We start from the raw sequence: 57,671 nt of genomic DNA on the forward strand, positions 1-57,671 counted from the left end.
TCTTGGTAAACTTACTTTAGCAACTTTGGACTTCTTTTTTTATCTTTTTTTTGAGCCCTTATCCCGAATTGGGGTTACCATAGATAAGCTTATCAATAATTAATAAAGCTTGCTGATAGCGGGCATCATAATCGGGCTGATCAATCATATGCAGCTCAATATCGTGACGAGCAAAAATATCTAATAAGCGCTGCTCAAAGCGACCGCGAGCCTCAGGCGTACCCAATGAGCGCATGCCATCGTCAACCCATGGAGTATTGTTATCAAGCATGATGGTATGGTCTAAGCGAAACTCATCGATACATGCGCTCACAAAGGGATGGGTACGACCTTCGTACTCTTCACAAAAAGCCTGCGTGGTGACAAAATCTGTATCGATAATGGTTACGGGCGCTGTTGCCCTAGCAGCGGCAGCACGGATCGCTTGGGCATGATTGAGGGCAATGGGACCATAATCGCTATACTGCAATCCAATCTCGCTACCGCCCAAATCTGTACCGACATACAGCCGTCCCATCTCAAGCGCAAAGCTGGATCCATAATAGTTGGCAAGCTTATGTACCAAAGTCGTCTTGCCCGAGCTTTCACCGCCAACAATCGCCACCGTTTTGGTATAGTCGCCGCGCACTTGTGGGTGCAGCGCCGACCAGTGGGCGACCGGATTACGTGCAATAGCGTAAGAATCAAATTCAGATTGCAATGGCGTCGTGACTACTGGCATGACTAACTGTCCAGAAATGTCCGACTGCGCCAAAGGATGGTTCTCTGCAACGAATAATACCGTTTCTGTTGGCAGGCCTAATGCATCTTTTAAACGTTGCAGCTTGGCATTGCTCGCCACAATATCGATGCTTACATCGGCAAAGCTTTCATGTAGCGGCAGCTCAATCTCATCAGTGGTATGAATATGGATAAATGGCAAATCTGCACACGCCATCTGTAGCCAACGTGCCTTATCTTGCAAGGTAATATTGAAGTCTGGATGTGGAGCAGGGTGCATCATAATCACAATATGTAGCGTCTTTGCTTGTCCTGCGGCATCCAATATACTGCGCATTTGTCCCAAATGTAGCGGTTCAAAATGTCCAATCATTAGTCCTGATTCGTACATAGCTTTCCTTATGTGCTGTTTTTATTTTAGTTATGATTCATCGTGGCAATTCATATTTCCTAAGCCTTGATGATTTAATAGCATGGTATAAAGGTTTGGATAGATTTACAGGTAGGTTATTGTAAATAGGCGTTATTTTATAAAGGACTTTTAATATTAAATTATCAATAGATAATAAAGTTTTTCCACCTAAACAGATTTAAAGTGATTGCTTGAACTTTTTAAAGTTGTAACAGAATATGTAATATAAGCGAAACAAAGTGTATGATGAAACATTTTGAAATAGTTATTTAAAATCAGGAGTTTAGGCGTAATTATGAGAGCTTAGAGTAAGCTTAAGTAGCATAAACTCACAAAGCACGTCTATATCATCAACAGATAAAAAGTCAATAGTTGCTATACTTATTCGTAAGTTCAAAAGGGTTATGAATTTTTATAACGTTTCAAAATAAATTATAGAAAATAACGTTAAATAATACATTCAAAATAAGCATAAATAATAAGAGAGGTATTTGATTTGGCTAAGTTAGCAAAATTACATCGCTCAAGAAATAATCGTATGATCGCAGGTGTGATGGGCGGTATTGCAGAATATGTTGGCTGGTCGCCAACATGGGTTAGATTGTTATTTGTGATTGTCTCCACCATGAGCGCCGCTGTTCCAGGCATCTTAATTTATATTATCTTATGGATAATCATGCCTAAAGCAAATAATCAGTCTTATCACTAAAAGCAAAGTTATAAAGTTAAGATGAATATTGTTTGTCGATATTAGCGTTATCTAAATCTAAAGTCATCTAAATAAAGACAACGTTAAGAACATAAAATACAAGGCTAAAATAAAAATAATAGCCCATGAAAAAACAAAAAGCCTGACTCATCAGGATGCCTGCGACACACTTTTCCTCCTGCCCGAATGCTCACGCATTTGGGTATTTTTTTATCTTGTTTTTATATCTATTGGATTAACGACGCTGATAGGTAGATTTTGATGATGAACCAAGCAAATAACTGACTATTTAAGCGGTTTAGACAAATTTAATTGTGCTAAATATAGATAAAATGGTCAATTTTTAGTAAGGTGAGCAGGCAAATAGCGTCGTTGCCAAATAGGCCATACGCGCGCTATTAATATCTTATTTTATAATACCCATTCCACCGCGGCGTTATGACATGCCCCAAACTATGACAATCCAAACTATGACATCTCAAGCGACAACTTCGATGACACAAGAAAAACATGCTCAGCCGATGACTTTTCAAGATTTAATTCTCACCTTACAGAACTACTGGGCTGATAAGGGCTGTGTGGTCTTGCAGCCTTATGATATGGAAGTCGGCGCTGGTACCTTTCATACCGCGACATTTTTGCGCTCGCTAGGTCCTGAGCGCTGGAATGCGGCTTACGTGCAACCATCGCGCCGTCCAACCGATGGCCGCTACGGTGATAACCCGAACCGTTTGCAGCATTATTATCAATTTCAGGTGGTTCTAAAGCCCAATCCACCCAATATCCAAGAGCTGTATTTGGATTCACTACGCGCTATCGGTATTGATCCATTAGTACATGACGTGCGTTTTGTCGAAGACAACTGGGAGTCGCCAACGCTTGGTGCGTGGGGGCTTGGTTGGGAGATTTGGCTTAACGGCATGGAAGTGACGCAGTTTACTTATTTTCAACAAGTTGGCGGTATCGAGTGTTTCCCTGTGACAGGCGAGATTACTTATGGTCTTGAGCGCTTGGCGATGTATGTACAAGGCGTTGATAGCGTCTATGATTTGGTCTGGGCAGATGGCGAATTTGGTCGCGTAACCTATGGCGATGTTTTCCATCAAAACGAAGTTGAACAATCAACCTATAACTTTGAGCATGCTGATGTGCCAATGATGGGTCAGATGTTTGACTTTTATGAGCAGCAGGCTGATAAGTTGGTTGCTGAAGGGTTGCCATTACCAGCTTATGAGATGGTACTAAAAGCCTCGCATGCCTTTAACTTACTTGATGCGCGCGGTGCGATTTCGGTGACAGAACGTCAGCGTTTCATTCTGCGTGTACGTACGCTGGCGCGTAAAGTTGCCTTTGGTTACGTCGAAGCACGCGCCAAATTGGGCTTCCCATTGGCAGATGAAGCGCATCGTCAAGCGGCGCTCGATAAGTATTTGCCAAAAGAAGATGTGCTAACTGAAAATACAGATGATAATCAAACTACTAACAATAATAAATAGGAGCATCCCATGAGTACTATTTTATTTGAACTGGGGTGTGAAGAGCTACCTCCAAAAAGCCTAAAACCTTTACGTGATGCGCTACAGGCAAGTGTCACCGAGCAGTTAAATGAAGCTGAAATTAGCTTCGATAGTATTAAAGCCTTTGCCGCGCCGCGTCGTTTGGCGATTCAAATTGAGGGTATCAGTGATAAGCAGCCTGATCGTAGCGAGCAAAAACGTGGTCCGGCTATTAAAGCGGCGTTTGATAGCGATGGTAATCCAACGCGCGCAGCGATGGGTTTTGCCAAGGGTTTAGGTATCGACGCCAGTGAGCTGATCACTATTAACACCGATAAAGGTGATTATGTCGGCTATGAGCAGATTATTCAGGGTCAAGCGACGACTGAGTTACTACCTACTATTTTCCAAACCGCGCTTGATAATTTGCCGATTGCTAAGCGTATGCGTTCTGGCGCGAGCCGCAATGAGTTTGTACGTCCGGTACAATGGGCGGTATTGATGCAAGATGATGCGGTCATTGATGCGACTATCCAAGGACATCAAACTGGCAAGCAAACGCGCGGTCATCGCTTCCACAGTCCTGACTATCACGAGATTACGCACGCCAATGATTATGAGCAGCTGCTCGATGGTTTAAAAGTCGTGGCGGATTTTGATAAGCGTCAAACGTTGATCAAAAATCAAGTCAAAACGCTAGCCGATGAAGTTAATGCCGATCCTATCGTGCCGCAAGATTTGTTAGATGAAGTGACGGCGTTGGTTGATTTCCCGATTGCGCTGCGAGCAAACTTTGAGCCGCGCTTTTTACAAGTGCCGCAAGAAGCGCTTATCTCGACCATGCAAGCGGATCAAAAGTATTTTTGCTTGACCGATAAAGCAGGCAAATTGCAGCCGTACTTTATTTTTATCACCAATATTGAGTCAAAAGATCCGAATCAAATCATCGAAGGTAATGAGAAAGTCGTGCGTCCGCGTTTGGCGGACGCGGAGTTTTTCTTCTTGCAAGACCAAAAGCAGCCTTTATTTGCTTTGACTGAAAGCCTAAAAACGCGTGTCTTCCAAGATAAGCTCGGTACGATTTGGGAAAAGTCTGAACGTATTGCTAAGCTTGCTGCTTTTATTGCGACATTGATGCAGCAGCAAGGTCGCGATATTAATGTTGATGAAACGGTACGAGCCGCAATATTATCCAAAGCGGATTTGGCCAGCTCATTGGTCGGTGAATATCCTGAACTGCAAGGTATCGCCGGTACGTATTATGCGCGCTTAAATAATGAACCTGAAGCCGTCGCGGCCAGCCTGCAAGAGCAATATTTGCCTAAGTTCAGCGGTGATGTATTACCGCAGACACCGATTGGTATTTGCTTAGCGTTGGCTGATCGTTTAGATACGTTGGTTGGTATTTTTGCTATTGACCAAGCACCGACTGGCTCAAAAGACCCATTTAGCTTACGTCGTTCAGCCATTGGAATTTTGCGTATTTTGATTGAAAAGCAATTACCAATTAATTTGGTGGCGCTCGTTGAGCAAGCGATTAAAGGTTATAGCACCAGTGAAGGCAGTAAAATTGCTAAAATGGGCGATACCTTTACCCAAGTGATGGCGTTCTTAAACTCGCGCTATCGGGCGATGTATACCGAGCAGGGCGTCAGCGTCGATACCATTCAGGCAGTACAGGCAATCAATCCGCATATGCCGCTTGATTTCGATCAGCGTATTCGCGCTGTGCAAACCTTTAGTGAATTGCCACAAGCCGAAGAGCTTGCCGATTCAAACAAACGTGTTGCCAACATTTTAGCGAAATCAGAAGTAAGTGTCGCTGACACTGTGGATGAAGCGCTATTATCTGAACCTGCTGAGCAAACGTTATATCAAGCGGTTCAGCAAGCGCAGATGGCGGTCAAACCTTTGCTAGAAACCGCTGACTATACGCAAGTATTGCAAACGCTGGTCAGTTTAGATGCGCCATTGTCAGACTTTTTCGCTGACGTCATGGTCAATAGTGAAGATGCGGCGTTAAAGAACAATCGCTTGGCCTTGCTCAAGCAAGTGCGTGCCTTATTCTTAACCGTGGCTGATATCAGTGAGCTGCAGCTGTAGTTTGTTCATTATAGTTCGACAGTGATAGACCGACGTTAGTTTAAGCGTCTATGCGGTTAATTTATTAACGATACAAAAAACTGGCTGTATATGGCCAGTTTTTTATGCGTTTATTCTACTGCGTTAGGTTTATAATGTTTTAGACCCTATTCGAAGGAGCACTGCCGTGTTGGCTGTTATCATTGTAATTCTTATTATTTGGGCTGTGATGTGGGGCTTTTATAAGTTTATGTACCCGCGTGCGCCAAAAAGCATGATGCCAAAAAAGGGCGATGTGACCACGCCGCGCCAGTGTGATTTTTGTGGCAATAGTTTGGCTGAGTATCGCGGTGTGCTTGAACCTACACCTACTTTAAATAGTAATAATGATATGGCCGCTAATAAAGCATTATTCTTTTGCAATTATGAGCATCAAGCGGATTTTCATGCTGGTAAGACTTATCAAGCAGATGCCTAACTTGTAAGCCATAAGTTGTTAATCACAAGTCGATAAGCTTTTATCACCATTTAAAGAAGCGCTTAGCTTTGATGAGTTAAGCGCTTATCGTTTTAATGTCCCAATGGCGATTTAATATCATTGCAAATTTATAAAATGGAATGCGCATCTTTCATGATTTTTTTGAGCAGTGCTTCAGACTGTTTGCTTTGTTGCAGACGATCTTCTTCGTTTCTTTCATGAATTTGGATTTTTTCATATAAATTTAAGCAGGTTAATACCAGCAGGTTTTCTTGGCTAAGACTTGGTGCATCTCTTCTTAACTTTAGAGCAAAGTCGTTGATATAGGAAACTGCTGCACGCAATTCTTCTTGCTCGTGTACAGGACAAAAAATAGGGTAGGTTACGCCCGCAATCGCCACATCGACCTTTTTAATTTGCGGCTCAGGGGCACTTTCAGGTTTAGCAGCGCTATTTACCGTACTATTAGTTGTCTTGTTGTTATTTGCATTATTGTTTACATTGCTATTTGCATTGTTATTTTGCGGGTTCGAATTATTTGGCATGGCTTTTTGTGGTTGCGTGGTTTGTGTTTGACTGTCTTTTGCTGGAGTGGCTGTTGATTGAGTGGTTGTGGGTTGAATGTTGTGGGTCTGACTGCTTTGCAGTTGACTCTCTACGGGGTTTGCGCGGTCATCGGTCATGATAAATCCTACAATATGTGTCATTAAAGTGAATGATTAACTGTCATTGCTACAAATAGGGTGCTGATAAACCTAATAAACTTAAATGCTGAATAGATAAAGTTAATCAGCAAAATTGCTCAAATTAAGCATAATGAATATCAACGTCTGCTTAACTTTCGGCTTGGTCAATACGTGTCAAACGCTGTAAAACCACTTGGGTACGCTCAGCGGCCAATTCATTTTTCTTCTTCAAGTCACTATTTTGCTGCTTAATATCGCTATACTGCTGTTTTAATTCATTATTACGCTGCTGCAAGGCATGGTTTTGATGCTGTAATTGCTCGATTTGCTTGTGCAATTTGTCTTGTTCTTCACCAATCATATGATGGGCTTCGGCAAGGCTTTGATAGCGTTTATCAAGATCGTTTAATTGTTTTTTGGCACCGTCACGCTCGCTATAGCTGCTATCAAGCTTGGTTTTAAGAGCGGTAAGCTCTTTTGGGTCAGTCACTGGTTGTTGTTTGAGGCTGCTAAGTTCAGCACTGACAAGCTGATACTGTTTTTTGATGTCGAGTACCATTTTTTCTAATATTCTAAGTTGGTCATACATAGTCAGTTTTTATCCTTAACAAGTAAGCGTAAATGAATTTTGTTCTCTGCGTTTAATAATGCCATAGGTGACCGCATAATATCTATATCAACAAAGTAATTGTATGGCGCTTTGCTTTGTGACTTTTATAACTTGCCGCTTTATGAGTAATATTGGGCGGCGTCTGTTGGTATTTACCATTATTAATCAATCACTAGGACATCTATTATGAATGACAATATCTCTGGCTGGAATACTTGGCTGGCTGCGTTTGATGACTGGACGGACGTTTCTATCAGCGAGGTACACGGCTTGATGACGGGGCTGATGACCGCCTGTAATGCCCCTGACGAGCCAGTTTGGGCAAAGGTGTTTGAGGAGTTGAGCTTTGCGCCGTTACCTGATGCCGCATTAACCTTGCTCACCGAAGAGGCAGAAGACATCGTTTTTCAGTTAAAAGATAAAGACGATGCTTATGCGTATATGCCACTGGTGCCAGATGATGAACATGACCTGTACGAGCGCGTGATGGCGCTGAAACAGTGGGCAAATGGCTTTATGACCGGTTTTGGTATTACCGATTGTGGTCTAAGCGCTGAAGAAAATGAGATGCTGTCGGATTTGGCAAAAATTGGTGCGATTCGATTAGAAGATGATGAAGACTTTGAAGGTGGCGAAGAATCTTATCTGCATATTTTTGAATTTGCACGCATGGTACCGGTCAGTTTTGCTACGCGTCAACGCAAGCCGGTGAAAGATATCGCTCTGATTGCTGGTTTGGCTATCGATGCCAAAACCACCAAAGAGCTACAAGCAGAAGGTAGGTTGCCTAAACCGATGCCGCCGGTCGTTGATGTGATGAATCAAAACCGCCCATCATAATTAGCATGATAGGATAAAGGGCATGAGAAATAGCTGAGATTGATGCCAGAGAAATGGTACTTGGCTATTGGATAGCTATCCAAAATAATAAAAGGGATATGATGATGACTACTGATAATGAGATGGTTTATTTACGCCGCTGCATTGAGCTTGCTGTTGAAGCGTTAGAGGCGGGCGATGCGCCGTTTGGTAGCGTGTTGGTCGATGGCAATGGCAAAGTATTACAAGAAGATCGTAATCGTGCCAATACGGTTGATGCGACTTACCATCCTGAAATTGCCGTCGCTAAATGGGCCGCGCAAAATATGACCCCTGAGGCGCGGGCAAAAGCCGTGGTATATACCTCGGGTGAGCATTGCGCCATGTGCTCCGCGGCACATGCGTGGGCGGGGCTTGGTCGTATTGTCTATATCAGCTCATCAAAACAGCTCGGTAAATGGATGGACGAGATGGGTGTGAGCTCAACATCGCCCATCCATTCATTAAGTATCCAAGAAGTCGCGCCGAATGTGCCCATCGAAGGTCCGATTGCCGGTTTAGATGAAGAAATCAGAGCCCTACAGCAGCGTTCATTTCAAAAAAATAAGTAAAAAACTTAAATAAAAAATCTGCTTAAAAAGGCTAGGGCGTGTCTTCATTATTACGCTTATTAAAAAAGCTGTGCCTTTTTATCTTAGTACGATAAGGAAGTCTTATGACGCTAAAAAATTACGATAACGTTGCAGAACGAGAAACGTCCAATACTCATTATTCTACTGGCAATTATCCAAATGACAGTATTGACTGGCTGACAAGATTAATTGCGTTTGATACGGTCAGTCGCCATTCAAACTTAGCGTTGATTGACGATGTGAAAGCGTATTGCGAGCAATTAGGCCTGACGGTAGATTTAACCTTTAATGATGCTAAAAATAAAGCCAATTTATTCGTTACGGTGCCAGCGGGAAAAGATGCCGATGAAATCAATCATGGTCTGGTGTTATCAGGTCATACCGATGTCGTGCCTGTCGATGGGCAAGATTGGACGTCGGAGCCGTTTACCGCGACCATTCGTGGTGACAAGCTATACGGTCGCGGTGCTTGCGATATGAAGGGTTTTATTGCTTGTGCGCTAACACTATTGCCGCAAGCGGTAAAACTCTCTAACGCAGGCCAGCTGCGTCGCCCATTGCATTTGGCATTGTCGTTTGATGAAGAGGTCGGCTGTTTGGGCGCACCGCTGCTATTAGCGGATTTGAAAGCGCGCGGTATTACGCCTGACCACTGTATCGTTGGCGAGCCGACCAATATGGCGATGGTGGTGGCGCATAAAGGCATCGCGGTTTACCGTTGCCGCGTCCATGGCAAGTCAGCGCATTCATCATTGACTGCCCAAGGTGTCAACGCTATTAGCTATGCCAGTCGTTTGATTGGTTATGTCGATGAATTGGCCCAAGAGATTAGTCATCGAAGCGATAACGATGGGCTGTTCGATGTGCCTTATTCGACATTATCTGTTGGCACCATACAAGGCGGTACCGCGACCAATATCGTCCCCAATCTGTGTGAATTTACCTTTGATTATCGTAATCTGCCGCATATGACACAAGACGATATCCTCGCACCGATTGCGGCCAAAGTTGCAGAGCTCAGCACCCAAATGCAAGCACGCGCTGCCGATACTGGCATTGAGCTGCTACAAGAAGAAAGTGTACCAGCGATGACCGATAACGACAGCGCTGAGCTACAAGCGTTAATTATCGCTCTGACCGGCGACGATACACGTCATAAAGTCGCTTATGCAACTGAAGGTGGTCAGTTTACTAATAGCGGCATCCCAACGATTATTTGCGGTCCTGGTAGCATTGAGCAGGCGCATAAAGCTGATGAATATGTCGCGCTAAGTGAAATGGTACGTTGTGATGAGTTTTTACAAAAGCTGCTAAACAGTTGCGCTATCAGCTGATAAAATAGTCAATAAGCAATTTTATGGCAATATAGATGCGCATGACATACACCGTCTTTATGGCGGTGTTTATTTTTTCAACATGACGCATGCTTTTCAACATGGCGCATGTATTATTTAAATTTTTATAAAGAAGTAGGGGTTCGTTGATGTCTTGGCATCTGTTTGCGGTATTTTTTGCAAGTACGTTTTTTATCTCAGCGACTCCCGGTCCAAACATGCTATTGGCCTTTCAGTACGGCCTTAATTATGGCGTCAAGCGTACATTATGGACGCTAGCAGGTTTAAGCCTTGGGCTGTTTATTTTGCTGCTATCCACGCTCCTTGGACTTGATGTTATCAGCCGTCAATCGCCATGGTTATTAACAGTGATTAAGACCGTTGGTGCGATTTACCTTATTTATTTGGGTGTTGCATCGTGGCGGGATAGTGGCAGTAGCAGCTTGATGAGTGATGCCAGCGAGCTGAGTACAGAAGTTAATAAAGAGCTAAATACGACTACAGAAATGGCAGATAAGCCTATGCCACGCTCGCTTTCGAGCGCTGCTGTCAAAGCACCGCCTAGCGATTGGTTATTGTTTCGAACGGGCATGTGGGTATCACTGTCTAATCCAAAGGCGATTTTATTCTTTGCCGCCTTTTTTCCCAAATTTATCAATTTTAGCGCGCCGCTGTGGCCGCAGTATATTATGCTGACTTGTGGGCTGTTTTTGAGCGAGACGATTTGGCAGCTGATTTATACCATTGGCGGTAAAAAGCTGGCTGGTTGGCTTGATGTTGGTGAGCGTTTGGCATGGCTCAATCGCGGTTGCGGGGTTATATTTATTTTAATTGCCGCGGCGTTATTGGCTGAGGTATTAAATGGTTTCTTGGCTTAGGAATTAATCAGGTTTATGTTTAACGTGATTTTTTTAACAAGCGACACGTTTTCTAGAAAATTTTTATATAATTAAATTAATTATTGACTTTGTTTTTTAAATCGTTATTATTATCTCATTGATTTATAGTGCTTATATTTTATAGGTGCTATATCATCCCAGTTAATCTGCTATTGTCGCTCTGACATTGGCCACAACCTACGGAGGAATCATCGTGTCCTATTTAAACATCAAGACGTTCTCAAAGATTGAACGTATAAATTGCATGACAGCAATGACGACTTCGAAAAGGTTTGGCTGAATGTATATATCAGCTATGAGTGATATCTTGTTTATTGGTATTAACGCATAGCCTTCTATATCTACTCACTCTATCCCTCTTCTAGGTACGCTATGTTAAAATAGCTCGTAATCGTGCTCGGCATTTCCGCGCTTGCTGTTAGCTGTTTATCCAAAATTTTACCTTACTGTTATCACCAATATTCTCGCTCAGCTCACGCTATTATTTAGTAAGTAACTATTTATGTGTGTGCTATTTAAGTTGGCTATTTTTAATCTTAATATTTAGGTAACGTAAAACTTCTTTTTAAAACGTCCATCATAAATTAATCATACATTTTTATTGATTTTTTAATTAATAAAGAAGCGGTATTTTATTGTCTATTTTTTATAAAAAATAACTTATTGAGTGTTTTACTTAATGGTAATCAATAAGTAAATTATAAAGTTAACAGAATAGGTAAATTAAAATAATAAAATGGAAATAATACATTATGAGCATTCAATTAGTATTAAATGAAAATAGTAAATCTGGCGTACCAGTCAAGATTTATACCTCAGATATTGAACAAGAGGCGATGCAGCAGTTACGTAACTTGGCTCAGCTGGAGTTTGTACATTCGCATATTGCAGTGATGCCTGATGTACACGTTGGCAAAGGCGCTACCGTTGGAAGTGTGATTCCGACCAAATCCGCCATCATTCCGGCTGCAGTTGGGGTCGATATTGGCTGCGGTATGAACGCGGTGCGTCTATCTCTGACGGCAAGCGATTTACCTGATAGCTTAAGGGCATTGCGCTCAGTAGTCGAGCAGCAAGTGCCAGTTGGCTTTAATATGCACAAACAAATCCAAGCCAAAAACTCAACGCTTGATCCGTTAGGTAAACGCCTAAGACCAATTACTGATAAGCATCCAGGTTTGCTCAAGATGCTCAAAGGCTTTGAGCGTACGTGGGCAAAGCAACTTGGCACATTGGGTGGTGGCAATCATTTCATTGAGCTGTGCTTGGATGAAAACAATGATGTCTGGGTCATGCTGCATTCTGGTAGTCGCGGCATTGGTAATTGTATTGGTCAGTACTTTATTAATCTTGCCAAAAAAGAGCGTCAATCGCGCTTTGGTCATGTGCCAGATCGGGATTTGTCTTACTTTGCTGAAGGCTCTGATAGTTTTGCTGATTATGTTGAGGCGGTAGGCTGGGCGCAGGATTATGCGCTAGAAAACCGCCGTGAGATGATGCGTTTGGTCGTTAAAGCCATGCAGTCACCACAAGCGGGGTTGCCACGTTTTCAGCTTACCAAAGAAGCCATCAATTGCCATCACAACTACGTCAATGAAGAGGTGCATTTTGGTGAGCAAGTCTATGTCACGCGTAAAGGCGCTATCAGTGCCTACCAAGGTGAGCTGGGGATTATTCCCGGCTCTATGGGCGCAAAATCCTTTATCGTCCGAGGTCTTGGCAATGATGAATCGTTTTGCTCGTGCTCGCATGGCGCAGGGCGACAAATGAGCCGAGGCAAAGCCATACGAGCATTTACCATTGATGAGCTTAAAGCGCAAACCGAAGGCGTTGAATGCCGTAAGGACAAAGGCGTCATCGACGAGATACCCAGTGCTTATAAAGACATTGAAGAAGTGATGGCCAACCAAGCCGACTTAGTTGAAGTGGTGCATACGCTAAAGCAAGTAATGTGCATTAAGGGTTAGTTGGTTTTGCAAAACAGATTTAGAGATATTAAAAATATAGGTAACAATATGAGCTTAAAACAAACCTTAAAAAAGGCCAAACAGATTGAACAGCAGCTGGAACAGCAAGATGCTACAGCCAATCAAAACTTATTTGGTGCTATAAAACCGCGAAATTATCTGGCGCTAAATCCACTGCTCAAAAAAGGCGGTATTCATGAAAAAGAAGATATTGATATCGTGCGCAAAAAACGTCGCCGTGAAACCAAGCAGCAATTGCGGAAGACCGATTGGTTATCGCAGTAAAGACAATCAATTTTAACATCCACACACAAAAAAGCCGCTCTCTACTTAAATAGAGAGCGGCTTTTTCATTTATACAGCTTTTTATAAAGGGTTAAGCCAATACTTCAACCAGCTCGCCTTTTACCATATGCGGACTGACAAAATCCGTCACACGTACACTGACGATTTTACCCAGTAGTTCATCTACTTTATCAACGTCAAAAGGGAACATCACGGTACGGGTATTATCCGCTGTACCGATTAAGCAATCAGGATGACGATTGGCCACTTGCTCGACCAAGACGCGAGTGGTAGTGCCGACCATTTCATGGGTTTTGGCAAGGGTTGAATCGATAATAACCTGTTGAAATTCTGCCAAGCGTGCTTTTTTGGTTGCGAAACTCACATCGTCAGGCAATTCTGCGGCTGGTGTGCCCGGACGCTTAGAATAGATAAAGCTATAAGAGTGATCGAAGTTTAATTCTTTTGCCAGGTTTAAGGTATCTTGAAAGTCCTCATCAGTCTCGCCAGGGAAGCCAATGATAAAGTCACTCGATAGGTGAATGTCAGGGCGTATGGCTTTGAGCTTATTAATCTGATTGATATAAACATCGATGGTATGGTTGCGTTTCATCGCCGCCAAAATAGCATTTGAGCCACTTTGAACCGGTAGATGCAGGTGTGATACCAGCTCTGGCAACTTGGCATAAGCATCGATAATATCATCGGTGAACTCTAGCGGATGGCTGGTGGTATAGCGAATGCGCTCGACACCATCGACGTGCGATACGTAATGCAAGAGCTCGGCGAAACGGCAAATACTGCCGTCGTCTTTTTCGCCGCGATAGCCATTGACGTTTTGACCCAGTAAATTAATTTCACGAACACCTTGGGCAGCAAGGCTATCAATCTCTGCCAAGACATCATCGAGCGGACGCGACAATTCTTCGCCGCGCGTATAAGGCACCACGCAAAATGAGCAATACTTCGAGCAGCCTTCCATGATGGATACAAAGGCCTTAAACCCTTCTACTCTTGGTTCTGGTAAAAAATCAAACTTTTCGATACTTGGGAATGACACATCCACCGTACCGATACGGTTTTTAGGCGAGATAGAACGCTGCTCATGCGACTGGTCATACAGCTCTGGCAGACGGTGTAAGGTTTGTGGCCCAAAAACCATATCCACGTAAGGCGCACGTTTTTGGATATTATCGCCTTCTTGCGAGGCCACGCAGCCGCCAACACCGATAACCAGATCAGGGCGTTTTTCTTTTAATTTGCGCCAGCGACCCAATTCTGAAAACACTTTTTCTTGCGCTTTTTCGCGAATTGAGCAAGTATTCATTAGTAGCACATCGGCTTCGTCGATATTGTGGGTGACTTCCATACCGTGTGAATCGCCCAATACATCAAGCATTTTGCCAGAATCATAGACGTTCATCTGACAGCCTTGAGTGGTAACAAAGACTTTTTTCGGCGCGCCACTTTCATTGACACTGACTGGGGTTTGGGCAGTAGACCCTTGAACAGAGTTTGACGCTTCGAGTGCCGTAACGGCAGGCGCAGTAACCCTGCTCTCAACAGCAGCGTCATCGATGCGGGGATTAAATACAGTAACACTCATAAGCGAAGTCCATGATTGACTAAAAATATAGCGGGGTAGGCGATTAACCGGTGGCGTATTTTATCATAATCTGCCATCAATGTGAAAAGTTAGCATGGCCTTAAACTGTTGACGGCATTTGATTATTTATAATAGTATCAATTGCTTATCTATTACCATAGCTCAGATAATGGCTTTTAGCACAATTAAGCCTAGTAAAAGTGCCGTAACACCTTTGTGTTACGCATGGCTATCCAATTTATTAACGAAAAGTAAAGCTGATGGTTGAATGTGCAACGAGTATAGTATGATGCAGACAACCATATCCGCACTATTGTTTAAATGAGCGTTCTAAGCAGGGTGAAAAATACCATTTCAAGCCTAGATTTAAGCTGTTTATTTAGCCAAATTATTTAGACTTATTATAAAGAGAGTCCGTATGTCAAAGCCGCAAGTTGCCCCGAGTATCAAGGATAAAGATGCCAGTTATCAAAATCATATGCCTAAAAATCATAAAACAACGATGCTAAAAACCAGTGTGCTGAGTGTGGCAACGGCGATGGGCGCGCTGGCATTGTCACAAGGAGCTTATGCTGAGCTTACTTGGGGCAATAATACCAGTAGTAATGTCAATAGTTATCAGCCACAAGGTAGCTACCAACCGGACAACTATCAACCGCAAAGCTATCAACCTGATAACTATAAAGCGCCAAGCTCGCAGCCAAACAGCAATTATCAAGCAAACAGCGGTTACCAAGCGGATAGTGGCGCAAGCTCATTTACAGCAGCAGCTATCGCCGCAGATCGCGGTGATGTCAACGCCCTTTATAATTATGAGCAGGAGATGAATGGCGGTTTGTTTGCCATGTATCCGCCTTATTGGCGTATGAATTTGGACCTAAACTCACAAAGCCCAGCGGCGGTTACACAGTTTGTCCGCCAGTATCCAGAGACGGTAATGGCAGAAAAGCTGGTTGCCGATTTTGCAGAAACCAAAGCGGGTTCCAATGATTATGCCGCCGTACGCCAAGTGGCAAATCTCATTACCAATGCCGATGACAGTGAAAAGTGCGCCGTTGCCCTTGGGTTTAATAACGGCGGCGATAGCATGCGCGCGATGGCGGCCAAGTCCGATGTCTGGCTGACCACCAAAAAACAGCCAGCGCTGTGTGATCAATTGGCGTTAGAGATGAATAATAATGCGCTGATTAGCAATCAAGATAGGGTATCGCGTCTCAAACGTATGCTGCGTAAAGGTAAGACTGGCGATATTATGGCTTTGTCATCAAAGTTGGGTACACCGATTCCTTACTCGTCGTTAAGTGAAATTCAGCTCAATCCCTCAGCATTTTTTAGCCGTTTTGCTCGCGAGCCAAACAGCCAGATGAATCAATATCTGTATTTGTATGCCATGGGGCGCTTGGCAGAAAAGTCCTACCGTGAGGCAGCGCTACAATTAGATTTTGATGTGAAACAAGACAATCAGCGCGCAGCGAAGTTATTAAACGATGACACCCGTCGCTATGCTTATCGCATTCTTGGCGTTCAGCGTATGAACCACAATACTGACGATGGTTTTAATGTGGAAGCGGTCGATTGGTTCCGTAATAGCTTAGATAATGATTTTAGCTTTGAAGAAGCCGAATATTATGCCATGGCGGCGATTCGTTTTAGTCGTTGGGATGATGTGGTCGAAGCCATCTCAAAAATGGACGCTGAAATGCAAAAAACCAATCAATGGCAATATTGGTTGGCGCGTGCTTATGAGCAATCAAGTGATGCCAACAAACGCAACACTGCCAAAAAAATGTATCAAAATCTTGCGAAAAGCAATGAATACTATGGTTTGATGGCCAAGGATAAAGTCGGTCAACGTTTTGATGCCAGCCGCTTAGGTGGCAGTAATTTACCTAACGTTAGTAGCGCCGACCGTGCCCGCGTCATGCAAAACCCGCACTTTGCGCGCGCATTTGCTCTATATAATGCCGATGCCAGCCGCGCTTATGCCAATCGCGAGTGGAACTGGGCGGTGAAAAAAGCGCGTGACAATCGCGATAATAATTTGATTATTGCGGCCGCGCGTCAAGCCTATGATATCGGTTGGCTCGATCGAGCAATTTATGCCATTGATAATACTGATACGGTAAATAACTTGGCTCTATCGCATCCGATGCCGCACCAATCGGCGGTCGTGCGCCATAGTCAATCGGCTGGTATCGATCCGGCATGGGCGTATGGCATCATGCGTCAAGAGAGTCGTTTTGTCTCGTCGGCGCGCTCAAACGTTGGCGCGAGCGGGCTAATGCAAGTCATGCCTAATACCGCTAAATATATCGCACGTAATTTGGGCGAAACTTATAGCGCCAGCCGTGCCAATAGTGGTGATACCAATATTCGTTATGGCACCTGGTATATGGGCGATATCTTTGGTAAATTGAATAGCCAGCCAGTTTTGGCCACAGCGGGTTACAATGCCGGACCCAACAATGCCAAACGTTGGCAGCCAGTTTATGGCTCACTTGCGGCCGACCAATATGTCGAGTCGATTGCCTTTCCTGAAACGCGCAATTACGTCAAACATGTAATGGAAAACGCCACCATCTATAGCAGTTTGCTGGGTCGCGGTCAGCCTATTAGTCAGCGCATGGGAACCATTCCAGCCGCCTTCTAATTCTCTTTATTTTCTTAAAGAGCCATTAATCGCTCGCTGTTAATGGCTTTTTTTTATAGGGTTCATTTAAAAGCAGTATACGATCTATAGTCAAAATATCCTAAAAAGGCGACGGTATTGCTGATATCAATTTTTTGTAGCCTCTGTCTGCGCAGGCACAGCAAGCAAGAAAAATTGATATCAGCAGTGCATGATGTATCGATATGACTTTTCACTCACTATATTATACGATGCATCAGCCATGTTTACGTTTCTGCTATAGATTAAAAAAAGCAATTTGCTACCATTGTTTGAGTTTCCGTCTGAATTTTCTGTTGGCTCACTCCCAGCCTGCGGACTCACTCCCAGAAGGCTAAATACTTTCAAGCAACCTAATGTGATCAGTGTCTTAGTTTGGATTGTGGAAATCAATGAATCCTAAAAGCTCCTATTCGTCATTGCTAGATGCTCTAACTTCTTATGATTAAAAAATATTTCAAGTTGCCCATATCGTCGCAAGCTAAGCGTCAATTAACTCTTCAGACAAAGGTGGGCTCGATGTCAAAGACAGCGCTATCAGAGCATTTTCATAAATATTGGTTACGTACAAAGTATGACAATAAAGGTAATGCTGCACTTGGTATAAGCGCTTTGCTATTGTTGCAGGGTGCAATAACGCTGCCAGCCCAAGCGGCGAATGCCAGTAAACCGGGTCAGCGAGTGTTGATGATTGAGATGACGCCAGCGCTATGTAGCTTACAGCCAACGCGCGCACGTATGCGCCAGTGCTTAGAAGGCTATTCACTTACCGTTTCAGGTCTCGATATGGGCTATGGCGAGCGCTGCGGCCGTGGCAGTGAGCCACGCTTGACGCCCTTACAATTAAAAGTTGTCAACCGTATCATGCCTGATACCACGGTGCGTACCCAAGCCTGGCAACGCTATGGCGCTTGTAGCCCTCTCAGCGCCAGTAGTTATTTTCGCCAAATTACCAATTATGCCGGCGACTTAAAGCTACCGAATGAGTTAAATACAGGCAACAGCTATACGGTATTAAAATCGCGTTTTGTCGGTCAGATGACCCGCTTGAATAATGGTATGTCAGCGAATAGCGTTGATTTGATTTGTCAGGTAGGCACGCGTCGGCAAATGGTATTGACTGATGTGCACGTATGTTATGAAGGCAGCTCATTCGGCACTTGTAGCAATGTCGTCGACAACTGCGGTAGTAAGTTTATTATTTCAGGCGGCAAATAATTCTATTTTGACATTGAGTTATTGCGCATTAATCACCTTCTTTCTGCCTTTAATGAATAAAACAGTGAAGTACAAATGGCAAAAATATAGGCAATTTTTCTTATAACTCTCCTAAAATATTAGCCATTATTCTATCTAAAACACTTTTTCGCCGTCTTTTAATACTTCTTTTGCACCTTTCTTGAAGTTCCTCTAACGCCTTACTCCTCTAATGTTGTGCCAAAAATTTCATTATCTATCTGTATAAAATGTAACAATATAATTTGTATTGTCCGCAAACGCGTTCGCGCTTTCTCTAGACGGTTAATAGTCTGAGGTGCTACACTAGTGAACGGTTTATGACTGCTATATTCAGCGAGCAGGTCGCTATCTCAAACGATATTCATCAATCAAAACCATCTATTACAACCATCCATTAGAATCGTAAATTATCTAATCTATAATTAGGGAGTATTCAATGTCAATGAAACAGCCTTTACGTGTTGCCGTCACTGGTGCCGCTGGTAATATCAGCTATGCTATGTTATTTCGTATTGCATCTGGTGAGATGCTAGGTAAAGATCAGCCAGTTATTCTGCAATTACTTGAAATCGCCCCAGCACTTGACGCCCTAAAGGGTGTGGTCATGGAGTTAGAAGACTGTGCATTCCCATTATTGGCCGGTATCGTTCAAACTGATGATGCGACCGTTGCATTCAAAGATGTAGACTATGCTTTGCTAGTCGGTTCACGTCCTCGTGGCCCAGGTATGGAACGTAAAGATTTGCTAGAAGCCAACGCTGCGATTTTCTCAGCCCAAGGTAAAGCATTGAACGACGTTGCAAGCCGTGATGTAAAAGTATTGGTCGTCGGTAACCCTGCCAACACCAACGCGCTTATCGCTCAGCGTAATGCACCAGATTTAGATCCACGTAACTTTACTGCTATGACTCGCCTAGATCATAACCGTGCCATGGCACAGTTGGCTGAGAAAACAGACAGCACTGTTAACGACATCAAAAACATGACTATCTGGGGCAACCATTCATCTACTCAGTATCCAGATCTAACGTCTGCAACTGTAAACGGTAAGCCAGCGTTAGATTTGGTTGACCGTGATTGGTACGAAAACACCTATATCCCAGAAGTACAACAACGTGGCGCTGCTATCATCAAAGCGCGCGGTGCATCATCTGCCGCTTCTGCTGCCAACGCTGCCATTGCACACGTACGTACATGGGCACTAGGTACTGATGAGAATGATTGGGTATCTATGGGCGTTTACTCAAACGGCGAATACGGTATTGCTGAAGGCTTAATCTACTCATTCCCAGTAACCTGCGCTAACGGCGACTGGTCTATCGTAGAAGGCGTTGACGTGTCGTCAGGTTTCTCAAAAGAGAAAATGGCCGCAACTGAGCAAGAGCTTAGCGAAGAGCGTGATGCAGTAGCACACTTGCTTCCATAAGTAGGCAATCTACTCAAGCTGTTATATAGAATTTAATCTGAAAAGCCCTCTACGATAGAGGGCTTTTTTGTGCCTTGCGTAACCATCAATACAATTGCTAACGTTAGCTAAACGTTGATTAACAGCTATTAGCAGCAAGCTTGCTACAATAAAGTGGTAAATCCAAACAATAAACACAATTAAATCTGTATCATTTAAGGAGAAAAGGTATGTTGGGTGAACCGGAATATAGTATGAATGAACTTTTTGCGCAATTGGGGCTAGATAGCTCGGATGAAGCGATTGACAGTTTTGTCGAAAATAATAAACTGGCAAAAGAAGAGAAGTTAATCGAAGCGGCGGTATGGAATGACAACCAGCGTGCCTTTTTGCAAGAAGAGTGGAATAAAGATGCCGCATGGGTAGAAGTTATCGATGACTTAAACGTGCGTATGCATCCTGATGCTTAAAAGATAATAAAATATTAGACTAAATAAAAACCCACAAACGTTATTCACGCTGTGGGTTTTTTTATACATTACGCTTTTATAGGCTCATAACTACTATTTTAATTCGACTGCTTAGCACGCCATTCGAGTAAATCTATAACATCATTATGAATACCTGCTTTTAAGGCTTCTAAACTCTCGTAATGGCGCTCGCCATGTAAATAATGCAAGAAGCGTACTTGTAAGGTTAAACCGTATAAATCTGCTTGTAGCTTAGGGAAATGTACCTCTAAGCGCCAATCATGCTCTTTATCTACTGACGGCCTAATACCAATATTGGCAGTACCAAATAAACTATGCGGGCGTAAACCTGCAACCCCTGGGTTTTCGCTATCTGTCAGTGCGGTCAAGCCGTTCGGTATGACATTACCATTATCATCAAGGCTGACGACATCGACAGCAAAGATGCCATGTAGAGCAGGTTTTATGCGTTTTAAATCAACGTTTGCAGTAGGGAAGTCCATGGTACGACCGATTTTATCACCACCAACGACGACGCCTGTCATCGCATAATCGCGACCCAATAAGGCATTAGCCGCATCGATGTCACCGGCCAACAATAGGTTACGTATACGTGTAGAGCTAATGCGCGCGCCTTTGCCTTTATCATCGACCACGGTATGCAGATTGGTCACATCTAAGCCGTAATCACGCAAAAACTGACTGTCACCGGTACGATCATGACCAAATTTAAAATCATCACCCAATACCAATGCTTGTACATTCAAACGCTGCGCTAAGATATCGGCAAATGCATTTGCTGATAGCGAGCGAAACTCCGCATCAAAGCTTGCGACAATCAAAGTCTCAATGCCATACTCTGCCAGCAAAGCCTGCTTTTCGGTAAGATTGGTGAGGCGGGCAGGCGCGGTAGCTGGCGCAAAAAACTCACGCGGCTGCGGTTCAAATATCATGACTGCCGAGCCAATATTTTGCGCCTTGGCAATATCACGCACGTGCGCAAGCATCGCTTGATGACCCAAATGTACGCCATCAAAATTACCGATAGTCAGCACGCAGGGCGCTAAATCTACTGGGCTAGTATTGGCAGACAAAGCGCTTGGCGATGCCATCAGTTGCTCAAGAAAATAGGTGTTCATAAATTTTCAGCTATGATAGATAAGACCGGATAAAAAAGAAAAAACACACCTCTACCAAAGATTGATGTGTCTAAAATCAGTCATTATAAAGTAAAATAGCCATACTAACATCCTATAGTCTGTTGTTAATCAAACAACCATGCTAACAGCCCAAAAGGTATGGTTTTTATCTGGCTTCCGCTACGTACAGCTAGATTAGATGAGAGATGCAACGATTAAGTGTTAAGCCTTAAGTATTAGACATTAATGACTAATTAGCCGTTATTTATCATTCATTTTTACTATTAATAACCATGGAAACGCTATGTCTGCTGCTATCTCTGTCGCTACTTGTCATAAAGCCTCTCATTCGATGGCACCTGTCTTGGCAATTAATAAGCTCAATGAGGGCTTTACGGTACAGCGTGCCAAAAAAGAAGATTTACCCGCAATTTTAACCATTTATAACCAAAGTATCGCCGGCAAGCAAGCAACCGCCAATCTCACACCCGTGACTTGCGCAGAGCGGCAAGATTGGTTTGATGAACATCTAAATAGTGCCACGCGGCCGATTTACATTGTTAGAGCTGTGGTTGAAGATGCAGAGGTAAGTGTCGAAGAAACAGTATCGCCAATCGTCGCTTGGGGCAGCTTTAGCGATTTATATACACGGCCCGCTTATCATATCAGCACGGAGATTAGTATCTACTTACATCAAGAGTATCATGGTCAAAAATTGGGCAGCTTATTGACCCGCTGGATGCTGACGCAAGCGCCGAGCTTAGGTATCCATAACGTGGTTGCGCTTATCTTTGCCCATAATCAGCCAAGCTTAGGATTGTTCCGTAAACTTGGCTTTGAGCAGTGGGGCTATATGCCAAAGGTTTGTGATATGGAGGGTTTTATCGCCGATGTCGTGATGCTTGGCAAAGCGGTCATTACTGATAGTAATGACCAATTAATATAGCGATGATTAATAAAAATAGTAATGACCAGTAATAACGCCAAATGAAGCAAAGTTAGAGAATGGCAGCTAGACGCCTTATCCTAAAATCTTCCATTTGCCATCGATTTTTTGTAGCTCATAAGTCAATGGCGCAGGCTCGCTTTGACCTCTTAACATAATCTCACCTATGATGGTGGCACGGGTTTTATCATCGTTGTATTTAGTATCAGTAAAAGTCACACCATCAACGGTTTGCTGAAATGCGGATTGCGTTTTGGCAAGCTCTTCTTCAAAGTTTGCCATGTCGACTTTATAATACGTTGCAGCCTGCTTGGCGTCGCCATAATATAAGCTATTGAGTGCTTGTTTGACCGTGTCTTCTGGCGTGCCATTTTGAGTTGGATTGGTCACCAAGCTTTTTTGCTTAGCGTCATCGTTCACTGAGGCCACTGGATTGATATTGTCACTCGTAATGAGGGTTTTATCTTGAGTGCTATCTGTTACTTGCGCATCTTCACTCATATTATCCGTACCCACTGATTTTGCTTCGTCAGTCACAGTGTCATTAGATGTTTCAGTGATTGCTGTAGTGTCTTCATTATTATTGACAGCAGTCTCAGTGTCGCCCTTATCATTATTGCTACAACCACTTAAAAGGAGTCCAGTAGACAGGATGCCAACAGTCAATATGCTTGGTAAGCGTGACAAGGTTGCTGATAAAGCTGTCTGTGAAGCTGATGATTTGTTCGTCATGTTAGTCCCCGAAATTATGTATTTAGTAGTAATTATGGCAACTATCAGCCGCATTCATTGTCAATTCTCATACCTAGCTTGTTTTGATTTGGTAAATTAAAGCCTTACTCAGAGCTTAACAATAATTGCTTAATAATGAGTGCTTAACCATGCTTTAGCTGGCGCGGACGGAAACCTGTTGCTAGTAGCACGACGCCATAAACCACCGCACCAACGACGCACATAATCAGCAGCGCAACGATACGTTTCCACTGCGCATCATCGGTTGGGAAATAGGGCAGCATGACATAAAGCACCGCAACCATAGAGGCGGTAGAAAGCCCAAACTGGCCAAACAGCTTTTTCCAATGACTGCCAAAGCGGAAAATCTCGCGCTTATGCAAGAAGTAATATAACAAGCCTGCGTTCACAAATGCCGCACCCGTCGTTGCCAATGCCAAACCACCATGTAGCGGCATATCTAAGAAATAAAAGATACCGATAAAAATCACACTAAAAATCATATTGGCAAAGACAGAGATAATACCGATTCTGACTGGCGTTCTGGTGTCTTGACGGGCAAAAAAGGCGGGCGCGAAGATTTTAATTAACATAAAACCTAAGATGCCGCCTGCCATGCTTTTTAGCGCAAGAGAGCTCATTTGCGCATCGCGTAGGGTAAATTCGCCACGTAAAAACAGCGCTTGCATGAGTACGTCAGAGAGTATAAATAATGCTGCCGATGCTGGTACGCCGACCAAAATAATTAAGCGCGCTGCCCAGTCGATGGTCTTTTTGAAGCTGACGTCGTCTTTTTGCGCTTCACTTTTCGATAGACTTGGCAAAATAACCGTACCGATAGCCACCCCAATTAAGCCAAGTGGCAACTCGCTCATACGCTCAGCAGCATACAACCAAGAAACCGAACCGCCAATCATTAACGAAGCAAATACGGTGTTGAGCAGCAAATTAATCTGGGTGACAGAAACGCCAAAAATAGCCGGCAGCATCAATTTCAAAATACGGCGCACGCCTTCGTGTTGAAAGTCTATTTTTGGGGCGACCAGTAGTTTTTGTTGCGAGAGCTGTGGTAGTTGTATTAATAACTGCAGTAAACCTGCGATAGCGACAGAATAACCCAGCGCCATGATAGGCACATCAAACATCGGCGCAAACACTAGAGCACCACCAATCATACATAGATTTAGCAAAACAGGTGCAAAGGCGGGCGCGGCAAAACGCCCGTAACTTTGTAAAATACCGCTGGCAAAAGCGGTCATAGAAATAAACAATAAATAAGGGAAGGTTAGGCGCAGCAATTCAGCAGTGATAGCAAATTTATCGGGCTGATCAGCAAAGCCTGGGGCAAATAAGGTCACCACCCAAGGAGCGATTAATATCACCACGACCGTCAGCATTGATAATACTAGCAATAGCGCCCCTGACGTGCGACTGACTAAAATCTGTACCTGCTCTAGGCTGTATTTTTCTTTATATTCAGACAGTACAGGAACAAACGCTTGGCTAAAGGCGCCTTCGGCAAATAGGCGGCGTAAAAAGTTGGGAATCTTAAAGGCGACCAAAAAGGCGTCCATCAGACCGCCGGCGCCAAAGACGCCTAACAAGACGACATCACGCACCAAACCTAAGATACGCGACAGCATGGTCATACTACTGACCACCATGGTTGAACGAAATAACCGACTTTTTGCCATGAGAACCTATTTTGCTAATTTGTTTGCTGATGGTTGTTTGCTAATGCAGCATTGTTGAAAAACTGACGGATTATAGCACTTTCATTGTCCTGATAAATGGATCCAATAAAGAATAAAACCTGTCATTTACAGAAATTTTAATAAGAGTGTTTACTCAATCTTGGTTGTAAAGTGATGACTGACTTGCAATATGGCGGGTAACCATCTCTCGCAACTTTGTCCATTCAAAATAATCACCGGGGTCAGTTTTGCGACCGGGCGCGATATCACTATGACCAGTAAGATGCCTACGAGTTTTTGGATAAGCGTCATAGATAGCGACGATAACTTTGGCAAGTGTTTCGTATTGAGCCGCGCTAAAGGACACAAAATCTGAACCTTCAAGCTCAATGCCAATGCTATAATCATTACATTCAGGGCGACCCAAGTAGCTGGAGCGCCCAGCATGCCACGCGCGTTCGTTAAAATCGACAAACTGGGTAATCGCGCCATCTCGCTCTATAAATAAATGTGCTGAGACTTCTGCACCTTTAATGGTTTGAAAATATGGATGCGCCTCCCAGTCTAATTGATTGGTAAACAAGGCTTTGACGTAGTGTAGACCGTCAGTATCGCAAGCGCCAAACTCATTGGGCGGCAAGCTGATATTGTGAATAACGATAGCATCAATCGCGATATTTTCAGGACGTTTATTAAAGTTGGGCGAGGCAAGCCAAGTCGCAGCGGATAATCGACCGGTATGAATAGTCATTGGCGATGCTATGGACATAATACTCTCTTTTATAATGTGATAATAAGTGCGCAGTAAATACTATTAGTTATATTTTATTATCAATAAATGGCGCATTTAACTAAAAATAACCTTTAAAAAAAGTTGTTTAAAATGTTTTAAGACAGTGATACATCATATCACTCTAATAATTCGATAGAATTCTAACGCGTTACGCGTCTGACCCCACAGTGCGAGATGTTACTCATGTCCATATATTCAAACCTTTTGGCGCTAGATTGTACGCCAACGAACACGCCAACAAACATTGGCAGGCAAGCGCGTTTGTCGCTTACCATAGCTGGACTGCTACTGAGCGCGCAAGCACAGGCGTTTTTGCCAACGCCCGCGTCTCTCATGACGACAGCGGAGTTGGCGCTAGATACTACGGATGCTAAATCACAAAATGCCGAGCCAATATTAACGGCTTATACGAAGCCCGTTGTTGCCAAAGCAAATGCCGAAACAAATAATATCATCAAAGAAAGTCACAGCCCAAAGATAAAGGTAGCTTCTTCTACATCTCATACTAAAAATATTAATAACGCCGATACACAGCAGCTATTAGCATCATGGCGCGCGCACGCACAAGCAAAAAATCTCGCTCAGCATATAACATGGCGACGATTGTTATATTTCTTTGATGATCAAAGGAATCTCATCGGCAAGAAAAAAGACAGCAGTATCGTTGATGATGCTGCATTTTACTTAAGCAAAAATGGACAGCATGATTCAGCGGCCGAGCTTGATGCCTTGCTGGTTGCCCTTGCTGACGAAATGGCTACGACTCCCGATAACAGGACTGCTAGTAATAGTGCATCCAATCGTGCGACTAAAAATTTAGGAGAAAGCTCAGTACAAAACTCAGTGCTATGTCGTTTTCCCGCGCGCGTCCAGTGGCTGACTGATACACTCAATATCGACAAAAGCGGTTTGCAAGTCGACTGTCCAGAGCTCAATGAGTGGATGCAAAAGCTGGCGCCCGAGCAGCTGTCTATTATGTTTGCGCAAGAGTATTTAGACAATCCTATTTCAGCTTTTGCTCATACATTATTGCGTATTGACTCTAAAGCCAGCGTTGCCGATCCAAGTCAGATTCATCATGCAGTGGCGCTAAATTATACGGTAGGTGGCGACTCAAGCGATAACTTTTTGGTCTATGCCATCAAGTCGATGAGCGGTGGCTACGATAATCTGATTGAAATTGACCCATATCCGAAGAAGCTGGCGAAGTATCTGCAAGAAGATGAGCGCGATGCGTGGACCTATCAATTGGCTTTGACCCCAGTGGAAGTGCAGCAGATTATGCTACATGTCTGGGAGACCAAGGATTTGAAGTTACCGTATTACTTTACTACCGATAACTGTGCGTCTGAGATTTTACGCTTGATTGACGTGGTACGCCCGCAGCAGCATTTATTAAGCCGCCTGCCTTATGCCGTGATTCCGTCAGATGTGGTGCAATTGCTCGATAGCGAAAATCTACTTGCCAGCACCAATTATACGCCTGCCGATAGCACCTTACGTCAAGCGCAGTTAAACAAGGTTAAAGAGCAGCGTGCGCAATTGGGCTATCATAATAGTGCTAAGCAGACGCTCAATGAGATTAAGTCTGCTCAGTTAAATCCGATTTCTAGCATTTCAGACGACGGACAAACGTTATTACCACGCCGTATTGCAGTAGCGGATAACAATCCGATAGACAGACATCCGCTGCAGCTAGGTTTTATTGGGCTAGGGCAGCGTGGTGATAATAATTATATGGATTTAGGTGTGCGCGCAGGTTATCACGATACCCTTGACCGTCCGTCAGGTTTCCCGCAGTTCTTTGATTTAGAAGGCGCGGCTGCAACCTTGCGTCTGTATGACACCGATAATGATAAGGCCCATCAGCCAAGTAGTGTGGTCTTGCAAAATGTGACTTTGGTGCGCGGGCGCTCATTTAATCCGGTAAATTCTGCCAAAAAAGGTAAAACCTGGGGCGCAAGTATCGAAGCGACACGCGTAAATGACGGCTCACAGCAGGATGGTAATGATCATTTAGTCGGCAGTTTAGGTTATGAAACGGGTTGGTCGTGGGCCTTTGGCACCCCTAGCGCGGGCACAGGCGAGATGCCGCCGCAGCTATGCTATACGTTCTTAGCAGGTACGGCGCAAGCAGGCCGCGGTATTAATAAAGGCTATCGTGTCGGCGCAGGCGTCAATGCCGGTTGCCGTTATCAGATTAACAATCAGTTACGTGCGCAGGCTGAATTGCAACTGCCATATTGGTATCATGGCAGCAGCGATGAGTCTAATGCCCGTGGTCATTATTGGCAGCCGATATCGACATTAGGGCTACAGTACGATATTGATAAAAAACAAGCGTTACGTATCAATGCTAACTACGAATGGCAAGATCGTATCGATGCCAAAGAAGACATACAGCTGTCGTATAGACGCTATTTTTAGTATCTTTTATGAAAAGCCCTTTTATTAATAAAGGTTTTAATAGACAGTCCTCACAAGTAGTTATCGAACAAAGGATAAATGATGAGTACGCAAAATTTACTGATTATTGGTCAAGGTGATATCGGCTTACCAGTCACCAATAAGCTCGCTCAAGACGGTTTTAACGTCACGGGGCTGGCACGTCGTGAGCGTCATCATTATGCTTTAGATGCTAACGCTAAGTTTTTGCAAGCCGATGCGTTAACGCTCAGCGCTGAGCAGCTGCAAGTCTTTACTGCGATAGCAATTATCGTCACCCCCGATGAGTATTCGACCAGCGGTTATCATGACAGTTATTTGGCCATCACTCAGCATCTGGCAACATTGGCGGATAAACTAACCAATCTTACGCGCGTTGTTTTTATCTCATCAACGGGTGTCTATGGGCAGGATAATGGCGCATGGATTGATGAAAATACCGTCCCTGTAACGCCAGAGCGTGAAGCTTCGCAAGTGATATTACAAGCAGAACAAGTTTTACAACAAAGTTTTGCTGCTAAGGCGATTATCATTCGCCCGAGTGGTATTTATGGACGCGAGCGCCTGATGCGGCTGCGTAAAGCCCAGGAAAAACAAAAAGAGCCAGTCGCCGCCGAGCACTGGAGCAATCGGATTATGGATCGTGATTTGGTTACTATTATTGCCAATGTCATGACCATAGACACACCAAAACCACTTTATATCGCCACTGATTATGCAACAGTCACCACTTTTGAGCTGAGCACTTGGTTAAGTGAGCAAATAGATACAGAGCCACCTGCTATTGATGACAATAAAACAGCGGTTACGGGGAAGCGCTTGCATAGCAACATTCCGTTAGCTTGGCTGGACTATCCTGATTGGCAAGCAGGTTATCGAGATATTTTGCAGCATCAAGAGCAAAAACAACATCAAAAGTAAAATGACTGTTCGATTGTTTTTATTTTTACATCTTTTAAATTGGTAAGCCTAGGGAACATCTATGACCCAGCATTCTACTTCTGACGATGGTTTATCCAGTGCTGATTTTATGGCAGCAGAGGAGCAGTTTGCAGAAGGTCATGCTGAGCAGTCCGCTCATTTAGCAAATAGTCAGCAGCCGGCGATTGTCCATCCTAATTTTGATCCTAAGCGTTTGCCAATTGATCCTGCTCGGCCATTGACTGATATTCCAGAGCCTACGCGGCGCTTAAATGGTCAGCTGCGCCGCTTATATGGCCGTTCGACCCGTTTTTATCAGCCCAAGACGGACAGCTTATCGAAATGGGCGCTAGTGGCTTCAGAAGCATTGGCCGAGCATTTATCACTGCTCAGTGCGGCAAAGCTGATTGAGCTGCCCGAGAGTTTTTATCACAATCATAGCGATCAGCCGTTATTATCGCCATTGACTGATATGACGTTGCTTGATATGGCAGATATTCAGCGCGCGCTACAGGCATACCCAAAGCTGACACGTTATGGGTTTGCAAGAGTCGATAGCATAAATATTGATAATAATATTAATAAGCCTTTAAAGACAGAATCCCTACGAGCATTGACCAGACGTTATAATCCTGATGAGCTGCTTAATAGCGTCTATGCTGACGATTGGCAAGTGGTATTGCAGCCGCAGCAATTTGACAGCGGCGCGGGCAGTTTGGCGACCGATATTATGGCTTGTAGTGTCGCCGTCCATGCTTTAAAGCAATGTAGTACGCGCAAAACCATCAATCACAGCTACAGCGCGGCGCAAATTTGTCAGCATCTGCGTAGTTATTTGCTTAGTCAAATAGTGTTTGAGCCCGCACAGCGCGATGCTTATCGTCAAGTGCGCTTATTTACGGGGCATATTATCGTTGCTGCCTATCATTTAGGCTGGGACATACAAGTCAGTCACGATGGGCAATGCTACTTTACTATCTCATCGCGCTGCGGATTATTGACGCGTTATGCGAATATGCAAGATTATGATATCAACGGTTGGTCAAGTTAAGCCGACGCGACTATAATGCCTTGCACAACTTTTTGATTGTTCAATTTTCATTTTTCTTTGCTGATAGGAAGACCCTATGCTGAATGCCGCCACGCTTAATAACGCTCAACATCCACAAAACGCCTCATTTTCATCGCATCAATTTATCCAATTGGCTTTAGACAATCAGGTCTTAAAATTTGGCGAGTTTGTGCTTAAGTCTGGACGTATTAGTCCGTACTTTTTTAACGCAGGTTTGCTGGCGTCAGGTGAGATGTTATCGTTATTAGCCCGTGGTTATGCCGATGCCTTAGCTGAAAAAATGAATGGGGCAGCCGAGCAAGAGCTGGTCATTTTTGGAGCGGCTTATAAAGGCATTCCCTTTGTCGCCGCAACCGCACAAGCGTTATGGCTACACCATGGCATCAATGCCAAATGGGGCTATAACCGTAAAGAAGCCAAAACCCATGGTGAAGGTGGTAATCTAGTCGGCGCTGATGTCAGTGGCAAGGCCGTCTGGGTGCTTGATGATGTGATTACCGCTGGTACGGCAATGCGCGAAGTGGTTGAGATTTTAGAGCAAGCGGGCGCCAGTGTGGCTGGTATTATCGTTGCGCTTGATCGTAAAGAAAAAGGTTTGGCGGAGCGCTCTGCTATTCAAGAATTAGCTGAAACCCTAGACGTGCCGGTACGTGCCTTGGTCGATATTGACGATTTAATCAGCTACTTAGCAGGAAGTAGCACCGATAAAGATGCTGCCCAGCTTGCAAAAATGCAGCATTACCGCGCCCAGTACGGCGTATGATTTATCGCAAATGTGGCTGCACTCAGGTCATGTTTAAATAAAGTTTAAGTGACATTTGAGCCATACGCTATGTCCTCAATGTCTTTGAGATGTTTGCTTAAATAATTAATACTATAACGAAAGTGAGCCTTATCATGAGCCAAGAACAACAAAAAAAATCGTTAAAAATACTGGTCATTATGGACCCAATTGAGCTGGTCAATTATAAAAAAGATACCACGCTGGCGATGATGTGGTCAGCGCAAGACCGCGGGCACAGCCTGGGCTACTGTCAGATTCATGATTTATGGTTAGACCGTGGACAATTGATGGTCGATAGCCAGCCGGTGACAGTCAAGCGCGACCCCAATGATTTTTATGCGTTAGGGGATAAAGCGACAGCGCCAGTCAGCGACTATGATGTGATTTTGATGCGTAAAGATCCGCCGTTTGATATGCGTTTTATTTATGCGACCTATATGCTTGACCATGCTAAATCCGCAGGTGTGTTGGTGGTAAATGACCCACAAGCGATTCGCGATTGTAATGAGAAGCTGTTTGCGACGTGGTTTAGCGATTATATGAGTCCAACGATTGTGACCAGTAAACAGGCGCATATTCGCAAATTTATTACTGAGCAGCAAGACGTTATCGTCAAGCCTTTAGATGGTATGGGCGGTACGGGCATTTTTCGTTTGACCGCTGATAGTCCGAATATCGGCGTGACGCTGGAGATTTTAACCGAGCTTGAGACGCTACCTATTATGGCGCAGCGTTATTTGCCAGAGATTAAGCAAGGCGATAAGCGTGTGTTAATCGTCGATGGCGAAGTGGTCGATTATAGCTTGGCGCGTATCCCGGTAAAAGGTGAAACGCGCGGAAATCTTGCCGCCGGTGGTAGTGGGGTTGCGATGCCGCTCACCGATATTGAGCGCCAAGTGGCAGAGGTAGTGGCGCCGATTGTCAAAGAAAAAGGGCTAATGTTCGTCGGTTTAGACTTAATCGGTGGCCGTATCACTGAAATTAACGTCACCAGTCCAACCTGTGTGCGTGAGATTGATGACCAATGCGGTACTGACATTGCAACTGACTTTATTATTGCTATCGAGAAAAAACTGGCTGTTTAAGCTATATATTCTAAAGTATGGGTCTAAATAAAGCCTTTAAACGATAAGTTTAGGCAACGCCGTAAGGATAGAGTAATTTATCACTAAGCTATGTGCACAATACTTAAAAAACAGTGTGCTAAGCTATAACGATAGACCGTATCTCTTAATAGCACTTTTAAAAAGTGATAAAAAATCATGAAAAATGATTTTTTGACCTGTTAAGTGAATTTATAAAAGCCAAGCCGCGATGAATCACGGCTTGGATTTTTATTATTCATACGGCACAAAATGCTGTCTATCCGGCAGCGATTTACACTATACTATGCGGGCTTTTATAGGCTCATTTTGGTTCGATAGATAGCGCAATCAAAAGATAATAAGTCTTTCATATACATAAAGAAAAGATAGGCAGACGTTCATGAAAACACCGCATATATTAATGATGGCTGCGGGGACAGGCGGGCATGTATTTCCGGCGCTAGCAGTTAGCGAAGAATTGACTAAGCGCGGCGCGGTTATTCACTGGCTGGGTACGCCAAATGGCATGGAAAATCGCTTGGTTGCACCGACTGGCTATCCTTTTCATGCGATTGATATGCAAGGGCTGCGCGGTAAAGGCGTAGGGCGTTTGCTTAAGCTACCGGTTAATTTGTTGTCAGCGACGATGGCGGCGATCAAAGTCATCCGTGGCAATCAGATTGATGTGGTTGTTGGCTTTGGTGGTTATGTCACCGCGCCCGGCGGTATTGCGGCGCGCTTAACCAAAACGCCGCTGATTATCCATGAACAAAATGCCATTGCAGGCATGAGCAATCGTTATTTGGCCAAGATGGCGACCAAGGTCATGCAAGCGTTTGAGAATACCTTTGCTAGTAGCGAAAGTGATAGCAAGATAGAAACGGTGGGGAATCCTGTGCGCAATGCTATTAGCGGGGTTGCCGAGCCTAGTGTGCGTTACGATGTCAATGATAGCTCGCCGCTAAAATTATTGGTGGTTGGTGGCTCGCTTGGCGCGCAAGTGTTAAATGAGACGCTGCCAAAAGCATTGGCTTTGCTTGACCGTCCATTTGAAGTGCGTCATCAATGTGGACGCGATAATGAAGCCGCTACGCAAGCGGCGTATGATAGTGAAGCATTAAGCGCTCATCAATTTACCGTGCAGCCATTTATTGATGATATGGCAGCGGCGTATAATTGGGCGGATATCGTGGTTTGTCGAGCCGGTGCGTTGACGGTGACAGAAATTCAAAATGTTGGAATAGCGGCAATATTTGTCCCGCTACCAAGCGCCGTTGATGATCATCAGACCGCCAATGCGCGCACCTTGACCGAGCACCAAGCAGGGATTTTGCTGCCACAAAGCGAGCTAACTCCTAACAAGCTGAGTAATGAGCTGAATATGCTAGATAGACGCGCCTGTTTAGAGATGGCAGAAAAAGGCCATGCGCTTGCCAATCGTCAAGCTTGTCAGCGAGTTGCCGATATTATCTGGCAAGCGTTATAAAAGCTGATTGTTTTGTTTATTATTTTTATTACTTATTATTAACCAAATTTGTTCGTCTTCAATAAAGAGAAAACCCTATGCCGACCTCTGCTAAATCTTTAACTAAACGTTTGATTGAAATACCAGAAATGCGCCGTATCCAGCATTTGCATTTTGTTGGTATTGGTGGCTCGGGGATGTGTGGTATCGCTGAAGTGATGAACAATCAAGGTTATACAGTCAGTGGTTCGGATATTGCTGAAAGCTTAGTGACGAAGCGCTTAGCAGAAATTGGTATTGATATTGCGATTGGGCATGATTCCAAAAATATCGCCAATGCCGATGTCATCGTCGTCTCGTCTGCCATCGACCGTAGCAACCCTGAAGTAAAGGCAGCGCTTGAAGCGCGTCTGCCTGTGGTACGCCGTGCAGATATGCTCGGCGAGTTGATGCGCTATCGTCATGGTATCGCTGTAGCGGGCGCGCACGGTAAAACCACCACTACCAGTCTGCTGACCACCATGATGGCGGAAGGTAAGCTCGATCCGACTTATGTCATTGGCGGTAAATTAAATGCTTCTGGTAAAAATGCCGCGCTTGGTAGCAGCCGTTATTTAATTGCCGAAGCCGATGAATCTGATGCGTCGTTTTTAACTTTGCATCCGATGGCGGCGATTGTCACCAATATTGATCAAGACCATATGGAAACCTATGGCAACAGTTTTGATAAATTAAAAGCCGCTTATATCCAGTTTTTACAAAATATGCCGTTTTATGGTTTAGCGGTGGTCTGCGGTGACGACGCTGAATTGTACGCTATGATCGATGACATCGGGCGTCCGGTATTAACCTTTGGGCTTGAGCCGTTTAACGATGTACAGGCGGTTGATTTGGTTAGCGAAGGTACAAAAACTCATTTTACCGTCTTACGCCGTGACCGTGAGCCACTACGTTTGACTTTAAATATTCCCGGTGTACACAACGTTTATAATGCACTGGCTGCTATTACCATGGCAACCGATGAAGGCGTCGACGATGAAGCAATTACGCGCGCCCTACAAAAATTTGCCGGTGTCGGTCGCCGCTTTGAGCAGCAAGCGTCTGTAGAGATAGACGATGGCAACGTCTTGCTGATTGATGATTACGGTCATCATCCAAGAGAAGTCGATGCAACCATTAAAGCGGCGCGTCAAAGCTTCCCTGAGCGCCGTTTAGTCATGATGTTTCAGCCGCACCGCTATAGCCGTACGCGTGATTGCTTTGATGATTTTGTCGAAGTGCTTTCAAGCGTCGATGAGTTGTTGTTATTGGACGTTTATCCTGCTGGTGAAACTCCGATTGCTGGTGCTGATACCAAAGCCTTGGCACGTAGTATCCGTTTGCGCGGCGCCGTTGAGCCAACGATTATTGATAAAGCTAATATCGCCCCGGTCATGCAGCGTTTGCTCAAAGCCAATGACATGCTAATTACTCAAGGCGCAGGAAATGTCGGACAAATAGCAGTCGAATTGGCCGCTAATAATCTATATATCAAACAAGCCGCAAAAGAATTTTAGGAATAAGACTCATGACTATCAATAACCAAGAAAACATGAAACAAGAAAACAATCAGCAAAAAAATGAAAGCAACATTGATAAAAGTATCAATGCAGACGCTAAAACGACGATTGTCAATCCAGAGCTGGCATTGGTAGCGGCGGCACAAGCACAGCAAGATGATGCTGCAAGTAATGAGCAAAACGATAAGGCCGTTCCTAGCATCGCAAACAGCAAAGTCAAAGACGCCAGTCAGTTTGGTAAAGTTGCCGTCATTTGTGGCGGCAGTAGCAACGAGCGCAGCGTCTCATTAGACAGTGGGGCTGCCGTATTAAAAGCGCTACAAAATCAAGGTGTAAATGCCACGCATTTTGACCCAAAAGATCAAGATATTACCGAGCTGCGTAAGTTTGATCGCGTTTTTAACGTCTTGCATGGTCGCGGCGGCGAAGACGGTCTGCTACAAGGCGTGCTGCAATGGTTTAATATTCCGCAAACCGGTTCTGGTATTTTGGCATCAGCGCTTGGAATGGATAAAGTCCGCACCAAGCAGCTTTGGCAAGGCTGCGGCTTATCAACCGCGCCATTTTCATTGTTAACCGCGGATACCGACTGGCAGCAAGTGGTGAATATGCTTGGCTTGCCGCTGATTATCAAACCAGTCCATGAAGGCTCAAGTATCGGTATGACCAAAGTCAATAACCTCGATGAATTGCCTGCCGCTTATGCAACGGCGGTGCAGTGCGGTGACGCGGTGATGGCTGAGCGCTGGATTACTGGGCGCGAATTTACCATTGTTATTATCGATGACGAAGCTTATCCAGTGATACGCCTTGAGCCTGCTGATATCACCAACTTCTATGATTTTGAAGCCAAATACAACCGTAACGATACCAGCTATTATATTCCTTGTGGGCTAAGCGCTGCTGATGAAAAGCACTTGCAAGATTTGAGCTTGGCGGCATTCCGTGCTGTCGATGCTAAAGGCTGGGGACGTATTGATGCGATGCAAGACGAAGCAGGCAACTTTTGGCTACTCGAGATTAATACCGTACCGGGTATGACCAGTCATAGCTTGGTGCCAATGGCTGCCAAAGCTCGCGGTATGGATTTTGAGGCTTTATGCTGGCATATTCTAGCGCAAACTTTAGAAGTATAGATTTGGCCAAATATACATTTGCTTAAATATCCTTTAAATGGGCTGTTTAACGTTCTTTAATTAACCATGCATTTAACCATGAAGAGCACTACTTAATGCAGACAAATGTATCGCTAGCCCTGCTATAACACAGCTTCGTGTAAACTTGTGTAAATTCGTTGTTAGTAGTAAGGGTTGAGCTATTGTTTAAACGTAAAATACGTTAATATTGTAATTATTGGTCTATATTAGTGATATTTATAGTTATTTACGCAATTTCTTTAAGTTATTCATTAAATAAGAAAAATGTTACGTTTTAATGCGCCTAACTGAGCTTTATCGCTCGTTTTAGACAAATAAATTGATAATATGGCAGTTTCATCGCTTGCTGTACCGATTAGTAGATTTACCATTAATAATAAGCACTATTGGCATTATGCAAATAGTTTAAGCAAAAATAGGGACGACATGTATTATGACTCAAACTGTCAATGACATCGCTGACTTGATGAGTGATAAAACCTCGCACCCTAAATCTAATTTGCAAATACCCTCTATGCTCAGATATTTTTTCACAGTATTGGTGTTAGGTTTGCTGGTGCTGATATTGGTCATGGGCGGTAAAGCATTGCGTGATGCACCGCCCGCCGCTATCCACGTTGACGATAGAGGGCTGACCGTAGCGCAATATCGTGTGTTACAACAAGTGATGAACCAACAAAGCGTGAGTAGTTTTTTTACTTCTGATTTGCAGGCGCTCAGAGATATCTCTACCGGTCTTGCTTGGGTTGATCAAGTCAGTATCAGCCGTGATTGGCAACAAGGTATTGTCGTGAAAGCGCTGCCAAAACAGGCCGTGGCAAATTTTGGTACCGAGCGTTTAGTCGATGCCAAAGGGGCGGTTTTTGTGCCGGCTGATAGTAGAGAGCTGACGCAAGAGCAATTTGCGACGCTGCAAGGCGATATAGCGCAAGCGCCAGTTATCATGCAACAAATGCAACAAGTTAACGACTGGTATGCACCGCTCGATATGCAAGTTGAGGATATCATTTTATCGCCAAGAATGACGTGGCTGATTCGCTTTGATAATGGCTTACGTGTTATCGTTGACAATGAAAACACCGCGCAAAAACTGTTGAATTTAAGTCAACTGCTTGGTAATCAATTAAGTAATCGCCGCGATGAAATGCAGTCTGTCGATCTTCGTTATAAAAATGGATTTACTATCGCATGGAATTTGGCGCCCCCAAAAGATGGTGAAACACCGCCATAAAATAGCATCGTAAAATCATACTAAGCAATAAGAATAAAGCACCATAAATTAAGAAAGCAGTCGATTTCCAATACCGGTTTGCTTCTTGATAAAGAGCGTTTACTGATAATATGACCGCGTGATCATAACGCATTTTTCAATGATTTAATGGAGACGTCATTTGCTCTCCTGTTTAGCGATAATTTGTCTGGTACCATGAAAAATACTGAAAATCTGGTTGTTGTCCATCTAAGTGCCACGGCAGTCTATGTCGTTATTGGTAATGTTGTGTCTGCAAAAGACATACGTATTATGGGTGTAGGACAAGTTAAAAATAACGACTTCTATCAAGGTCAGATAAAGCATCGCGAACGCTTACAAGGCGCTATCAGACAAGCGATTCAAGAAGCTGAAGACACTGCCAATTGCCGCGTGCATAGCGTTTGGCTGACCTTAGCGACTCCTGAGCTGTTAAGTAAAAATAGTGCTGGAGATGTTAGGGTAGAAGACGAAGTTGTCCGCGCTCAAGATATGGTACAAGCGTTATCCAATGCAAAGTCACAAGATTTGTCGCCTGATTATTATTTGATGCATTGTTGCCAACAAGGTATTTATATCGACAATCAAGCGTTTATGGTTGACGATGCTATTGACATGGTCGCACACAATATCACCGTCATGTATCATATGATGATGATGCCTGTCTCTAGCCGTCAGAATATTCAAAAACTTTTGCAAAGCTGTGACGTCGGTATCGACCACATCGTTTTTGATGCGGTGACCAGCGCAGAATATAGCTTGATGCCCGATGAGCGCCAGCAAGGCGTTTGTTTGGTCGATATTGGTGCCAGTACCACCAGTATTTGCGTCTATAAAGAAAATAAGCTGATTTTCACCCATTGTATTGCTACCGGCAGCCATGAAGTGACAATGGACATCTCAGCCGATGTTGGTATTTCGATGATAGAAGCTGAGCGCCTTAAAAAAACGCACGGTACGGTTGATGTTAATAGCGTTGATCCCAGCTCATTCTTTCTATTTAAGCCGCAAGGCTCAGGTGATGAGATTAATATCGGTACTTATAATCTAGCGCGTATTATTGAAGCCCGCTATGAGCAAATATTTACCGAGGTGGTGCGCCAATTACATGATGCTGACTTGTTAGGCTATATTGATAAAGGGCTGGTACTCTCAGGCGGCGGCAGCTCTATTAAAGGCATGATACCTTTTGCCAAAAAATTGCTAAAAATGCCAGTAGTATTGACCAATACTCATCCTGCGATTAGCGCTTATAATCACTTTGACAATGATGAATCGTTCAAACAGCTGAATATGCAGGTCAATGATCGCGCTTATCAAACCGCATTTGGTACCTTACTATATAGTCAGAGCGAGCAATTTCGTCGTAGTGAAAAAAGTGAGCCAGAAGCGATTCAAAAAAGTCGTGTGAAGGGTGTTTTTCAAAGTGCCGGACAACGTTTTGCGAGTGTACTCAAAAAGATATTATAATTCTGCTGGCAAATTTGCCTCTGTTAAGCGTTAAGCAGAGAAGAGTAAGGCGCCGCATAATAAGCAAACAGATTAATAGCAGCACCCTGTACCATAACGGCATATATTGGCAACGCATGACTATTTAAGCCATTGCCCTGTTTTAATTAAATACGTTTATATATATAGTAAGTCGATAGCGCGCCCTATGAGTGTGTTACTACGTATCGACCATCACGCTATCTGCAACTGGAGAAATCTTTTTATGTCAAAATACACCATGCCAGATGATAATCAGCTTCAAAGTAACGGCCAGGCAAGCTTCACTGTATTCGGTGTGGGCGGCGGCGGCGGTAATGCGGTTGAGCATATGGTACAACAAGGGATTAGAGGTGTAACATTTGTCTGTGCCAATACCGATAAACAAGCGCTCGATCGTCTAACAGCGCCGCATAAATTGCAGCTTGGTGCCAAAACCAACCGCGGTCTTGGCGCAGGGGCAAACCCAGAAGTCGGTCGTGAAGCAGCAGAAGCAGATGAAGAAGCCATCCGCGCGTTACTCGAGCACTCAGATATGGTGTTCATTACCGCAGGTATGGGCGGTGGTACAGGTACGGGTGCGGCGCCAGTGGTTGCGCGTATTGCCAAAGAAATGGAAGTCTTGACTGTAGCGGTTGTGACGACGCCGTTTAAGTTTGAAGGTGGTAAGCGTATTAAGGCTGCCAAAGCAGGTATTGAGCAGTTGACCAATTTCGTTGACTCAATCATTACGATTCCCAATGATAAGCTTATGAGCGTCTACGGCAACATCTCTATGCAGGATGCTTTCAAAAAGGCCGATGACGTTTTATTGCATGCTGTACAAGGTATTGCAGAAACCATCGCTAGCGAAGGTATGATTAACATTGACTTTAACGACATTCGCACCGCGATGACGGCTAAAGGTCATGCTATGATGGGTATTGGCCGTGCTAGCGGCGATGATCGTGCGCGTCAAGCGACCGAGAAAGCCATCAGATCGCCGTTACTTGATGATTTACGTCTAGAAAATGCCAAAGGCTTACTCGTTAACGTTATTTCTTCTGAGTCATTATCGCTCGATGAGATGAGTAAAATCAGTGTCATCGTTGAAGAAATCACCGATATCGACGATGCCCATATTTTCTACGGCTCTGTTATTGATGAAAAAATGGGTGATGATTTGCATGTGACGGTTATCGCAACGGGTCTGACCTTAGATGAAAATGCGGGTCAAGAGCCTGAAGTCGTGGAGCAGCCAGTACCTTCTGTTAATAGTACCCAGCCTGTGGATCCGAACTTGCACACCAGTGCGCTAAACAGCCAAAAGCAAGCTCAAGCGCAGTATCAAGAAAGCCCCGTACGCGCAAATGTGACGCAAGAACAGCCTAAAACTAAAACCAATAGCATTCAAGATTATCTAAAGCGTCAACAGAATAAATAGTCTTTAACAAAGCAATCATTAGATAGTTTGGATAAAAAAGCCAGTATTTCGATACTGGCTTTTTTGTTTTTTAAAAAAGTAAAAAAGTAAAAAAGTATAAGGTTAATGGTTAATAAGTAGGCTTGAGTCATAATTTAGCTAAGATTGAGCATTTGTTACGTTATAAAAATAAACGTTAAAATAATGACGATAAGTGTTATCAATCAAAGAGATAAGCAAATTAACGCTTTTTAGCGCTAGCGAAATAGGGTCGGGTAATGCTACACTATGGCAATTGTAACAAAATATGTGAGAAGACAGCCATGAACCAACGAACCATAAAAACAGCAATAGCCGTTACAGGTACTGGTCTTCATAGTGGTCAACCTGTTGACTTAGAGTTTCATCCGCAGCCTATTAATACTGGCATTATTTTTGAGCGTTCTGATATAGCAGGTAGCGAACCGATTCCTGCCAGTGCCTTTTTGGTACAAGATACCATGATGTCATCGAATCTAGTATTTGGTGGCACGCGTGTGGGTACCGTTGAGCATTTGCTCAGTGCGATAGCAGGGCTTGGGGTTGATAATCTATTAATTCGCGTGTCAGCGTCGGAGATACCGATTATGGACGGTAGCGCCGCGCCATTTGTAGGTTTGCTGCTGCAAGCAGGTTTCTGTGAACAAGAAGCGGCAAAGCGTTTTATTAAAATTGTGCGTCCTGTCCGCGTCAAAGTTGATGACAAATGGGCAGAGCTGCGTCCTTATGACGGCTTTGAGTTGAATTTCGAGATTGATTTTGACCATCCTGCTATTAATAAAGATTTTCAGCATGCACAATTGCAGTTTTCGACGCAAAATTTTATTGAACAATTAAGCTCAGCGCGTACTTTTGGCTTTTTACGAGATATCGAGGCTCTACGCCAAAATAACCTGGCGCTAGGTGGCAGTATGGACAATGCGATTGTTATTGATGATGCCAATATTCTTAATGAAGAAGGTCTACGTTTTAACGATGAATTCGTGCGTCATAAAATTCTTGATGCTTTAGGCGATTTATACCTCATTGGCTATCCTATTTTAGGCCGTTTTAATGCCTATAAGTCTGGTCATGCATTAAACAATATGCTGGTACGCGAGATATTATCAGATCCTAGTAACTTTGAAATTGTAACTTTTGATGACAATGTAAGTTGTCCTATCGAATATTTACCTTTGAATCGTATAACAGTCGAAGGATAAATACAGGAATATACACGAAGTATCGAAACATTTACGCAATATTACATAACTTGGTTATAAGCAGTACTAAATAATATTCATTTAAATAGATATTTTCTCATCTATTTTTGAAAAAATGAGCTACAACTTCGATAGAATAAAAGCTGTAGGAGATAAAAAAATCATCTGTCAGTACGGTTCACATTATGAATCACACTGACAGATGATTTTTTTTGTTTGTAAGATTACAAAAACGCAGCTTTATCTGGGTCGAATATGGGTTTGTTTTACATAACTTTACATAGTAAACCATAATTTTTTAGGATTTAATTAAGCGCAAAAGTGCATTTTTAAGATTTTTATCGGTGGTGACATGCTCTGCAGCCTGTGATATAGTCCGCTTTGTGTTTTGGCTAAGGGCCTGATTTTCATGGGCTTTACGAGGCTTTGGTAAGGACGCTGATAACGCTTGTGATGATTTAGAATAATTATTATGAGCGGGAATATTGGCTACGACGACGCGAATTTGCTTGAGTTGTTTAAATGTAATCGACTGCTCTGTTAATACCTGCAAATAGGCGTTCTGCAAATAGCGAATATGATTGGCAGCGGTCATCGAGTCCACACTGAGTATAAGTTGCTCAGCGGTTAAGCCCACGACCCAGCAGTTATTGAGGATTTCCTCAGGTAGACAATCTACCAAAAGCTCTTTTACCTCGGTCGTTGCTTGTAGATATAAACGCATATTGTCAGCAAGAGTTTGTGGTAGTGCGCTACCGGCAAAAGCTTGATGATCAATCAGTTTAGCAAGTCGGTTAGGTTGTTTCTTTGACATCGTAAACACTCATCTTCTAGGTGACAGCAGCGATATTCATCATAAACAGCGAGCTTTTGTACTACGGATTTTATCATGTTTATTTCATGGTCATCTTCCCTAAATTAATTCATGCTTTGTCACGGACGGCGAGCAATCCTGTATTTACAATAGGTAGTAAATTTATGAAACAAGCTTTATTAATTTTGTCAGTATTGGGAATGGGTATAGCACAGACGAGTGGTGCTGTCGAAACAACCTTTCAACCAAATAATACCTTGAGTCATACCATCACCAATATCTCTACTTCTGCGAACTACGGTTCAAGTCGCAATATCTATAGCACTAAAAGTGGTGCTTATGTCTCAAGCAATGATGAAATCAGTCAAGCAATTGACAATCTTAGTGCCCATGCTAAGCAAAAAGAATATCAGCTTGCCTCGCTAACCAGCCGCTTGTCTTATGAGCAGCGTCAGCAGCAAGCAAGCTCAGTGCCAGATCGTTATTCTGCACCTGCGATTGCCGCCGCCAATGCTTCACGTGTGGCGCTATCTAGCAGTAGTGGTTACTGTGCTCGTTATGTGCGTAAAGCCCTACAATCAGCGGGTTATGAATTTACGCCTAACCCTTCAGCGTATCAGTATGCCTCTCGTGGCACATTGGCCCAAGCTGGCTTTACCAAAATCAGTAACAATACGCAGCCACAAGTAGGCGACGTCGTGGTCTATGATCGCACCTCAAGACGCCCGCATGGCCATATTCAAATATTTGATGGTAATGATTGGGTTTCTGACTTCCGTCAAAACAGCATTAGCCCATACAGCGGTCATCATAACTACACGACATGGCGTGATTCAAAATACGTCGATGATGCATCAGATCGCGGTATCTACCTTGCAATGGCTGACAAATAAGCAGCAGCTAGATGTAACGTAATTCAAAAGTTTTCTCCGAACCCAGTAATGCTCTTTATGACATTACTGGTTTTTTTATGTATTAAATTCAGAAACATAAAATTAGAAAGCGTGAGAGGAAAATGTAGAGTGCATTAACGTTTTAAGAGGATTGCACCATTGCGGCCTATTTATCAAATACTGGCCAATACTGCATGTCGTGAAAATCTGGCGGGGCGGCGTGATTGGGCGCGAAATATAACGCTGTTTTACTGAGCCTTGTACCGAACTTAGTGTCGAAGCTCAAAATCACACAAGGATGGATGTATTCAATGCCAATCTCATCGTTGGTAGTCTGTACTTGGGATAATTGGTTTAATGATAAATAAAAGCTACGCTCGAAATGATAAGTTTTAGCGCCAGCTGCTAATGGATCATTAAAAGAGGGGGTTGGCATCGAACCCGATTGCAGCGCTGCGTTGTCAGCGGCGTTACTCACTGAGAAGGGAGTAGCTGTCCAATCAATAGAAGCCCGTGTTTGCCCATTTCTTTGTAAAAGCGGCGCTGGCGGTAATGTCGCAGGCTTACGATAGTCGGCAAATTGATAAAGCGCATAACGGCCGTCAGGACTAGCGTTTATTTCCATATAAGGGTTTGTTTGAATATTATCTTTATCTATCGTAACGGTGCTGTTTATCAACTCGCCCGCTAAAAAGCACTCAAGACAAGTCTGTTCCCATAAATAATCTGCAAAACCTACTTGTTCAGCTTGCCAGTTTGGCCAGTACAATTGCGCTGATAACGATTTAAGCGGTAGCGTTATGCAGTAATCAAGCTGTAATTGCCATTCTGTAGGCTGGGCAATTACAGCTCTATTGACCAAAGTTGCGACCACTTCTACTTCGATGCCTTGTAAGTCTGCTATGGTGACACCTAGCTGCTCGGCATCAGCGGCTAGCGTATCAGTTGCTAAGCATAAATTAAAAATTTGGCTCATAGGTCGATAATATCCAGAGTTTAATATCAGTAGCGCATTATAATATTTGTAGTATTTTATTTAGAACTGACTATGAATAGCATAAAAGCCGCGAGCAAATGCAGCGCGGCTTTTATTCAATAAGATAGAACATAAGCTAAAATTAAATAGGTAGCTTATTTATTGGGCGTGACGCGCAAGGTTTGACAGCTTTGGATTGGCGTTTGGGTTTTGACGCAGTAACAGCGCCATACGGCCAATTGAGTGTATCAAAGACGCATTAGCCGCTGCGGCAAGTTCAGCGCCGATGACATCGCGCTCTTCTTTGCTGCCAGCTGGCAATTTTACTTTGATAAGTTCATGATCGGTCAAAGCGCGATCAATCTCTTCAGCGATACTTGGGGTAATGCCTTTATTGCCAATCATAACAATCGGTTTTAGGTCATGACCAATGCCTTTTAGGCGTTTAACGGTAGCGTTATCGAGTTGCATACTATTCCTAGATGTTGGTAAAAATAAAAGCAGGTGCTATTGCGAGCAGATAATGACCATTATAGATAATCTATGATCACCTTGTATGAGATCAGCAGGATTTTGCACGATTTTATGTGATGAAAATGTTAAACTGAAAGTATAAGTACATTATAAACGCTACAGGTTTATAAAGCAGTGTTTTTGCCAAGAGAATTTCGCAGTTAAAGGGTAATGAGACAGATACGAGATTTCGTTGTTCAGCAATAGTGCAATGATATGCTGATAAAAGCGCTTTTATAGATAATTAATAGACACTTATTAAAAATGTCATAAACAATCCCTTTATAAACCGCCAGTCGTGTTTTACAAACGATGTATTTGCAAGCAGGTATATTACCAAACAATAGGAGCAGTCATTTTGGTCACGCGTATTGAAAATAAAAAATTGTCAAAAAGCAGCAGTGCTTGGATGCAAGAGCATATTGACGATCCTTATGTGAAAAAAGCCCAAAAAGATGGCTACCGTGCCCGCGCTGCTTATAAATTGCTGGAGATAAATGAGAAAACCAACCTGATTAAAAAAGGCATGACCGTCGTTGACTTGGGCAGTGCGCCCGGCAGTTGGTCGCAAGTCGCTGGCAAATTGGTCGGTGAAAAAGGCGTCCTGATTGCCTCGGATATACTGTCGATGGATACCTTGCCCGACGTGACCTTTATTCAGGGTGATTTTCGTGAGGCAGACGTGTTCGAGCGTATCATGGCAGAAGTTGGCAATCGACAGGTCGATGTGGTGCTATCGGATATGGCACCCAATACCGCTGGTAACAGCGCCATTGATCAGCCGCGCATGATGTATTTATGCGAGCTGGCGGTCGATTTCGCGCTGGCAACCTTACCCGAAGGTGGCGCGCTTATTATGAAAGTGTTTCAAGGCGAGGGTACGCAAGAATTACGCAAGCAGATGCAGGCGGATTTTAGTAAAATTCGTAGTATCAAACCGGGTGCTTCACGACCACGCTCAAAAGAGATGTTTTGGATTGCCATTAAGTAGTCATTGGTTTGACTATTTAATAAAAAGGTTTTAACGTCAAGCAGTTGCGCGAATCATCCATCCTATAAAGTGTGATAAAAGGTCACCATAAAGGCTATGATTAATAAGCGTAAAAACGCTACAATCCGTTAACTGAATAAATGTGATTGCTGCTTGAATTATACAGGTTAGCACCACATATCATGATATATTAACTTTGTTTTAAATCTATATTTTTACATCTACGTATCAAGCCTATGTTTTAAGCAAAGTCGTCTGAGAGTAAACGCTTTAACCGCTCAGTCATTCATTTTAGTTCGCTTATTTATTATTTTGCTCGGTTTTTAGAGTCATTAAACCTAAGTAAAAATAATAATTTGCAGCTAGGCATTGAATAGTGAGCCATACGTTTATATATAGACGTCACGTGTTTAGTAAACACACCAATAAGTAAGGGATGGGAATAACTAGTGAGCGACATGGTAAAAAATACCTTATTGTGGCTGGTGGTGATCGGTGTTTTAGTGCTGGTGTTTAGCGGCTTTGACAAATCATCTGAGCCGGATAATCTTAACTACTCGGAGTTCGTGACCGCCGTGTCAGAAAACCAAGTAGCCAGTGTTGAAATCGATGGCGAGCAAATCACCGGCGAGAAGAAAAATGGTTCATCATTTGAGACCATTCGTCCAGCTGTGACTGATGATCAGCTAATGCCACTATTGCGCGAAAACCAAGTTGAAGTGCAAGGCACCGCGCCTAAGCGTCAAAGTGTTTTGATGCAACTGCTAATAGCCAGTTTCCCAATTTTATTGATTATTGGTCTGTTTTTATTCTTTATGCGTAATATGCAGGGCGGCGCTGGTGGCAAAGGCGGCGGTCCAATGAGCTTTGGTAAATCAAAAGCTAAAATGCTGACTGAAGACCAAATCAAGGTCAACTTTGATGACGTTGCTGGCTGTGAAGAAGCCAAAGAAGAAGTCGTCGAGGTTGTTGAGTTTTTACGCGACCCTGATAAATTTACTAAGCTTGGCGCGACGATTCCACGTGGTATCTTGATGGTTGGTCCTCCAGGTACGGGTAAAACACTATTGGCAAGAGCCATTGCTGGTGAAGCCAAAGTACCTTTCTTCTCGATTTCAGGTTCTGACTTCGTTGAAATGTTCGTCGGTGTTGGTGCCTCACGTGTACGTGATATGTTTGAACAAGCGAAGAAGAGTGCGCCTTGTATTATCTTTATTGATGAGATTGATGCAGTCGGTCGTCATCGTGGCTCTGGTATGGGCGGCGGTAATGATGAGCGTGAGCAGACATTGAACCAATTATTGGTTGAAATGGATGGTTTTGAAGGTAACGAAGGCGTTATCGTGATTGCGGCAACTAACCGTGCAGATGTCCTTGATAAAGCACTATTGCGCCCAGGTCGTTTTGACCGTCAGGTGCAAGTAGGTCTGCCCGATATCAAAGGTCGCGAGCAAATCCTTAAAGTACATTTACGCAAATTACCGAATACTATCGGTGTTGATGCGCATGCATTGGCTCGTGGTACGCCAGGATTTAGTGGTGCGCAGCTTGCTAACCTTGTTAACGAAGCAGCGCTATTTGCTGCACGCCGTAACAAACGCAGCGTTGATATGAATGACTTTGAAGACGCAAAAGACAAGTTATATATGGGTCCTGAGCGTAAATCTATGGTCATCCGTGAAGAAGAGCGCCGCGCGACGGCCTATCATGAAGCGGGTCACGCGTTGGTTGCAGAATTGCTACCAGGCACCGATCCTGTTCATAAAGTGACGATTATGCCGCGTGGTTTTGCCCTTGGTGTGACTTGGCAGCTACCTGAGCATGATCAGACCAGCATGTATAAATCGAAAATGCTTAACGATATTGCGATATTGTTTGGTGGCCGTATTGCTGAAGAAGTCTTTATCAATCAAATGTCAACGGGCGCTTCAAACGACTTTGAACGTGCGACCAAGATGGCACGCGCGATGGTAACCAAATATGGTATGTCAGATGCGTTAGGCATCATGGTTTACGAAGACGATGATAGCTCACAGGGCTACTTTGGTGGCGGTGGTCGGACGATTTCGGAAGCCACGCAGCAAAAAGTTGACGAAGAAGTACGCCGTATGCTGGAAGAGCAATACGATATCGCCCGCGAATTGATTGAAGGCAATCAAGACAAGATGCATGCGATGGTAGATGCGCTGATGAAATGGGAAACCATCGACCGCGATCAGTTGCAGGATATTTTGGCAGGTGAAGAGCCTCGTCCGCCAAGAATCTATCAGCCTAATGAAGTAGACTTATCGAAAACTGATATTAAACCGACGAATTCTACACCGCCGCCATTACCAGCGATGTAGTTTCTCGTTTATTACAATCTCATAGATAGTCGATAAAAAAGCCCTTTTTGATAAAGGGCTTTTTTGTGGGTATCATTTGACGAAGGCTTTAGGACAGAATAAGATTTGCTGCTATCATGGACGTTTATAATCTTAAACAGTATAAATACCGCTAAAACAATTCTGTAAAATACAATTTATCATGGATAAGTTATGTCATTATTCCAGCCTTTACCTAGCTATAAAGTAACGAGCCGCGATAAAACTTTAGATTTATCACAGCCGCATGTTATGGGGATCTTAAACGTCACACCTGATTCCTTTTCTGACGGTGGGCAGTTTACTGCGATTGATAGCGCCATCACTCACGCTAAAGACATGATAGGCGCGGGTGCAACCATTATCGATATCGGCGGTGAGTCTACGCGGCCCAATGCCGCTGCTGTGTCTACCGAAGAAGAAGTGCAGCGTGTCGTGCCAGTCGTCAAAGCGATTCGCCAACAGCTAGGTAGTCTAAACAAGGATATTTGGTTATCTATTGATACCAGTAATCCTATCGTTATGCAGGCAGCGTTTGAAGCAGGCGCTGATATTTGGAATGACGTCCGCGCGCTGAAGCGTGAAGGCGCAGCAGAGATGGCAGCTAAGCTTGATGTTCCTGTCATGCTGATGCACATGCGCGGTGAGCCTACGACGATGAACAATCTTGCTCAGTATGATGATGTGATTAAAGAAGTCAGTACCGAGCTAACAGCGCGTATCGTTGAAGTGACAAACGCGGGCGTCAAGCGCGAAAAAATCATTATCGATCCAGGTTTTGGCTTTGCAAAAAACTATGAGCATCATTGTGCGTTATTAAGTCAGCTCGAACGTCTGCAAACGCTCGGATTGCCAATGATGTTTGGTATTTCACGTAAGCGTTTTTTAGCTGAAGTATTAAGCAAAAGCGGAGTCGAAGCGCTTGCCAATACTCAAGCGCTAGAGCGTGACGCGGTAGGAACGGCGGCGGGGATTTTTGCACTACAGCAAGGCGCTAGTATTATCCGCACCCACAATGTCGCTATGATGCAGCAAGCGGTGACGCTATGGCAGCAATTATCGGCTTATAATCAAAGCTGATAGGTTATTAATAGCTTTTTATAAGCTGGCTGTTGCTAGATTGCCTTTTATAGACGTTATCTTTATAAATGATGCCTTTATAAGTACGGCTGACTCTTATTATTTATTAACCTTACTATTTATTTAACGTATATTTAGTTAAATGCCATTTAAACCTATGGGAATATTTTTATGACGATTAGCAATCAACCAGAGCCAAACAAGCAACCAGAACCCACTCTTGAGCAACGCCGCATTATTTATCAAGCACGCCGTGGCTTAAAAGAATTGGACTTTTATATTGATCCTTATATTAAAGAGTTATATTTAACTGCTGACCCGAGTGAACAGGCGACTTTCGCAGAAATGCTGACCCATGAAGACCCAGATTTATTGGATTATTTTACCAACCAAAGCCGTCCAGAAAATGCAGCGATATGGGATTTGGTTAATAAAATTAAAACATGGCGTCATAGTAAAAGTTAAACGTAACCATTGAGGTTTTTTCAAAATACCAGCCTTTTAGATAGAGGCTTTGAATACATAAAATCCTGCTTGGATGCTAACGATGACATTGCTAAGCTCCTTACGTATCGACGCGCCAATCCAGCCTGCGAGCCGTATACGTTTGATGTTTTATCTGCTTTTGGCCAGTGCGCTGCTGATATTGGCAGCGCTTGCGTCATTGGCGTTGTGGCAGTATGTACTCATATTGATTGTAAGTGCCGCTGCCCTAAGCTATTTAGCGCTATCGCGACCGATTTTACTGCATCTAAGCCAGCCGCCCTTAAATAAGAGCATGTATCAACATTGGCAACTACTGATGCGAAGCAGTCGCGGCGATAACTTGTGGCAAGCTGAGTTGATCGCAATCAGCAGCTATTCTTGGGTGATATGCTTTAAATTTATTGTCAAAGAGCCTTATCAGCGCCCTTTAGCAGTCGCGATATTTCGGGATCAAGTCAGCGCCGAGCAATGGCACAAATTGTCTATTTTAGCCAATAGCGTTTCTGCTAAAACGACGTAAATAAAGACTATGCGTTAAGAAAATAATATAAGTAGCATCATCTATATGCTGCATTTCTTTATATATCTTTTCCTACCTCTCATTTCTTCCTTTCAATCACTAACATGCCGCTACATGCCATAACAAAACGTCTATCTAAGCTAGGTAACGGTTTTGCTATAGTGGAGATAATCGTCAAACTCTTATTTGTCTTATTATTTAAGGATTTGCTCTAGTATGTGGCGAGAATTTATTTAAATGAGTAAATTAAATCAGATATTTGACGATACATTTTTATAATAAAAGGACGATATCATGAGCTTATTAGGAAATTTAGTCAGTCAAGTGGCGCGCAGTGCCATGGATCCAGAGGACAGACAACGCAATCCGGTCAACCAACGTATTAATCCGCGCCGCACTGGCGGACTTGGTGACATATTGGGTAGCGTACTTGGTGGCGGTCATCAACCCGCACCTTACAATCCGCAGCAGTATGAGCGCCGCTCAGCAGATAATGGTTTTGGTTTAGATGACATCATCGGCGGGCTTACGGGCGCAAACCAGCGCGGCGGTATGAGCGCAGGCACAGGTGGACTTGGCGATGTTTTAGGTAGCGTCTTAAGTGGTCAAATGGGTAGCGGTCGAACCTCGCGCGCGGGCTTTGGTGGTAAAGGTATGCTGATCGCCGCATTGATGCCGATGGTACTCAGTTGGATCAAACGCAATGGTGGTTTGAGTGGCGCTTTATCAAAAATCACTGGCATGGGTTACGAGAATCAAGCGCGTTCTTGGATGAGTAACCAAGAGGTCAATGATAATCTTGATCCTAATGAGATTACGCGTTTATTTGATGAAAGTGAGATTCAGCAGGTAGCGGCGTATACCGGCGCAAATGAGATGGAAGTCCGCCAAGGTCTGGCTGAGCTACTGCCTGAGGTTATGAATCAATTAACGCCAAATGGCAATTTGGAAAATGAACCTGAAGCCAATGAAGAGATTGACCAAATTATCAATCAGTTATCAAATCGTTTAGGCACATTAAAGTAAAGTAATTGTCCTTTATAAATCTTCCTTTCCGTCATTAAGAAAAGAGTGCATATACATGCGCTCTTTTTTTTGTTTTAGCTTAGCAAAAATACTTACATTCTAACGCGATAAGGGCGCAGAGTTTTCTATGTGAGTTGAGTGCTAAAAAAATAGATATGTTAAGAACCGTGACTAAAGTCGCTAAGAAGATTCAAAAAAATTTATGATAACGGTATAATTTATTTAAGGCTACTTCATAGCTTTGCATGTTATTACCCAGTTTCTTTAAAAAGCTTTATATAAAGTCATGCGATATAAAGGTATAAGTATTTTACAAGGATATTACTCATGCCATTTAAGCCTATCCAAGCAGCAATTGCCATCTTAGTTGGTTTGATTATCTGGTTTGTGATTCCTGTACCAAATGGGGTAACACCAGAAGCGTGGCATATGCTGGCCTTATTCATCGCCACCATTGTTGCCATTATCGGTAAAGTCTTGCCCATCGGGGCGATTGCCATTATCGCCGTTATGTTGGTGGCGCTGACTGGGGTGACTAATGACAGTCCAAAAGACGCCATCGCTGATGCCTTATCGAGCTATTCAAGTCCACTGATTTGGCTCATCGGTATTGCGGTGATGATATCGCGAGGACTTATAAAAACCGGTCTGGGTCGGCGTATTGCTTATTACTTCATCTCGATATTTGGAAAAAAGACCATTGGCGTTGCTTACTCGTTGAGCGCAGCGGAGCTGATGATAGCGCCGATTACCCCTTCTAATACCGCTCGTGGTGGCGGGATTATTCACCCCATTATGCGGTCAATTGCGCAAAGCTTTCATTCAACGCCAGAAGAAGGCACGCAAAATAATATTGGCCGTTATCTAGCGATGGTGAATTATCACGCCAACCCGATTACATCCGGTATGTTTATTACCGCCACCGCGCCAAACCCATTGGTGGTAGATTTGGTCAATAAAGCCACAGGGAGTGAGATTCAGCTGTCATGGACGACGTGGGCAGTGGCGATGTTTATACCGGGGATGCTGTGTTTATTATTGATGCCGTTGGTTATTTATCTGATTTATCCGCCCGATGTCAAAGTCACCCCAGATGCCAAACAGTTTGCTAAAGACAATCTAAGCGAGATGGGGCAGGTGAGCACGCAGGAAAAAATCATGTTGGGTGTCTTTGCCTTGATGCTGATATTGTGGGCCAATATTCCAGCACTAATCTTTGGTGAACAATTAAGTGTCGATGCGACAACCACTGCTTTTATCGGTTTGACGGCGCTCATACTGACAGGCGTATTAACATGGGATGACGTGCTTAAAGAAAAATCAGCATGGGATACCATCGTATGGTTTGGGGCCCTGATTATGATGGCGTCTTACCTCAATAAATTAGGCTTGGTTAGCTGGTTCTCAAGCAACATCGAATCAATGATTGGCGTAATAGGCGTCGGCTGGATCGGCGCTGTGGTGATTTTAACATTGGTTTATTTGTATATTCATTACTTTTTTGCCAGTACCACCGCCCATATTACCGCCTTGTTTGCTGCTTTTTATGCCGTAGGGTTAAGCCTAGGCGCGCCGCCAATGTTATATGCGCTTATTTTAGCAGCAGCAGGCAATATCATGATGACGTTGACCCATTATGCAACAGGTACGGCGCCGGTTATTTTTAACTCGGGCTATGTGACCCTAGGAGAGTGGTGGATTATTGGCGCCATCATGAGTGTGGTCAATCTTGTGGTATGGATAGGCGCAGGTTTGATTTGGTGGAAACTGCTTGGTTATTATTGATAAATAGACTGACAATATTATGAATCATCGATGAGTTTGCTCAAATTGGTTAGAAGCGCTCATCTAAGGTACCTAACGTATAATTTAACGCCTCAAAGCAGATATCGGTATTGAAGCCACGATATTGCAAAAATCGTAGCTGGCGTGCTTTGTCTTTTTGCTCAGTGGGGATGTCATCGCCATATTTTTTGGTACGGGCGGTGACCGCAAGTTTTAGCCAATCGACGCCTTCGACTAAGTTATCGGTATCCTCATCGATAAATTCACTAAATTCTTCCGATTCGGCATTGGCCATGTCGATCAGCTCATCAATATTGCCAGGCATGGCTATCTTTTTATGATAGAACTCTTGCTTAATACGAGCGCGTCCGCGTCCTTTACGGATATTTTCTCGTATCAGCATCAGCGTGGTACGATAATCGCTTTGATAGCCTTTTTCTGCAAACTCATCAAGTAGAGCATCGATTTTATCGGGGTCTTGCTCTTTGTCTAGCAGCTTTTGTTTCAGCTCGGCTTTGCCGTATTCACGGCGTGACAAATAATAAAATGCCAACCAGCGCAAACGGCTTTCGGCTTTGATGGCGTCGATATCCGCTTGCCGTTGCTCAGGCGTACGCAAATAGGCTTTAAGCGCTGCAGGTAGGTTGTCTGTTTGATTATTAGCTTGATGGTTTAATTCACTATGACCGTTAGCAATATTGCTATCTGTATGCTCATTATCTTCGCTATCATGAACATCATGCTTAACCTCGGCAAGTAGCTGTTTAATGCTTTGCGCTTCTGGGGGCTGATAGGAAGGTACGTTATTAGGCTCAGGAATGAAATTTGCCGCTGGATGAAAGCTTTTTTTGCGCTTTTTGTTTTTATAAGATTTTTTATTATAAGAGGAAGAAGAGGCAAGCGAGTCTATATCCGTTATAGCATCGTCCTGTAAAGGTGTTGCTTCTTTTTTTGTATAAGTCGTACGTTTAGCCGTTTTTCTAGGCTTGTCTGGATAGGAGCTCTGAGTGTGTTTGAAAGACTCAGAGGAGTTGGTAGACTTTTTGGATTTGGCAGGAGTAGCACTCGCTGAATCGGCTTCCGACTCAGCGAGTATTTCAGCTAAGGTTTTAATTTTCATAATCAATCATGATAGACAATCATATTCTACAAAAAATCTATTATTGCACAGGCTCAGGAGCAAAGTCTTGTTCAGGATCTTCCTCGTCTGGAGCTTTATTAGGGTCGACTACTCCGAGTTTTTCAGCCCGAATTTTAGCTTCGATCTCTTCAGCAATTGCAGGGTTTTCTTTTAAAAACAGTACCGAATTGGCTTTACCTTGGCCAATTTTTTCATCGCCATAGCTGTACCAAGAGCCTGCTTTGCCAACTGCGCCAATCTCAACGCCCAAATCAATCACTTCTGCTAGATGGTTGGTACCTTCACCGTAAGTGATTTCAAATTCAGCTTGGCGGAATGGCGGCGCCATTTTGTTTTTGATGACTTTGACACGGGTTTGGTTACCGATAATATCATCGCCATTTTTCACCGCCCCGATACGGCGGATATCCATACGTACGGACGCATAGAATTTTAGTGCATTACCACCGGTTGTGGTTTCAGGACTACCAAACATAACGCCGATTTTCATACGGATTTGGTTAATAAAGACCACCATACAGTTCGAGCGTTTGGCATTACCAGTGATTTTACGCAGTGCTTGGCTCATCAAACGTGCCTGCAAGCCCATGTGCGAGTCGCCCATTTCTCCTTCGATTTCTGCTCGCGGGGTCAGCGCTGCGACTGAGTCGATGACAATCATATCAACTGCCCCTGAGCGCACCAACATATCGGTAATCTCAAGTGCTTGCTCACCATTGTCTGGCTGTGACACGAGTAAATCGTCCGTATTTACCCCAAGTTTACGGGCGTAAACTGGGTCAAGGGCATGCTCAGCATCGATAAAGGCACAAACGCCGCCTTGTTTTTGGCATTCGGCAATCGCTTGCAAGGTCATGGTAGTTTTACCAGAGCTTTCAGGACCGTAAATCTCAATGATACGACCTTTTGGCAAACCACCGATACCAAGCGCGATATCTAAACCCAATGAGCCGGTAGAAACCACATCGGCGTCAAGCGTGGCTGACTCGTCACCAAGATGCATAATAGTGTTTTTACCAAATTGCTTTTCAATTTGACCTAATGCCGCTTTGAGGGCTTTGGCTTTATTTTCGTCCATGTAGGACTCCTTGTGAAAAATAATAAATATAAAATGGTCTGGTTATGTCAAACGTGGCATTTAAAACGATAGGTTTAAAGCGTTTATTAAATAACGACTTGCTCAGTGAAATCACTCACGACTTTCATCATCAGTAAACGACACATTTGGCAAGTTTGAGATAGAGGGTTATAGTGGGTTTAAGACAGTGATATCGGCTATATCACCTTACTATACAGTAAAAACGAATCATGATAAAAGCAAAAAAAAGTTCATAGACGCTAATGCTCATTTGCCATAACGATGGCTGTAGGTTTATCTTTGCGATACTGGTCGCGCTATCCTGTGTTATATCGCTATTGTTTAGATAAGACTATTATAACAAATACCAAGCCCAATATTTAGCGTAGTAAGCGGCTAAACGACAGTTAATGTCGCCTATTATTGTCCTGCTTTTATTATGAAATAATCATGCTTTGCATATAGTTTTGGACGTGATAAACGGATGATTTGTCAATAGTTTTATGAGTTGTCCACAATAAAAAAAGTATTTTTATTTGTAGGTTGTGAAACATTGATAGGCTTTAAATTAATTTGAAAAAAATTAAAAATATATTATTTATCTTTCAAATACGTCGTAAGCTACTGATTTATAAGGTTTTTAAAATTGTACAAAAAATGAACGATTTTACCTAACCCTTTAAGCTATCTAAGGAAATGCTTGTCAAGTAGCGACTTATACACAGGGTTATCCACAGCTTATGGGGAGAACTCCGCAAACCCTTATGTTACCGATGTTTGCGCAGACATGAAATCCGAGGGAGAGGCGAAATATTGATGATTTCTATTTTTGCAACTTTAAATCTAATAAAAAAATTGTTCTGTTACGCCTATGTTTCACATAATGCCTGCGCCTACAGGGAATTCAATAACAGCCTTGAATGGCTAAACATCTTGAAAACGACATGCAAAGCCTTATATGTCAAGGGCTATGCTAAAAGTAGCAAAATTCAGCTAAAAGCGGAAAAATGAATTGGCATAAAAAAACGGCTAAGTACGTTATTAGTATCTTAGCCGCTATCGTGCAGGAATGCTAGGGTTACGCTACCAAGCCTAATCCTTGATATAGATCAAATCCCAAACGCCGTGTCCGCGCTCTAAACCGCGGCGCTCAAACTTAGTCATTGGACGAAAGTCAGGACGGTCGGTGAAATTACCAGCGCCTGCTTGATTGGTCAGTCCAGCAAAAGCATCTAAAACCTCAACCATCCAAAAGGCATAATGTTCCCAGTCGGTCGCCGTATGGAACCAGCCGCCTTGTTTTAAGCTGCGCGTAACAATTGTCATGCGCTCAGGACTGACAAAACGGCGTTTGTAGTGGCGCTTTTTTTGCCACGGATCAGGGAAGTAAAGCTGAATGCGGTCGATATGATTTTCTGGTAGCTGCTTGAGCAATTGGATGGCATCACCGTTGATGATTTTAACGTTGGTTAACCCTTGCGTCCCTGCCATATAGGCGCATTTACCGATACCTGGCTCATGGACTTCAACACCAACAAAATTGCGCGTCGGCTCTGCGGCGGCCATCTCGATAAACGAATCGCCTAGGCCAAAACCAATCTCTAAAGTCAGCGGCGCATCACTGCCATTCGGGCTATCTGCAAATAACGCGCGTAAATCGTTAATGCCCTCAAGATTGCCATCTCCGAAACTGTTATTGACCAAGTAATGCGCAAATTCTGGCGCAGTCAATGCTAGCTCGGCATTTTTATTCATGTGCGTCCGGCGCTTCATAAAGGTATTAACGATACGAATGTGCTTGTCCGTTGACTCTTCAGTCTGACTGCTGGCATCAGTATCTACATCCACGTTATCAGTATTGATGTTAGAAGCGGTTTGCATTTCTGTGTTCATGGTATCAGCGGTATTGGGGTTTTGCGCATCAGTCGTATCGTTACTACTACTATTGATGTCATTGTGCTTAGGATGTTGACTCATAGGATTAACAAAGCTTAATTAAGTAGATAAAGTTGCCTCATTATAAGTGAAATCGTCACCACTGTGAACGCACAATACAGTTTTAGCGCACCAGCCATAACGCTTATAACTTTATAGGCTGTTTGTATATATAGGTTTCATATATATGGGTTTTCTACGCAGGGCTTTTGGCGTTATCATATAGCCAGCATGTTTTAAAAATAAGGGTTTAAAAATAACCACTTAATAAGAAACGTTAGATAAAAAAACGATATATAAATCCGCGCGTTAATATTTATGCTTAATAATCAGTAAGGCCTATCACCATGTTATTTATCGAGACGGATTCGCCGCCACCGT

At 43.6% G+C, this 57,671-nt stretch carries 50 protein-coding genes (1 of these 50 running past the window's edge); 36 read left to right on the forward strand and 14 right to left on the reverse strand.

Annotated features, from left to right (window positions below):
• Positions 1–58 precede the first annotated feature (58 nt).
• A complete protein-coding gene (nadR, locus tag H9653_RS05215; protein ID WP_191690976.1) occupies positions 59–1,111 on the reverse strand; it encodes a multifunctional transcriptional regulator/nicotinamide-nucleotide adenylyltransferase/ribosylnicotinamide kinase NadR in 1,053 nt (350 codons plus the stop codon).
• Positions 1,112–1,628: 517 nt separating this feature from the next.
• Here nadR and H9653_RS05220 point away from each other — a divergent pair.
• The 4 genes from H9653_RS05220 (at position 1,629) to H9653_RS05235 (ending at position 5,897) form a co-directional block, all read left to right on the forward strand.
• Positions 1,629–1,841: a PspC domain-containing protein gene (locus tag H9653_RS05220; protein ID WP_144296688.1), complete on the forward strand. Its 213-nt coding sequence runs from the start codon at positions 1,629–1,631 to the stop codon at positions 1,839–1,841.
• Positions 1,842–2,311: 470 nt separating this feature from the next.
• On the forward strand, positions 2,312–3,337 hold the full coding sequence (gene glyQ / locus H9653_RS05225) for a glycine--tRNA ligase subunit alpha (protein ID WP_376779313.1): 1,026 nt from the start codon (positions 2,312–2,314) through the stop codon (positions 3,335–3,337).
• Between the two features lie 9 nt (positions 3,338–3,346).
• The gene (glyS, locus tag H9653_RS05230; protein ID WP_191690978.1) at positions 3,347–5,440 is read left to right on the forward strand and encodes a glycine--tRNA ligase subunit beta; all 2,094 of its coding nucleotides are present in this window, start codon (positions 3,347–3,349) and stop codon (positions 5,438–5,440) included.
• Between the two features lie 166 nt (positions 5,441–5,606).
• Positions 5,607–5,897, forward strand: coding sequence for a hypothetical protein (locus tag H9653_RS05235; protein WP_404814803.1), 291 nt, complete (start codon positions 5,607–5,609; stop codon positions 5,895–5,897).
• A gap of 128 nt (positions 5,898–6,025) precedes the next feature.
• Here H9653_RS05235 and H9653_RS05240 read toward each other — a convergent pair whose 3' ends face one another.
• Both H9653_RS05240 and H9653_RS05245 read right to left on the reverse strand, forming a co-directional pair.
• A complete protein-coding gene (locus tag H9653_RS05240; RefSeq protein ID WP_191690980.1) occupies positions 6,026–6,580 on the reverse strand; it encodes a cell division protein ZapA in 555 nt (184 codons plus the stop codon).
• Positions 6,581–6,731: 151 nt separating this feature from the next.
• Positions 6,732–7,172, reverse strand: a complete 441-nt coding sequence (locus H9653_RS05245) for a hypothetical protein (protein WP_102077499.1) — start codon at positions 7,170–7,172, stop codon at positions 6,732–6,734.
• Positions 7,173–7,379: 207 nt separating this feature from the next.
• On the opposite strand from H9653_RS05245, the gene H9653_RS05250 reads away from it, so the two are divergent.
• From H9653_RS05250 to H9653_RS05275, 6 genes are all read left to right on the forward strand, one after another.
• Positions 7,380–8,033 (forward strand): UPF0149 family protein, encoded by a 654-nt coding sequence (locus H9653_RS05250; RefSeq protein ID WP_068407473.1) that lies wholly within the window; start codon positions 7,380–7,382, stop codon positions 8,031–8,033.
• A 104-nt stretch (positions 8,034–8,137) separates the two neighbouring features.
• Complete coding sequence (locus H9653_RS05255; protein WP_144296686.1) at positions 8,138–8,623, forward strand: nucleoside deaminase; 486 nt, start codon at positions 8,138–8,140, stop codon at positions 8,621–8,623.
• A 104-nt stretch (positions 8,624–8,727) separates the two neighbouring features.
• On the forward strand, positions 8,728–9,978 hold the full coding sequence (gene argE / locus H9653_RS05260) for an acetylornithine deacetylase (protein WP_144296685.1): 1,251 nt from the start codon (positions 8,728–8,730) through the stop codon (positions 9,976–9,978).
• A 149-nt stretch (positions 9,979–10,127) separates the two neighbouring features.
• Complete coding sequence (locus H9653_RS05265; protein ID WP_191690982.1) at positions 10,128–10,856, forward strand: LysE family translocator; 729 nt, start codon at positions 10,128–10,130, stop codon at positions 10,854–10,856.
• 773 nt (positions 10,857–11,629) lie between these two features.
• Complete coding sequence (locus H9653_RS05270) at positions 11,630–12,844, forward strand: RtcB family protein (RefSeq protein WP_191690983.1); 1,215 nt, start codon at positions 11,630–11,632, stop codon at positions 12,842–12,844.
• Between the two features lie 48 nt (positions 12,845–12,892).
• Positions 12,893–13,129: a hypothetical protein gene (locus H9653_RS05275; protein ID WP_144296682.1), complete on the forward strand. Its 237-nt coding sequence runs from the start codon at positions 12,893–12,895 to the stop codon at positions 13,127–13,129.
• Between the two features lie 91 nt (positions 13,130–13,220).
• On the opposite strand, the gene miaB is transcribed toward H9653_RS05275, so the two are convergent.
• Positions 13,221–14,735: a tRNA (N6-isopentenyl adenosine(37)-C2)-methylthiotransferase MiaB gene (gene miaB / locus H9653_RS05280; RefSeq protein ID WP_191690984.1), complete on the reverse strand. Its 1,515-nt coding sequence runs from the start codon at positions 14,733–14,735 to the stop codon at positions 13,221–13,223.
• 418 nt (positions 14,736–15,153) lie between these two features.
• Between miaB and H9653_RS05285 the strand changes: the two genes are divergently transcribed.
• The 4 genes from H9653_RS05285 (at position 15,154) to H9653_RS05300 (ending at position 20,517) form a co-directional block, all read left to right on the forward strand.
• Positions 15,154–17,385 carry a lytic transglycosylase domain-containing protein gene (locus tag H9653_RS05285; RefSeq protein ID WP_191690985.1) on the forward strand — a complete coding sequence of 744 codons (2,232 nt, stop codon included), beginning with the start codon at positions 15,154–15,156 and terminating at the stop codon, positions 17,383–17,385.
• Between the two features lie 537 nt (positions 17,386–17,922).
• Positions 17,923–18,621 carry a T2 family ribonuclease gene (locus tag H9653_RS05290; protein WP_225211620.1) on the forward strand — a complete coding sequence of 233 codons (699 nt, stop codon included), beginning with the start codon at positions 17,923–17,925 and terminating at the stop codon, positions 18,619–18,621.
• A gap of 457 nt (positions 18,622–19,078) precedes the next feature.
• Complete coding sequence (locus H9653_RS05295) at positions 19,079–20,068, forward strand: malate dehydrogenase (RefSeq protein WP_191690986.1); 990 nt, start codon at positions 19,079–19,081, stop codon at positions 20,066–20,068.
• A 209-nt stretch (positions 20,069–20,277) separates the two neighbouring features.
• Positions 20,278–20,517 carry a DUF2789 family protein gene (locus H9653_RS05300; RefSeq protein ID WP_191690988.1) on the forward strand — a complete coding sequence of 80 codons (240 nt, stop codon included), beginning with the start codon at positions 20,278–20,280 and terminating at the stop codon, positions 20,515–20,517.
• A 98-nt stretch (positions 20,518–20,615) separates the two neighbouring features.
• Here the strand turns inward: H9653_RS05300 and ribF are convergent, their stop codons facing one another.
• A complete protein-coding gene (ribF, locus tag H9653_RS05305; RefSeq protein ID WP_191690990.1) occupies positions 20,616–21,656 on the reverse strand; it encodes a riboflavin biosynthesis protein RibF in 1,041 nt (346 codons plus the stop codon).
• 304 nt (positions 21,657–21,960) lie between these two features.
• Between ribF and H9653_RS05310 the strand changes: the two genes are divergently transcribed.
• Positions 21,961–22,602, forward strand: coding sequence for a GNAT family N-acetyltransferase (locus H9653_RS05310; RefSeq protein ID WP_191690991.1), 642 nt, complete (start codon positions 21,961–21,963; stop codon positions 22,600–22,602).
• A gap of 75 nt (positions 22,603–22,677) precedes the next feature.
• Here the strand turns inward: H9653_RS05310 and H9653_RS05315 are convergent, their stop codons facing one another.
• The 3 genes from H9653_RS05315 to ampD form a co-directional block, all read right to left on the reverse strand.
• Positions 22,678–23,334 carry a hypothetical protein gene (locus H9653_RS05315; protein WP_191690993.1) on the reverse strand — a complete coding sequence of 219 codons (657 nt, stop codon included), beginning with the start codon at positions 23,332–23,334 and terminating at the stop codon, positions 22,678–22,680.
• A 143-nt stretch (positions 23,335–23,477) separates the two neighbouring features.
• Entirely contained in the window at positions 23,478–25,028 is a 1,551-nt protein-coding gene (gene murJ / locus H9653_RS05320) for a murein biosynthesis integral membrane protein MurJ (protein ID WP_191690995.1), read from the reverse strand.
• 154 nt (positions 25,029–25,182) lie between these two features.
• Positions 25,183–25,797 (reverse strand): 1,6-anhydro-N-acetylmuramyl-L-alanine amidase AmpD, encoded by a 615-nt coding sequence (gene ampD / locus H9653_RS05325; protein ID WP_191690996.1) that lies wholly within the window; start codon positions 25,795–25,797, stop codon positions 25,183–25,185.
• Between the two features lie 207 nt (positions 25,798–26,004).
• On the opposite strand from ampD, the gene H9653_RS05330 reads away from it, so the two are divergent.
• The 12 genes from H9653_RS05330 (at position 26,005) to lpxC (ending at position 41,689) form a co-directional block, all read left to right on the forward strand.
• Positions 26,005–28,248 (forward strand): Lnb N-terminal periplasmic domain-containing protein, encoded by a 2,244-nt coding sequence (locus H9653_RS05330; RefSeq protein ID WP_225211621.1) that lies wholly within the window; start codon positions 26,005–26,007, stop codon positions 28,246–28,248.
• Positions 28,249–28,329: 81 nt separating this feature from the next.
• The gene (locus H9653_RS05335; protein WP_191690997.1) at positions 28,330–29,187 is read left to right on the forward strand and encodes an SDR family oxidoreductase; all 858 of its coding nucleotides are present in this window, start codon (positions 28,330–28,332) and stop codon (positions 29,185–29,187) included.
• 61 nt (positions 29,188–29,248) lie between these two features.
• On the forward strand, positions 29,249–30,238 hold the full coding sequence (locus H9653_RS05340; RefSeq protein ID WP_191690998.1) for a hypothetical protein: 990 nt from the start codon (positions 29,249–29,251) through the stop codon (positions 30,236–30,238).
• Between the two features lie 76 nt (positions 30,239–30,314).
• Positions 30,315–31,022 (forward strand): orotate phosphoribosyltransferase, encoded by a 708-nt coding sequence (gene pyrE, locus H9653_RS05345; protein WP_191690999.1) that lies wholly within the window; start codon positions 30,315–30,317, stop codon positions 31,020–31,022.
• Between the two features lie 134 nt (positions 31,023–31,156).
• On the forward strand, positions 31,157–32,128 hold the full coding sequence (gshB, locus tag H9653_RS05350) for a glutathione synthase (protein WP_191691000.1): 972 nt from the start codon (positions 31,157–31,159) through the stop codon (positions 32,126–32,128).
• A gap of 400 nt (positions 32,129–32,528) precedes the next feature.
• Entirely contained in the window at positions 32,529–33,614 is a 1,086-nt protein-coding gene (gene murG / locus H9653_RS05355; protein WP_191691001.1) for an undecaprenyldiphospho-muramoylpentapeptide beta-N-acetylglucosaminyltransferase, read from the forward strand.
• A gap of 77 nt (positions 33,615–33,691) precedes the next feature.
• Positions 33,692–35,149 (forward strand): UDP-N-acetylmuramate--L-alanine ligase, encoded by a 1,458-nt coding sequence (murC, locus tag H9653_RS05360; RefSeq protein ID WP_191691003.1) that lies wholly within the window; start codon positions 33,692–33,694, stop codon positions 35,147–35,149.
• An 11-nt stretch (positions 35,150–35,160) separates the two neighbouring features.
• Complete coding sequence (locus tag H9653_RS05365; RefSeq protein ID WP_225211622.1) at positions 35,161–36,288, forward strand: D-alanine--D-alanine ligase; 1,128 nt, start codon at positions 35,161–35,163, stop codon at positions 36,286–36,288.
• 454 nt (positions 36,289–36,742) lie between these two features.
• Positions 36,743–37,540, forward strand: coding sequence for a cell division protein FtsQ/DivIB (locus H9653_RS05370; RefSeq protein WP_191691005.1), 798 nt, complete (start codon positions 36,743–36,745; stop codon positions 37,538–37,540).
• A gap of 195 nt (positions 37,541–37,735) precedes the next feature.
• On the forward strand, positions 37,736–39,028 hold the full coding sequence (ftsA, locus tag H9653_RS05375) for a cell division protein FtsA (RefSeq protein WP_225211623.1): 1,293 nt from the start codon (positions 37,736–37,738) through the stop codon (positions 39,026–39,028).
• Between the two features lie 244 nt (positions 39,029–39,272).
• The gene (ftsZ, locus tag H9653_RS05380; RefSeq protein WP_068403791.1) at positions 39,273–40,469 is read left to right on the forward strand and encodes a cell division protein FtsZ; all 1,197 of its coding nucleotides are present in this window, start codon (positions 39,273–39,275) and stop codon (positions 40,467–40,469) included.
• A gap of 302 nt (positions 40,470–40,771) precedes the next feature.
• Positions 40,772–41,689, forward strand: coding sequence for a UDP-3-O-acyl-N-acetylglucosamine deacetylase (gene lpxC, locus H9653_RS05385; RefSeq protein ID WP_068403793.1), 918 nt, complete (start codon positions 40,772–40,774; stop codon positions 41,687–41,689).
• Positions 41,690–41,987: 298 nt separating this feature from the next.
• Here lpxC and H9653_RS05390 read toward each other — a convergent pair whose 3' ends face one another.
• Positions 41,988–42,503, reverse strand: a complete 516-nt coding sequence (locus H9653_RS05390; protein WP_144296665.1) for a hypothetical protein — start codon at positions 42,501–42,503, stop codon at positions 41,988–41,990.
• Between the two features lie 164 nt (positions 42,504–42,667).
• On the opposite strand from H9653_RS05390, the gene H9653_RS05395 reads away from it, so the two are divergent.
• Positions 42,668–43,396 (forward strand): CHAP domain-containing protein, encoded by a 729-nt coding sequence (locus tag H9653_RS05395; protein WP_191691009.1) that lies wholly within the window; start codon positions 42,668–42,670, stop codon positions 43,394–43,396.
• A gap of 166 nt (positions 43,397–43,562) precedes the next feature.
• On the opposite strand, the gene H9653_RS05400 is transcribed toward H9653_RS05395, so the two are convergent.
• Positions 43,563–44,372, reverse strand: coding sequence for a DOMON domain-containing protein (locus tag H9653_RS05400; RefSeq protein WP_191691010.1), 810 nt, complete (start codon positions 44,370–44,372; stop codon positions 43,563–43,565).
• A gap of 159 nt (positions 44,373–44,531) precedes the next feature.
• Positions 44,532–44,843: a YhbY family RNA-binding protein gene (locus tag H9653_RS05405; RefSeq protein WP_144296662.1), complete on the reverse strand. Its 312-nt coding sequence runs from the start codon at positions 44,841–44,843 to the stop codon at positions 44,532–44,534.
• 400 nt (positions 44,844–45,243) lie between these two features.
• Here H9653_RS05405 and H9653_RS05410 point away from each other — a divergent pair, with 400 nt between their 5' ends.
• The 7 genes from H9653_RS05410 to H9653_RS05440 all read left to right on the forward strand — a co-directional run bounded on the left by H9653_RS05410 (position 45,244) and on the right by H9653_RS05440 (position 53,136).
• The gene (locus tag H9653_RS05410; protein WP_191691012.1) at positions 45,244–45,876 is read left to right on the forward strand and encodes an RlmE family RNA methyltransferase; all 633 of its coding nucleotides are present in this window, start codon (positions 45,244–45,246) and stop codon (positions 45,874–45,876) included.
• A 449-nt stretch (positions 45,877–46,325) separates the two neighbouring features.
• Positions 46,326–48,221 (forward strand): ATP-dependent zinc metalloprotease FtsH, encoded by a 1,896-nt coding sequence (ftsH, locus tag H9653_RS05415; protein ID WP_318242151.1) that lies wholly within the window; start codon positions 46,326–46,328, stop codon positions 48,219–48,221.
• A 192-nt stretch (positions 48,222–48,413) separates the two neighbouring features.
• Complete coding sequence (gene folP, locus H9653_RS05420; protein ID WP_191691015.1) at positions 48,414–49,319, forward strand: dihydropteroate synthase; 906 nt, start codon at positions 48,414–48,416, stop codon at positions 49,317–49,319.
• A 171-nt stretch (positions 49,320–49,490) separates the two neighbouring features.
• Positions 49,491–49,784, forward strand: a complete 294-nt coding sequence (locus tag H9653_RS05425) for an FAD assembly factor SdhE (protein ID WP_068403808.1) — start codon at positions 49,491–49,493, stop codon at positions 49,782–49,784.
• 82 nt (positions 49,785–49,866) lie between these two features.
• A complete protein-coding gene (locus tag H9653_RS05430) occupies positions 49,867–50,325 on the forward strand; it encodes a hypothetical protein (protein ID WP_191691017.1) in 459 nt (152 codons plus the stop codon).
• Positions 50,326–50,619: 294 nt separating this feature from the next.
• A complete protein-coding gene (locus H9653_RS05435) occupies positions 50,620–51,351 on the forward strand; it encodes a YidB family protein (protein WP_191691018.1) in 732 nt (243 codons plus the stop codon).
• A 327-nt stretch (positions 51,352–51,678) separates the two neighbouring features.
• Entirely contained in the window at positions 51,679–53,136 is a 1,458-nt protein-coding gene (locus tag H9653_RS05440; RefSeq protein ID WP_191691021.1) for an anion permease, read from the forward strand.
• A 49-nt stretch (positions 53,137–53,185) separates the two neighbouring features.
• Here H9653_RS05440 and H9653_RS05445 read toward each other — a convergent pair whose 3' ends face one another.
• The 3 genes from H9653_RS05445 to trmB form a co-directional block, all read right to left on the reverse strand.
• On the reverse strand, positions 53,186–54,256 hold the full coding sequence (locus tag H9653_RS05445) for a regulatory protein RecX (protein WP_191691023.1): 1,071 nt from the start codon (positions 54,254–54,256) through the stop codon (positions 53,186–53,188).
• 40 nt (positions 54,257–54,296) lie between these two features.
• On the reverse strand, positions 54,297–55,355 hold the full coding sequence (recA, locus tag H9653_RS05450) for a recombinase RecA (protein ID WP_191691025.1): 1,059 nt from the start codon (positions 55,353–55,355) through the stop codon (positions 54,297–54,299).
• A 1,092-nt stretch (positions 55,356–56,447) separates the two neighbouring features.
• Positions 56,448–57,248 carry a tRNA (guanosine(46)-N7)-methyltransferase TrmB gene (gene trmB / locus H9653_RS05455; RefSeq protein WP_191691070.1) on the reverse strand — a complete coding sequence of 267 codons (801 nt, stop codon included), beginning with the start codon at positions 57,246–57,248 and terminating at the stop codon, positions 56,448–56,450.
• A 389-nt stretch (positions 57,249–57,637) separates the two neighbouring features.
• Between trmB and H9653_RS05460 the strand changes: the two genes are divergently transcribed.
• Positions 57,638–57,671, forward strand: the 5' portion of a protein-coding gene (locus H9653_RS05460; RefSeq protein ID WP_191691027.1) for a DUF2628 domain-containing protein. Its footprint extends 896 nt past the window's final position; only the first 34 of its 930 coding nucleotides appear in the window; its start codon is at positions 57,638–57,640; its stop codon lies off the right edge, out of view.

This window comes from Psychrobacter communis (assembly GCF_014836505.1).
Classification (GTDB): Bacteria; Pseudomonadota; Gammaproteobacteria; order Pseudomonadales; family Moraxellaceae; genus Psychrobacter; species Psychrobacter faecalis.

What these genes read in the sequence shown, in the direction of transcription:
- nadR (WP_191690976.1), bottom strand. Translation starts at nt 1,111, where the DNA reads ATGTACGAATCAGGACTAATGATTGGACATTTTGAACCGCTACATTTG.
- glyQ (WP_376779313.1), top strand. Translation starts at nt 2,312, where the DNA reads ATGACATCTCAAGCGACAACTTCGATGACACAAGAAAAACATGCTCAG.
- glyS (WP_191690978.1), top strand. Translation starts at nt 3,347, where the DNA reads ATGAGTACTATTTTATTTGAACTGGGGTGTGAAGAGCTACCTCCAAAA.
- H9653_RS05240 (WP_191690980.1), bottom strand. Translation starts at nt 6,580, where the DNA reads ATGACCGATGACCGCGCAAACCCCGTAGAGAGTCAACTGCAAAGCAGT.
- H9653_RS05245 (WP_102077499.1), bottom strand. Translation starts at nt 7,172, where the DNA reads ATGTATGACCAACTTAGAATATTAGAAAAAATGGTACTCGACATCAAA.
- H9653_RS05250 (WP_068407473.1), top strand. Translation starts at nt 7,380, where the DNA reads ATGAATGACAATATCTCTGGCTGGAATACTTGGCTGGCTGCGTTTGAT.
- H9653_RS05255 (WP_144296686.1), top strand. Translation starts at nt 8,138, where the DNA reads ATGACTACTGATAATGAGATGGTTTATTTACGCCGCTGCATTGAGCTT.
- argE (WP_144296685.1), top strand. Translation starts at nt 8,728, where the DNA reads ATGACGCTAAAAAATTACGATAACGTTGCAGAACGAGAAACGTCCAAT.
- H9653_RS05265 (WP_191690982.1), top strand. Translation starts at nt 10,128, where the DNA reads ATGTCTTGGCATCTGTTTGCGGTATTTTTTGCAAGTACGTTTTTTATC.
- H9653_RS05270 (WP_191690983.1), top strand. Translation starts at nt 11,630, where the DNA reads ATGAGCATTCAATTAGTATTAAATGAAAATAGTAAATCTGGCGTACCA.
- H9653_RS05275 (WP_144296682.1), top strand. Translation starts at nt 12,893, where the DNA reads ATGAGCTTAAAACAAACCTTAAAAAAGGCCAAACAGATTGAACAGCAG.
- miaB (WP_191690984.1), bottom strand. Translation starts at nt 14,735, where the DNA reads ATGAGTGTTACTGTATTTAATCCCCGCATCGATGACGCTGCTGTTGAG.
- H9653_RS05285 (WP_191690985.1), top strand. Translation starts at nt 15,154, where the DNA reads ATGTCAAAGCCGCAAGTTGCCCCGAGTATCAAGGATAAAGATGCCAGT.
- H9653_RS05290 (WP_225211620.1), top strand. Translation starts at nt 17,923, where the DNA reads ATGTCAAAGACAGCGCTATCAGAGCATTTTCATAAATATTGGTTACGT.
- H9653_RS05295 (WP_191690986.1), top strand. Translation starts at nt 19,079, where the DNA reads ATGTCAATGAAACAGCCTTTACGTGTTGCCGTCACTGGTGCCGCTGGT.
- H9653_RS05300 (WP_191690988.1), top strand. Translation starts at nt 20,278, where the DNA reads ATGTTGGGTGAACCGGAATATAGTATGAATGAACTTTTTGCGCAATTG.
- ribF (WP_191690990.1), bottom strand. Translation starts at nt 21,656, where the DNA reads ATGAACACCTATTTTCTTGAGCAACTGATGGCATCGCCAAGCGCTTTG.
- H9653_RS05310 (WP_191690991.1), top strand. Translation starts at nt 21,961, where the DNA reads ATGTCTGCTGCTATCTCTGTCGCTACTTGTCATAAAGCCTCTCATTCG.
- H9653_RS05315 (WP_191690993.1), bottom strand. Translation starts at nt 23,334, where the DNA reads ATGACGAACAAATCATCAGCTTCACAGACAGCTTTATCAGCAACCTTG.
- murJ (WP_191690995.1), bottom strand. Translation starts at nt 25,028, where the DNA reads ATGGCAAAAAGTCGGTTATTTCGTTCAACCATGGTGGTCAGTAGTATG.
- ampD (WP_191690996.1), bottom strand. Translation starts at nt 25,797, where the DNA reads ATGTCCATAGCATCGCCAATGACTATTCATACCGGTCGATTATCCGCT.
- H9653_RS05330 (WP_225211621.1), top strand. Translation starts at nt 26,005, where the DNA reads ATGTCCATATATTCAAACCTTTTGGCGCTAGATTGTACGCCAACGAAC.
- H9653_RS05335 (WP_191690997.1), top strand. Translation starts at nt 28,330, where the DNA reads ATGAGTACGCAAAATTTACTGATTATTGGTCAAGGTGATATCGGCTTA.
- H9653_RS05340 (WP_191690998.1), top strand. Translation starts at nt 29,249, where the DNA reads ATGACCCAGCATTCTACTTCTGACGATGGTTTATCCAGTGCTGATTTT.
- pyrE (WP_191690999.1), top strand. Translation starts at nt 30,315, where the DNA reads ATGCTGAATGCCGCCACGCTTAATAACGCTCAACATCCACAAAACGCC.
- gshB (WP_191691000.1), top strand. Translation starts at nt 31,157, where the DNA reads ATGAGCCAAGAACAACAAAAAAAATCGTTAAAAATACTGGTCATTATG.
- murG (WP_191691001.1), top strand. Translation starts at nt 32,529, where the DNA reads ATGAAAACACCGCATATATTAATGATGGCTGCGGGGACAGGCGGGCAT.
- murC (WP_191691003.1), top strand. Translation starts at nt 33,692, where the DNA reads ATGCCGACCTCTGCTAAATCTTTAACTAAACGTTTGATTGAAATACCA.
- H9653_RS05365 (WP_225211622.1), top strand. Translation starts at nt 35,161, where the DNA reads ATGACTATCAATAACCAAGAAAACATGAAACAAGAAAACAATCAGCAA.
- H9653_RS05370 (WP_191691005.1), top strand. Translation starts at nt 36,743, where the DNA reads ATGACTCAAACTGTCAATGACATCGCTGACTTGATGAGTGATAAAACC.
- ftsA (WP_225211623.1), top strand. Translation starts at nt 37,736, where the DNA reads ATGAAAAATACTGAAAATCTGGTTGTTGTCCATCTAAGTGCCACGGCA.
- ftsZ (WP_068403791.1), top strand. Translation starts at nt 39,273, where the DNA reads ATGTCAAAATACACCATGCCAGATGATAATCAGCTTCAAAGTAACGGC.
- lpxC (WP_068403793.1), top strand. Translation starts at nt 40,772, where the DNA reads ATGAACCAACGAACCATAAAAACAGCAATAGCCGTTACAGGTACTGGT.
- H9653_RS05390 (WP_144296665.1), bottom strand. Translation starts at nt 42,503, where the DNA reads ATGTCAAAGAAACAACCTAACCGACTTGCTAAACTGATTGATCATCAA.
- H9653_RS05395 (WP_191691009.1), top strand. Translation starts at nt 42,668, where the DNA reads ATGAAACAAGCTTTATTAATTTTGTCAGTATTGGGAATGGGTATAGCA.
- H9653_RS05400 (WP_191691010.1), bottom strand. Translation starts at nt 44,372, where the DNA reads ATGAGCCAAATTTTTAATTTATGCTTAGCAACTGATACGCTAGCCGCT.
- H9653_RS05405 (WP_144296662.1), bottom strand. Translation starts at nt 44,843, where the DNA reads ATGCAACTCGATAACGCTACCGTTAAACGCCTAAAAGGCATTGGTCAT.
- folP (WP_191691015.1), top strand. Translation starts at nt 48,414, where the DNA reads ATGTCATTATTCCAGCCTTTACCTAGCTATAAAGTAACGAGCCGCGAT.
- H9653_RS05425 (WP_068403808.1), top strand. Translation starts at nt 49,491, where the DNA reads ATGACGATTAGCAATCAACCAGAGCCAAACAAGCAACCAGAACCCACT.
- H9653_RS05430 (WP_191691017.1), top strand. Translation starts at nt 49,867, where the DNA reads ATGACATTGCTAAGCTCCTTACGTATCGACGCGCCAATCCAGCCTGCG.
- H9653_RS05435 (WP_191691018.1), top strand. Translation starts at nt 50,620, where the DNA reads ATGAGCTTATTAGGAAATTTAGTCAGTCAAGTGGCGCGCAGTGCCATG.
- H9653_RS05440 (WP_191691021.1), top strand. Translation starts at nt 51,679, where the DNA reads ATGCCATTTAAGCCTATCCAAGCAGCAATTGCCATCTTAGTTGGTTTG.
- H9653_RS05445 (WP_191691023.1), bottom strand. Translation starts at nt 54,256, where the DNA reads ATGAAAATTAAAACCTTAGCTGAAATACTCGCTGAGTCGGAAGCCGAT.
- recA (WP_191691025.1), bottom strand. Translation starts at nt 55,355, where the DNA reads ATGGACGAAAATAAAGCCAAAGCCCTCAAAGCGGCATTAGGTCAAATT.
- trmB (WP_191691070.1), bottom strand. Translation starts at nt 57,248, where the DNA reads ATGAACACAGAAATGCAAACCGCTTCTAACATCAATACTGATAACGTG.